This is a genomic window from Mycobacterium sp. 1164966.3 (assembly GCF_001665395.1).
GTDB lineage: Bacteria > Actinomycetota > Actinomycetes > Mycobacteriales > Mycobacteriaceae > Mycobacterium.
Genome location: NZ_LZSG01000001.1, coordinates 227599 through 284813, shown reverse-complemented (window position 1 = coordinate 284813; position 57215 = coordinate 227599). Strand labels below are relative to the sequence as shown.

The 57215-nt window shown below is 66.9% G+C and carries 57 protein-coding genes (2 of these 57 only partly in view); 35 read left to right on the top strand and 22 right to left on the bottom strand.

The genetic code is table 11. From position 1 onward, the window contains the following. Positions 1 to 1247, bottom strand: the 5' portion of a protein-coding gene (locus A9W99_RS01300) for a hypothetical protein (protein WP_067372429.1). The gene continues 31 nt to the left of window position 1, outside the view; only the first 1247 of its 1278 coding nucleotides appear in the window; the start codon lies at positions 1245 to 1247; the stop codon falls past the left edge of the window. A gap of 102 nt (positions 1248 to 1349) precedes the next feature. Between A9W99_RS01300 and A9W99_RS01295 the strand changes: the two genes are divergently transcribed. Next, positions 1350 to 2459, top strand: coding sequence for a DUF475 domain-containing protein (locus tag A9W99_RS01295; protein ID WP_067372170.1), 1110 nt, complete (start codon positions 1350 to 1352; stop codon positions 2457 to 2459). On the opposite strand, the gene A9W99_RS01290 is transcribed toward A9W99_RS01295, so the two are convergent. Beyond that, positions 2440 to 2928: an inorganic diphosphatase gene (locus tag A9W99_RS01290; protein WP_067372426.1), complete on the bottom strand. Its 489-nt coding sequence runs from the start codon at positions 2926 to 2928 to the stop codon at positions 2440 to 2442. The genes A9W99_RS01295 and A9W99_RS01290 overlap by 20 nt on opposite strands. 105 nt (positions 2929 to 3033) lie before the next feature. Here A9W99_RS01290 and dacB point away from each other — a divergent pair, with 105 nt between their 5' ends. From dacB to hpt, 4 genes are read left to right on the top strand one after another with little or no spacing between them, the layout of a single operon-like run. Continuing rightward, complete coding sequence (gene dacB, locus A9W99_RS01285; RefSeq protein ID WP_067372168.1) at positions 3034 to 4419, top strand: D-alanyl-D-alanine carboxypeptidase/D-alanyl-D-alanine-endopeptidase; 1386 nt, start codon at positions 3034 to 3036, stop codon at positions 4417 to 4419. After that, complete coding sequence (locus A9W99_RS01280; protein WP_067372424.1) at positions 4416 to 5459, top strand: zinc-dependent metalloprotease; 1044 nt, start codon at positions 4416 to 4418, stop codon at positions 5457 to 5459. The genes dacB and A9W99_RS01280 overlap by 4 nt, the downstream gene beginning before the upstream one ends. Continuing rightward, positions 5438 to 6406: a tRNA lysidine(34) synthetase TilS gene (tilS, locus tag A9W99_RS01275; protein WP_067372160.1), complete on the top strand. Its 969-nt coding sequence runs from the start codon at positions 5438 to 5440 to the stop codon at positions 6404 to 6406. Before A9W99_RS01280 ends, tilS begins: the two co-directional genes overlap by 22 nt. A 44-nt stretch (positions 6407 to 6450) precedes the next feature. After that, entirely contained in the window at positions 6451 to 7077 is a 627-nt protein-coding gene (hpt, locus tag A9W99_RS01270; RefSeq protein WP_156622876.1) for a hypoxanthine phosphoribosyltransferase, read from the top strand. 109 nt (positions 7078 to 7186) lie between these two features. Here the strand turns inward: hpt and A9W99_RS01265 are convergent, their stop codons facing one another. The 6 genes from A9W99_RS01265 to A9W99_RS01240 form a co-directional block, all read right to left on the bottom strand. Next, complete coding sequence (locus tag A9W99_RS01265) at positions 7187 to 7927, bottom strand: SIMPL domain-containing protein (protein WP_067372157.1); 741 nt, start codon at positions 7925 to 7927, stop codon at positions 7187 to 7189. A 26-nt stretch (positions 7928 to 7953) separates the two neighbouring features. Beyond that, a complete protein-coding gene (locus tag A9W99_RS27655) occupies positions 7954 to 9939 on the bottom strand; it encodes a serine/threonine-protein kinase (RefSeq protein ID WP_067372151.1) in 1986 nt (661 codons plus the stop codon). A 2-nt stretch (positions 9940 to 9941) separates the two neighbouring features. Further along, complete coding sequence (locus A9W99_RS01255) at positions 9942 to 11948, bottom strand: serine/threonine-protein kinase (protein ID WP_067372148.1); 2007 nt, start codon at positions 11946 to 11948, stop codon at positions 9942 to 9944. 136 nt (positions 11949 to 12084) lie between these two features. Then, positions 12085 to 13098 (bottom strand): zinc-binding dehydrogenase, encoded by a 1014-nt coding sequence (locus A9W99_RS01250; protein ID WP_067372145.1) that lies wholly within the window; start codon positions 13096 to 13098, stop codon positions 12085 to 12087. Beyond that, complete coding sequence (locus tag A9W99_RS01245; RefSeq protein WP_067372415.1) at positions 13098 to 14285, bottom strand: LLM class flavin-dependent oxidoreductase; 1188 nt, start codon at positions 14283 to 14285, stop codon at positions 13098 to 13100. The genes A9W99_RS01250 and A9W99_RS01245 overlap by 1 nt, the downstream gene beginning before the upstream one ends. Continuing rightward, positions 14285 to 15250: an alpha/beta fold hydrolase gene (locus tag A9W99_RS01240; RefSeq protein ID WP_156622875.1), complete on the bottom strand. Its 966-nt coding sequence runs from the start codon at positions 15248 to 15250 to the stop codon at positions 14285 to 14287. Before A9W99_RS01240 ends, A9W99_RS01245 begins: the two co-directional genes overlap by 1 nt. Positions 15251 to 15316: 66 nt before the next feature. Here A9W99_RS01240 and A9W99_RS01235 point away from each other — a divergent pair, with 66 nt between their 5' ends. From A9W99_RS01235 to A9W99_RS01145, 19 genes are all read left to right on the top strand, one after another. Next, a complete protein-coding gene (locus A9W99_RS01235) occupies positions 15317 to 15730 on the top strand; it encodes a VOC family protein (protein WP_067372143.1) in 414 nt (137 codons plus the stop codon). A 303-nt stretch (positions 15731 to 16033) separates the two neighbouring features. Beyond that, positions 16034 to 18349 (top strand): ATP-dependent zinc metalloprotease FtsH, encoded by a 2316-nt coding sequence (gene ftsH / locus A9W99_RS01230; protein ID WP_067372140.1) that lies wholly within the window; start codon positions 16034 to 16036, stop codon positions 18347 to 18349. A gap of 15 nt (positions 18350 to 18364) precedes the next feature. Further along, complete coding sequence (folE, locus tag A9W99_RS01225; protein ID WP_067372137.1) at positions 18365 to 18973, top strand: GTP cyclohydrolase I FolE; 609 nt, start codon at positions 18365 to 18367, stop codon at positions 18971 to 18973. Positions 18974 to 18994: 21 nt separating this feature from the next. Then, positions 18995 to 19822 carry a dihydropteroate synthase gene (folP, locus tag A9W99_RS01220; protein ID WP_067372134.1) on the top strand — a complete coding sequence of 276 codons (828 nt, stop codon included), beginning with the start codon at positions 18995 to 18997 and terminating at the stop codon, positions 19820 to 19822. After that, positions 19815 to 20216 carry a dihydroneopterin aldolase gene (gene folB / locus A9W99_RS01215; RefSeq protein ID WP_067372412.1) on the top strand — a complete coding sequence of 134 codons (402 nt, stop codon included), beginning with the start codon at positions 19815 to 19817 and terminating at the stop codon, positions 20214 to 20216. The genes folP and folB overlap by 8 nt, the downstream gene beginning before the upstream one ends. A 25-nt stretch (positions 20217 to 20241) precedes the next feature. Beyond that, positions 20242 to 20766, top strand: a complete 525-nt coding sequence (gene folK / locus A9W99_RS01210) for a 2-amino-4-hydroxy-6-hydroxymethyldihydropteridine diphosphokinase (protein WP_067372132.1) — start codon at positions 20242 to 20244, stop codon at positions 20764 to 20766. Next, positions 20766 to 21242, top strand: a complete 477-nt coding sequence (locus tag A9W99_RS01205; RefSeq protein WP_067372129.1) for a DUF3180 domain-containing protein — start codon at positions 20766 to 20768, stop codon at positions 21240 to 21242. The genes folK and A9W99_RS01205 overlap by 1 nt, the downstream gene beginning before the upstream one ends. A gap of 119 nt (positions 21243 to 21361) precedes the next feature. Beyond that, positions 21362 to 22624: a DUF6779 domain-containing protein gene (locus A9W99_RS01200; protein ID WP_067372127.1), complete on the top strand. Its 1263-nt coding sequence runs from the start codon at positions 21362 to 21364 to the stop codon at positions 22622 to 22624. Between the two features lie 110 nt (positions 22625 to 22734). Next, on the top strand, positions 22735 to 23643 hold the full coding sequence (locus A9W99_RS01195) for a Rossmann-like and DUF2520 domain-containing protein (RefSeq protein WP_067372125.1): 909 nt from the start codon (positions 22735 to 22737) through the stop codon (positions 23641 to 23643). An 8-nt stretch (positions 23644 to 23651) separates the two neighbouring features. After that, a complete protein-coding gene (gene panC, locus A9W99_RS01190) occupies positions 23652 to 24572 on the top strand; it encodes a pantoate--beta-alanine ligase (RefSeq protein ID WP_156622891.1) in 921 nt (306 codons plus the stop codon). After that, complete coding sequence (panD, locus tag A9W99_RS01185; RefSeq protein WP_067372120.1) at positions 24572 to 24991, top strand: aspartate 1-decarboxylase; 420 nt, start codon at positions 24572 to 24574, stop codon at positions 24989 to 24991. The genes panC and panD overlap by 1 nt, the downstream gene beginning before the upstream one ends. 2 nt (positions 24992 to 24993) lie before the next feature. Then, a complete protein-coding gene (locus A9W99_RS01180) occupies positions 24994 to 25818 on the top strand; it encodes a type III pantothenate kinase (RefSeq protein WP_067372117.1) in 825 nt (274 codons plus the stop codon). 293 nt (positions 25819 to 26111) lie between these two features. After that, complete coding sequence (lysS, locus tag A9W99_RS01175) at positions 26112 to 27611, top strand: lysine--tRNA ligase (protein WP_067372114.1); 1500 nt, start codon at positions 26112 to 26114, stop codon at positions 27609 to 27611. A 102-nt stretch (positions 27612 to 27713) separates the two neighbouring features. Next, positions 27714 to 28052, top strand: coding sequence for a histone-like nucleoid-structuring protein Lsr2 (lsr2, locus tag A9W99_RS01170; protein ID WP_067372409.1), 339 nt, complete (start codon positions 27714 to 27716; stop codon positions 28050 to 28052). 304 nt (positions 28053 to 28356) lie between these two features. Then, complete coding sequence (gene clpC1, locus A9W99_RS01165; protein WP_067372111.1) at positions 28357 to 30879, top strand: ATP-dependent protease ATP-binding subunit ClpC; 2523 nt, start codon at positions 28357 to 28359, stop codon at positions 30877 to 30879. 296 nt (positions 30880 to 31175) lie between these two features. After that, positions 31176 to 31391, top strand: coding sequence for a CbtB domain-containing protein (locus tag A9W99_RS01160; protein ID WP_067372108.1), 216 nt, complete (start codon positions 31176 to 31178; stop codon positions 31389 to 31391). Between the two features lie 22 nt (positions 31392 to 31413). After that, positions 31414 to 32220, top strand: a complete 807-nt coding sequence (locus A9W99_RS01155; protein WP_067372105.1) for a CbtA family protein — start codon at positions 31414 to 31416, stop codon at positions 32218 to 32220. After that, positions 32217 to 32762: a histidine phosphatase family protein gene (locus tag A9W99_RS01150; RefSeq protein ID WP_067372102.1), complete on the top strand. Its 546-nt coding sequence runs from the start codon at positions 32217 to 32219 to the stop codon at positions 32760 to 32762. Before A9W99_RS01155 ends, A9W99_RS01150 begins: the two co-directional genes overlap by 4 nt. 587 nt (positions 32763 to 33349) lie before the next feature. Continuing rightward, entirely contained in the window at positions 33350 to 33946 is a 597-nt protein-coding gene (locus tag A9W99_RS01145; protein WP_067372100.1) for a TetR/AcrR family transcriptional regulator, read from the top strand. Between the two features lie 5 nt (positions 33947 to 33951). On the opposite strand, the gene A9W99_RS01140 is transcribed toward A9W99_RS01145, so the two are convergent. Beyond that, the gene (locus A9W99_RS01140; RefSeq protein ID WP_067372098.1) at positions 33952 to 35319 is read right to left on the bottom strand and encodes a serine hydrolase; all 1368 of its coding nucleotides are present in this window, start codon (positions 35317 to 35319) and stop codon (positions 33952 to 33954) included. Next, a complete protein-coding gene (mhuD, locus tag A9W99_RS01135) occupies positions 35294 to 35614 on the bottom strand; it encodes a mycobilin-forming heme oxygenase MhuD (protein WP_067240772.1) in 321 nt (106 codons plus the stop codon). The genes A9W99_RS01140 and mhuD overlap by 26 nt, the downstream gene beginning before the upstream one ends. A gap of 58 nt (positions 35615 to 35672) precedes the next feature. On the opposite strand from mhuD, the gene A9W99_RS01130 reads away from it, so the two are divergent. Next, on the top strand, positions 35673 to 36434 hold the full coding sequence (locus tag A9W99_RS01130) for an alpha/beta fold hydrolase (protein WP_067372407.1): 762 nt from the start codon (positions 35673 to 35675) through the stop codon (positions 36432 to 36434). 12 nt (positions 36435 to 36446) lie between these two features. On the opposite strand, the gene A9W99_RS01125 is transcribed toward A9W99_RS01130, so the two are convergent. After that, positions 36447 to 37358, bottom strand: coding sequence for an A/G-specific adenine glycosylase (locus A9W99_RS01125; RefSeq protein WP_067372094.1), 912 nt, complete (start codon positions 37356 to 37358; stop codon positions 36447 to 36449). On the opposite strand from A9W99_RS01125, the gene A9W99_RS01120 reads away from it, so the two are divergent. Next, positions 37357 to 37986: a carbonic anhydrase gene (locus A9W99_RS01120; protein WP_067372091.1), complete on the top strand. Its 630-nt coding sequence runs from the start codon at positions 37357 to 37359 to the stop codon at positions 37984 to 37986. The two genes, A9W99_RS01125 and A9W99_RS01120, sit on opposite strands and share 2 nt — an antisense overlap. A gap of 168 nt (positions 37987 to 38154) precedes the next feature. Continuing rightward, positions 38155 to 38976 carry a hypothetical protein gene (locus A9W99_RS01115; RefSeq protein WP_156622890.1) on the top strand — a complete coding sequence of 274 codons (822 nt, stop codon included), beginning with the start codon at positions 38155 to 38157 and terminating at the stop codon, positions 38974 to 38976. An 8-nt stretch (positions 38977 to 38984) separates the two neighbouring features. Here the strand turns inward: A9W99_RS01115 and disA are convergent, their stop codons facing one another. The 3 genes from disA to A9W99_RS01100 are packed head-to-tail and all read right to left on the bottom strand — an operon-like array spanning position 38985 to position 42107. After that, positions 38985 to 40067 carry a DNA integrity scanning diadenylate cyclase DisA gene (gene disA / locus A9W99_RS01110; RefSeq protein WP_082929750.1) on the bottom strand — a complete coding sequence of 361 codons (1083 nt, stop codon included), beginning with the start codon at positions 40065 to 40067 and terminating at the stop codon, positions 38985 to 38987. Between the two features lie 30 nt (positions 40068 to 40097). Beyond that, on the bottom strand, positions 40098 to 41513 hold the full coding sequence (gene radA / locus A9W99_RS01105) for a DNA repair protein RadA (RefSeq protein ID WP_067372086.1): 1416 nt from the start codon (positions 41511 to 41513) through the stop codon (positions 40098 to 40100). 39 nt (positions 41514 to 41552) lie between these two features. After that, positions 41553 to 42107 (bottom strand): hypothetical protein, encoded by a 555-nt coding sequence (locus A9W99_RS01100; protein ID WP_067372084.1) that lies wholly within the window; start codon positions 42105 to 42107, stop codon positions 41553 to 41555. A gap of 336 nt (positions 42108 to 42443) precedes the next feature. Between A9W99_RS01100 and carD the strand changes: the two genes are divergently transcribed. The 6 genes from carD (at position 42444) to A9W99_RS01070 (ending at position 47455) form a co-directional block, all read left to right on the top strand. After that, complete coding sequence (carD, locus tag A9W99_RS01095) at positions 42444 to 42932, top strand: RNA polymerase-binding transcription factor CarD (RefSeq protein WP_003419482.1); 489 nt, start codon at positions 42444 to 42446, stop codon at positions 42930 to 42932. 12 nt (positions 42933 to 42944) lie between these two features. Continuing rightward, entirely contained in the window at positions 42945 to 43607 is a 663-nt protein-coding gene (gene ispD, locus A9W99_RS01090; protein ID WP_067372083.1) for a 2-C-methyl-D-erythritol 4-phosphate cytidylyltransferase, read from the top strand. After that, positions 43604 to 44083 (top strand): 2-C-methyl-D-erythritol 2,4-cyclodiphosphate synthase, encoded by a 480-nt coding sequence (ispF, locus tag A9W99_RS01085; protein WP_067372080.1) that lies wholly within the window; start codon positions 43604 to 43606, stop codon positions 44081 to 44083. The genes ispD and ispF overlap by 4 nt, the downstream gene beginning before the upstream one ends. A 62-nt stretch (positions 44084 to 44145) precedes the next feature. Further along, positions 44146 to 45540: a cysteine--tRNA ligase gene (gene cysS / locus A9W99_RS01080; protein ID WP_067372077.1), complete on the top strand. Its 1395-nt coding sequence runs from the start codon at positions 44146 to 44148 to the stop codon at positions 45538 to 45540. Next, positions 45541 to 46473: a 23S rRNA (guanosine(2251)-2'-O)-methyltransferase RlmB gene (gene rlmB, locus A9W99_RS01075; RefSeq protein WP_067372071.1), complete on the top strand. Its 933-nt coding sequence runs from the start codon at positions 45541 to 45543 to the stop codon at positions 46471 to 46473. It abuts the gene before it with no gap. Positions 46474 to 46588: 115 nt separating this feature from the next. Continuing rightward, the gene (locus A9W99_RS01070) at positions 46589 to 47455 is read left to right on the top strand and encodes a glycerophosphodiester phosphodiesterase family protein (RefSeq protein WP_371514910.1); all 867 of its coding nucleotides are present in this window, start codon (positions 46589 to 46591) and stop codon (positions 47453 to 47455) included. 11 nt (positions 47456 to 47466) lie between these two features. Here A9W99_RS01070 and A9W99_RS01065 read toward each other — a convergent pair whose 3' ends face one another. The 7 genes from A9W99_RS01065 to A9W99_RS01035 all read right to left on the bottom strand — a co-directional run bounded on the left by A9W99_RS01065 (position 47467) and on the right by A9W99_RS01035 (position 53895). Further along, positions 47467 to 48705, bottom strand: coding sequence for an SLC13 family permease (locus tag A9W99_RS01065; RefSeq protein WP_067372060.1), 1239 nt, complete (start codon positions 48703 to 48705; stop codon positions 47467 to 47469). A gap of 4 nt (positions 48706 to 48709) precedes the next feature. Then, a complete protein-coding gene (locus A9W99_RS01060) occupies positions 48710 to 49630 on the bottom strand; it encodes an MBL fold metallo-hydrolase (RefSeq protein ID WP_067372057.1) in 921 nt (306 codons plus the stop codon). Further along, positions 49630 to 50388, bottom strand: a complete 759-nt coding sequence (locus A9W99_RS01055) for a LamB/YcsF family protein (RefSeq protein WP_067372054.1) — start codon at positions 50386 to 50388, stop codon at positions 49630 to 49632. Before A9W99_RS01055 ends, A9W99_RS01060 begins: the two co-directional genes overlap by 1 nt. Before the next feature lie 77 nt (positions 50389 to 50465). Continuing rightward, positions 50466 to 51179 (bottom strand): sensor domain-containing protein, encoded by a 714-nt coding sequence (locus A9W99_RS01050; RefSeq protein ID WP_067372050.1) that lies wholly within the window; start codon positions 51177 to 51179, stop codon positions 50466 to 50468. Between the two features lie 70 nt (positions 51180 to 51249). Beyond that, entirely contained in the window at positions 51250 to 52113 is an 864-nt protein-coding gene (locus tag A9W99_RS01045) for a metal ABC transporter permease (protein ID WP_067372047.1), read from the bottom strand. Then, positions 52113 to 52952: a metal ABC transporter ATP-binding protein gene (locus A9W99_RS01040; RefSeq protein WP_067372041.1), complete on the bottom strand. Its 840-nt coding sequence runs from the start codon at positions 52950 to 52952 to the stop codon at positions 52113 to 52115. Before A9W99_RS01040 ends, A9W99_RS01045 begins: the two co-directional genes overlap by 1 nt. Before the next feature lie 4 nt (positions 52953 to 52956). Continuing rightward, positions 52957 to 53895 (bottom strand): metal ABC transporter solute-binding protein, Zn/Mn family, encoded by a 939-nt coding sequence (locus A9W99_RS01035; protein ID WP_067372038.1) that lies wholly within the window; start codon positions 53893 to 53895, stop codon positions 52957 to 52959. Positions 53896 to 54097: 202 nt separating this feature from the next. On the opposite strand from A9W99_RS01035, the gene A9W99_RS01030 reads away from it, so the two are divergent. Further along, positions 54098 to 55177, top strand: coding sequence for a LacI family DNA-binding transcriptional regulator (locus tag A9W99_RS01030; RefSeq protein ID WP_067372031.1), 1080 nt, complete (start codon positions 54098 to 54100; stop codon positions 55175 to 55177). Positions 55178 to 55214: 37 nt separating this feature from the next. Here A9W99_RS01030 and kstR read toward each other — a convergent pair whose 3' ends face one another. Further along, on the bottom strand, positions 55215 to 55820 hold the full coding sequence (gene kstR, locus A9W99_RS01025) for a cholesterol catabolism transcriptional regulator KstR (RefSeq protein ID WP_172828782.1): 606 nt from the start codon (positions 55818 to 55820) through the stop codon (positions 55215 to 55217). A gap of 326 nt (positions 55821 to 56146) precedes the next feature. On the opposite strand from kstR, the gene A9W99_RS01020 reads away from it, so the two are divergent. Beyond that, positions 56147 to 57215: the 5' portion of an acyl-CoA dehydrogenase gene (locus A9W99_RS01020; protein WP_067372024.1), read on the top strand. The gene runs 1037 nt beyond the window's last position; 1069 of the gene's 2106 nt are visible here — the first part of the coding sequence; its start codon is at positions 56147 to 56149; the stop codon falls past the right edge of the window.

The window sequence follows — 57215 nt, the reverse complement described above, 5'->3', positions numbered from 1 at the left end:
GCCAGCAGGTGGACACCTATTCCCACCAGCGGGCCGCACAAGAGGCCGACGACGGTGCGGGTTTCCAGCGGCAGCGGCAACAGCAGCAACAGGCCCGAGGCCACCGTCGCGCCGACCCAGCCCAGCGAGTAGGCCCGATGCAAGGCGGCGGCCACCGCCGCTGCGCCGGTCAGCGTCAACATCGCGATCGCGACCGCCGCCGCGGTCAGCCACGCCAGCAACGAGCTGCTGGCCAGGTACTGCGGTCCGAAGGCGACGCGCAGTACCCAGGGACCGACCACGCCGGCGGCCAGCACCCCGAACGCACCGATGCCGCCGATGATCGCCGCCGGCGCGAGCAGCGCCCGAATGCGGTGGGTGCGCTCGTCGACGAAATGCGCGATCAGGTTGCCCTGCATGGCCGTCAGCGGCACCAGCAGCGGCGCGCGGGTCAGCGTTACGGCCAGGATGACGACCCCGCCTGCGGCGCCCAGCTCATTGCTGGTCAGCTTCAGCAGCACCGGGAAACCCATCACCAGGATCGCGCTGGCGCCGGCCGCGGTGATCGAATGGGCGGCCCCGCGCAGGAAGGTGGCGGTGGTGCCGGGGGTGAGGAGGTGCGCGGCGGCGCGAGTCGAAGGCGAGGCCACCAGCATGAGCAGCCACGCCACCGCGCCGGCGACGGTGGCCCACAAGAACCCGGTCAGGGCCCAGCCGATCAGGAACGTGGCAGCGGCGACGCTCACCCGGATCACCGCGTCGGTGACCATCAGCGCTCCGTACTGCGTCCACCGGTTGGTGCCGGCCAGCATGCCCAGCAGGGTGGCGTGCACACAAAATCCGGCCAGCCCGACGCTGAGCAGCGCCACAGACAACCAGCGCTGTTCGACGAAGACCCGCCCGCTCCACAGCGGCGAGCTACCGGCGATCACGACGGCCGCCGCGGCGCCGACCAGCGCGGCGACCCGAAGCGGATGAGCACGTGGCCGATCGGGGTCGGGCAAGGCATCCAGGTAGAGCGTCGATCGAACCTCGCGAGTGGTCTCTTGCAGCAGCCCGTTGGCCGCGCCGGTGACCAGTCCGAACGCTCCCCAGAAAACCCCGAACACCGAGAACCCGCCGGGAGCCAGATCGCGCGCGGCCAGGTAGATCACCGCATAGCCGCACAACGCGGTCAGGGCGGTTGCCACGCCCACCCGCGCGACGCTGGCGCGCGCGATCGGCCCAGCGGCCGCCGCGGAGGCTTGGGTACCGCCGACTTCGGGCATCGCCACGAAACGAAATACTAGGTGCGCGCGCCGTTCGGCCTGCCGCATGAAGCCAACCGGTAACCCGGCATCGCTATTCTCAAGTGGCTGTCGGAAGGATTCATGACCACATTCCGCACGTTCGCCATCTCGCTCCTGTTCACCGCGCTGGCGCTGGCCGCCGGGTTTTGGCACGGCGGGCTCAACGCGCTGTTTCTGCTGGTGGTGCTGGCTGCACTCGAGGTGTCGTTGTCGTTCGACAACGCCATCATCAACGCCGAGATACTGCGCCGGATGAGCCCGTTCTGGCAGCAGATGTTCCTGACGATCGGCATCGTCATCGCCGTTTTCGGCATGCGGCTGCTGTTCCCGCTGGCGATTGTCTGGGTGACCGCGGGCCTCGATCCGATTCGGGCAATGAGGTTGGCGCTCAACCCCCCGCCGAACGGCGCGCTCGAGTTTCCGGACGGCTCGCCCAGCTACGAGAAGCTGCTCATGGCGGCCCACCCGCAAATCGCGGCATTCGGCGGCATGTTCCTGCTGATGCTGTTTCTGGATTTCATCTTTCATGACCGAGACATCAAGTGGCTCAAGTGGATTGAGATCCCGTTTGCCCGCATCGGCCGGGTGGGCCGGTTGTCGGTGGTGGTGGCCGGGTTGGCGCTGGTCCTGGTCGGCACGCAGCTGACCCATTCCAGCGAAGAGCGTGCAACGGTGCTGACAGCCGGTCTGCTGGGCATGATGACCTATCTGGTTGTCAACGCGTTGAGCCGGGCGTTTCGGCCGACCAACGTGGATCTGGGAGCCGAGGACTCGGGTCCGGCGGTCGGCAAGGCCGGGCTGGTGTTGTTCCTCTACCTGGAAGTCCTGGATGCCGCCTTCTCGTTCGACGGCGTCACCGGTGCCTTCGCGATCACGTCGGACCCGATCATCATGGCGCTGGGTCTGGGGTTGGTCGGCTCACTGTTCGTCCGGTCGATCACCATCTACCTGGTCCGCCAGGAGACGCTGGAGCGGTATGTGTACCTGGAACACGGTGCGCATTGGGCGATCGGCGTGCTGGCGACGATCATGCTGATCTCTATCGAGCAGCGGATCCACATTCCCGAGGTGTTCACCGCGTCGGTGGGCGTGGTGTTCATCGCGGCGGCGTTCAGCTGGAGCGTGCGGCGCAATAGACGCCAAGCGCGCGGCCTGGCGGACGCCGAACTGGTCAGTGCCCGCCGGCCTTGAACCGCTCCACCGAACGCTGCACCTCGGCTTCGGCCTCCTCACGGCCGACCCAGTTGGCGGTCTTGACGAACTTGCCCGGTTCCAGAGCCTTGTATTGCGAGAAAAAATGCTTGATGACGTCCAGCTCGAATTCCGGGACGTCCCCGATGTCTTGGACGTGGTCCCAGCGGTGGTCGCCGGCCGGAACGCACAGCACCTTGTCGTCGCCGCCGGCCTCGTCGACCATCCGGAACATGCCGACCGGGCGCGCTTCCACGATCACACCGGGAAACACCGGTTGCGGTAGCAGCACGAGCGCGTCCAGTGGGTCGCCGTCCTCGCCGAGGGTGTCCTCAATGAAGCCGTAGTCGGTGGGGTACGCCATCGAGGTGTAGAGGTAGCGGTCCAGACGCACCCGGCCGGTTTCGTGATCGACCTCGTACTTGTTGCGCTGGCCTTTCGGAATTTCGATGGTCACGTCGAATTGCACCGTCACGGCTCCTCGGATGGGTGGTTCAAGTGGGGTAGCGCGTCCACCCTAGTCGAGCATCTGGCTGCTGGTTCGGCAGAATGGGACGAGACAGTCAGGAGAGTGATGGGTCCTACTCGCTGGCGGAAATCCACCTACGCGATCGTCACGGTGGCCGTGCTGGTGTTCGTCGCCGCCGTGGTGGCCGCGGCGGCGTATTTCACCACTGGTCGTCACGGCACTAGTGGTGCGCACGTGACGGTGCCGCCACCCCGGCCGCCGACGGTCAAACCGGGCATGAATCCGGCCCCGGACACCGCCCCGGTCCCCAATCCGGCCGCGCTCGCGGCCGCGTTGGCGCCCATCGCGGCCGACCCCAACCTGGGCGCCCTGGGCGGACGTATCACCGACGCGATGACCGCCAAGGAGCTCTGGCAGGCGGCGGCGGACGTCCCGCTGGTGCCCGCGTCGACCAACAAGGTCCTCACCGCCGCGGCGGCGCTGCTCACCCTGGACCGGGAAGCCCGCATCAGCACCCGGGTGGTGGCCGGCAGCCAGAACGCCCAGGGTCCGGTGGTGCTGGTGGGCGGCGGGGATCCGCTGTTGTCGGCCGCGCCGCCCGGTGTGGACACCTGGTACCGCGGCGCGGCGCGGATCAGCGGCCTCGTCGAGCAGATCCGTCGCAGCGGCATGACTCCCACTTCGGTCCAGGTGGACACCCACGTGTTCAGCGGCCCGACCATGGCGCCGGGCTGGGACCCGGCCGACGTGGACAACGGCGATATCGCACCGATCGAGGCGGTGATGGTCGACGCCGGGCGCATCCAGCCGACGACAGTCAACTCACGCCGGTCGAAGACCCCGGCCCTGGACGCCGGACGCGAATTGGCCAAAGCCCTCGGCCTGGATCCCAACGCGGTCAGCCTCGCCACGGCACCGACGGGCGCGCGGCAGCTCGCCGTGGTGCAGTCGGCGCCGCTGATCCAGCGGCTGTCGCAGATGATGGACCACTCGGACAACGTGATGGCCGAATGCATCGGGCGCGAGGTGGCGGCCGCCATCAACCGGCCGCAGAGCTTCACCGGCGCGGTCGACGCGGTGACCAACCGGTTGAGCAACGCGCACGTCGACACCGGCGGCGTCGCCCTGGTCGATTCCAGCGGGTTGTCTGTCGATGACAGGTTGACGGCAAAGACACTCGACGGTGTGGTGCAGGCGGCGGCCGGGCCGGACCAGCCGTCGTTGCGGGCGCTACTGGACCTGCTGCCCATCGCCGGCGGTAGCGGCACGCTGTCCGACCGCTTTCTCGACCAGGCCACCAACCTCGGACCAGCCGGCTGGCTACGCGCCAAGACCGGATCGCTGACCGCCATCAACGCCCTGGTGGGCGTGCTCACCGATAGCAGCGGCCGGGTGCTGACCTTCGCGTTCATCTCCAACGGCGCGGGCCCCAACGGCCGCAACGTGATGGACGCCCTGGCCACCAAGCTGTGGACATGTGGGTGCGCGTGACCCCATCCTCTGATCTGACCATCGGTACCGCTGTCGACTGGCGATTCGCCGCCACCGTCGGCCAGCGGCTGGCCCGGCCGGGACCGCCGTCCACCGAGTACACCCGGCGCCAGGTCATCGACGAGCTGACGAGTTCGGCCGCCAAGGCCGAACCGCCGGTGCGCGACGTCACCGGCCTGATCACCTCCGGCTCGGTGCCACCGGCCCGCGTGGTGGACCGCTCGGAGTGGGTGGGTGCGGCGGCCGAATCAATGCGGGTGATGACGAAGGGGACCGAGAAGCCGCGGGGGTTCTGGACCGGCCGGATCACCGGTGCGCAGACGGGCGCGGTGCTGGCGTTCGTTTCCTCCGGGATCCTGGGTCAGTACGACCCGTTCGCCGGGGCTGAACAGGGCTGCCTGCTGCTGGTGTATCCCAACGTCATCGCCGTCGAGCGTCAGCTCCGCGTCGACCCTTCCGATTTTCGCTTATGGGTGTGCCTGCACGAGGTGACCCACCGGGTGCAGTTCACCGCCAACCCATGGTTGGCCGGTTACATGTCGCAGGCGCTGGGCATGGTGACGCAGGACGCCGGAGAGGACCTCGGGCAGGTGGTGAGCCGGCTGGCCGATTTCGTCCGCAACCGTGGTGAGGGGGCGGACGGCAGCACGCCGGGGATTCTCGGCCTGGTGCGGGCCGTGCAGTCCGAGCCGCAGCGAAAGGCCTTGGATCAGCTCCTGGTGCTGGGCACGCTGCTGGAAGGTCACGCCGAACACGTGATGGACGCCGTCGGGCCGATGGTGGTGCCATCGGTGGCCACCATCCGGCGCCGGTTCGACGAGCGCCGCCAGCGCAGGCAACCGCCGCTACAACGGGTCGTGCGGGCACTGCTGGGCATCGACGCCAAGCTGAGCCAGTACACCCGTGGCAAGGTTTTCGTCGACCAGGTGGTGGACCGGGTCGGAATGGAGCGGTTCAACGCGATCTGGTCGGGTCCGGACACGCTGCCATTGCCGGCCGAGATCGAAGAGCCGCAACGATGGATCGACCGGGTGCTGTAGGGCAGCTGCGCGCGGCTGTCGAAGCGTTCACTCGGACCTACCTGGCCACTGAGGACCCGTGGTGCGTGGCGCTGTCCGGCGGGCCGGACTCGCTGGCGCTCACGGCGGTCGCCGCTCAGGTGCGCCCCACGACCGCGGTCATCGTCGACCACGGCCTGCAGCCCGATTCGGCCGCCGTCGCCGAAACCGCCCGGTCGCGGGCGATGGCATTGGGATGTGTTGCAGCTGAGGTGGTTTGCGTTCAGGTGGATAGCTCCTCGGGTCAAGGCGGCCCCGAGGCGGCGGCACGTGCCGCGCGCTACGCCGCGCTGAACGCCTGGCGCGGCGGGCCCGTGTTACTGGCCCATACCCTCGACGATCAAGCCGAGACCGTGCTGCTCGGCCTGGGCCGCGGATCGGGAGCGCGCTCGATCGCCGGGATGCGCCCGTACGATCCGCCGTGGTGCCGGCCCTTGCTGGGGGTGCGGCGCAGCGTCACCCACGCGGCATGCCAGGAACTCGGTCTGACCGCGTGGAATGATCCGCACAATGCCGACCGCCGTTTCACCCGAAGCCGGTTGCGCCACGAAGTGCTGCCGCTGCTGGAAGACGTGCTGGGGGGCGGCGTCGCCGAGGCGCTGGCGCGTACCGCGACGGCGCTGCGCGAGGACACCGAATTGATCGACGCGCTGGCCGCCCAGGCACTTCCCGATGTCACGGCCGGCTCGGGGCTGCGTGCCCAGACTTTGGCGGCGCTGCCCGATCCGGTGCGACGCCGGGTGATCCGCGGCTGGCTGCTGGCCGGTGGCGCGAGCGGGCTGACCGATAAGCAGATCCGCGGGGTGGACGCGCTGGTGACCGCGTGGCGCGGTCAGGGCGGGGTCGCCGTCGGCTCCCCGTTGCGCGGCCAGCGATTGATCGCCGGGCGGCAAGACGGCGTCCTGACATTGCGGCGCGAGCCCGTATAGCACTCGAACAGGCTTCGAAGGCTGACCAGTTGGTTGTTCGGCGGATGGCGTGGCACTCTGTGGTCGTGGCCCAGAGCTCCTCGGCGATCACCCGCGGACAAGCCCCGGAGCTGTACCCGGGAGATATCAAGTCGGTGCTGCTCACCGAGGAGCAGATTCAGGCCCGCATCGGCGAGCTCGGCGCGCAGATCGGCAACGATTACCGCGACCTCGTCGCCGAGACCGGCCAGGATCTACTGCTGATCACTGTGCTGAAGGGCGCGGTGATCTTCGTCACCGACCTCGCCCGGGCAATTCCGCTGCCCACCCAATTCGAATTCATGGCCGTCAGCTCCTACGGATCATCGACGTCCTCATCGGGTGTGGTGCGGATTTTGAAGGACCTCGACCGGGATATCCACGATCGCGACGTGCTGATCGTCGAGGACGTCGTCGACTCGGGCCTGACCTTGTCCTGGCTGTTGCGCAATCTGACCACCCGGCATCCGCGTTCGCTGCAGGTGTGCACGCTGCTGCGCAAGCCCGATGCGGTGGGCGCCAACGTCGAAATCACGTACGTGGGGTTCGACATTCCCAACGACTTCGTCGTGGGCTACGGCCTCGATTACGACGAGCGCTACCGCGACCTGTCGTACATCGGGACGCTGGATCCCCGCGTCTACCAGCTGTAACGCCAGATGGTGACGACCCGCTTCGCCCGGCTCCGCCGCGCTCGCGATCGCCACTAACCCAGATGGTGACGACCCGCTTCGCCCGGCTCCGCCGCGCTCGCGATCGCCACTACCCCAGCTCCCAGACCGCGGTCACGGTGAAGTTCACTGTCTGCTGACCGGGTTCCAGTGGGGCTGCGGCCATTCCGCGCGGTGGGGCCGGCGGTGCACCGGTGACGGGCGCGGCGCCGGTTCCCTCGGAGATCGACAGCACCTTGCCCAGCCGCAGGCCCGACAGCTGCGCGTACTGCTCCGCCCGGTGCTTGGCGTCCTGGAATGCGCGCGCACGCGCGTCCTTCACGAGTTGCGAGTCGTCGGCGATCGAGTAGCTGACCGAGCTGATGCGAGTGGCGTCGCCGCCGGTGCTGACGATCAGGTCCAGCAGCTTGGACGCCGCGTCAGTCGGGTGGATCTTCACCTCGATGCCGTTGCTGGCTCGGTAGCCGGTGATCGTCGTGGTGCCCGACGGGCCGTTGTACTGCGGCTGCAGGCTGACCTGCGTGGTGCGGATATCCTTACGGTCCAGCCCGGCGCCGACCAGCGCATTGATGACCGCTTGTTGACGCTCGTTGGTGTGGTTCATCGCGCTGGTGACGTCGGGCGCGGTGAACTCGATAGCGACGTCAGCGGTCAGCGTGTCCGGGACACCCTGGACTTTTCCCGACCCGAAGACGGTCACCTGACGGGGATTTGCCGCAGGCGCTTTCGTGGTGTGGGAGTCACAGCCCGACAGCGCTGCGAAGGCGAACCCGGCGGTGATCAAAGCAATGAATGTGCGGACAAGCCGATATGAGCTCGGTGCGGTCGGCATGCCTGGAACACTAACGCCGCACTTCGCTACGTGCCCGCTGACATGCACGCGTCGGCAAGCATCTCGCGTGTGTAGCCGGCGGCCCCGCCGAGTTCGCCGTCGCGACTCATGTAGGTCGGTAGTGATTTGGCAAAGGCCCGTTGGTACTGCGCGGCAAAGAGAACGAAATCCTGTACCAGCGGGTTGTCGCTGCGCTGGGCGATCCGCTCGGTGTCGTCGGCCAGGTTGAGCATCAGTGGAGCTACCGCGTCGTTGAGCGCTCGCTCTTCGGGGTTCCCAGGGTTGTGGCCACCTTTGGCCCAATCCAGCACGGTCGGGTTGGCCTTGAACGCCTTGAATTCGGAAATCAGCTCACCGCAGATCGGGAGGTCAGAGGTGGTGACGAAACGTTTCGGATTTGCCGGGTCCTGAGGACGCGCGGTCTGTTTCGGCGCAGCCGGCGCGCTCACCAATGTCGATCGTGCTCTCGCCGCGCCGGTGTCGACCGTGTTGCACAACGAGATCAACGCGTTGTAGGCGCTTTCTGCGGTGGCTCCTGCGGCATTGGTTGGTACGTACCTGTCGCCGAGGATGTCGGCGAAGGCACGCGCATAGGCGATGAACTGCTCGTACAATTCCCGCACCACCCGGTGCGGAGTGGTCCTGGCCAATGCCGCCGTCTTCACTGCCGCGACCCGGTATGCATTTGCCGCGGCCTGCATGGCTGTCCGCTCGTCGGGGTTCCAGGTATCGCCGGGATGCGTAAGAGGATTCGGCTGACCCGGGTGGGTAACAGCCCACCTCTCAATGGGCGAGTCGACCAATGCTAGGCCGATCGGCGTCCATCTCCGACACGTCGGGTCGTCATTGATGACGGTGACCGGGCCGGTGTCGTCGGCGCTGGCCCAGACACCGGCGGGCGCTGTGCTGATCGCGGCGACCGGGCGACCGGTGGAATGTGTCCGAGTCATTATCAGTGCCGCCACCACCGCTACCACCGTCACCAGAACCAGGGCAGCGCCGCCGATGGCCCAGCCTCGGCGACGGCGTCGTCTGGGCGGTGGCCCCCATCCCGGCGGCGGACCGGGCACCGGCCACGGCGGGCCGTACGGCATCGGGACCGGCATCGGCGGGGGCCCTGGCGGAGGAGCCGCATTGACCGTTCTGATCGGGGCGGGCGGCGGCATCCCGGCTGCGGGTCTGGGTTCGGCTCGCGTCTGCTCGTCGGCGCGTAGTGCGGCAGCGAAGTCCTGGCATGTCGCGAACCGATTTGCGGGGTCCCTCGCCAGCGCCCGCGACAGTGCCGCGTTTAGGTCGGCCAGTTCGGCGCGCGCGAGTCTCGGCGGCGCGGAGTCGAGCTGGCGGCTGATGACCACCGCTGGACTCGGATGTTCGAATGGCGCAGTGCCACTGAGCAAGTGGTATGCGGTGGCAGCCAGCGAGTATTGGTCGGCGCGGGTGTCGAATGGCTGGTCTAGCAGCTGCTCGGGCGCCGTATAGCCGAGGTTGGCCGCGGTCAACCCGCTGATGTCGGTGATCCGTCGCGCAATCCCCAAGTCTGCCAGCAAGATTCGCTGATGAGCGGTACGGGGGTTGGACAACAGGATGTTGGCCGGTTTGACGTTGCGATGCAACAAGCCGTGCTCGTGCGCGTAGTCGAGGGCCTTGGCGATGGCCTCGACGATCTCTAGGGCGTCAACGCGCGGCATTCCGTGCGGGTAATGCTCGCGCAGCAATTTCGCTGCATCGGTGCCATCCACGTAACCCATCGAAATCCATAGCCGCCCTTCGCATTCCCCCCGGTCGTGTACGCCGAGGAGATGGGGGTGCGAAAGGGCGGCGGCCGCATCGGCTTCGCGCTGGAAGCGGGCCCGGAACTCGTCGTCGGCAGACGGCTCGGCCGACAGTATGCGTAACGCTTGCAGGCGCGGCAACCGCGGATGCTGGGCCAGGTAAACCTCACCCATTCCGCCTGCACCCAGCAGCCGGACGATGCCGAATCCGGCAAATGTGGCACCGTCGGGCAGCGGCATGACTAAGCCCCCACCCCACCGCATGCTTCGTTGACCAAATGGCGAGTAGACCTCGCAACTATCCGCAGTTGCCCGTCGTGCAGACCGTAGGTGGGCAGCGCTTTGACGTAGGCCCGTTGGTATTGGGCAGCGAATGCCGCGAAGTCTTGAATGACCGGGTTGCTGCTGCGGCCGGCGATGTGCTCGAGCTCGTCCGCCAAATTCAGCATCAGCGGCGTCACGGCATCACTAAGCGTCTTCTGTTGGGGGCTCCATTGGGCAATGGGAACCTCGCTGTCGATTTTGGTCCACTCTTGGATGTTGGGATCGGCGTCGAATTTGTCGCTCACCGACTCCCACTCACCACAGGTGGTCCGGTCGGCGGCAGCGATGAAACGTTGTGGCTGCTCTGCGTTTTGCGGCGGTGTGACGCGCGCCGGAGCGGCCCGCGGCGCCACCAAGACCGATCGGGCGACGGCGGCGCCGTCCAGGGCGGCGTTGCATGCTGAAATCAGCGAATTCATTGCGCTTTGCGCTGCCCTGCCAAGCTTCACATCCGCTTGCGGAAAGTAGTTGGTGAGGCTGTCCGCGTACGCACGCGCATAGGCGATGTGCTGCTCATAGAGTTCACGCATCACCCGGTGTGGAGTGGCTTTGGCCAACGCCACGGTTTTGCCCGCGGTAGAGCGCATGATGATTCCCACCTGTTGCATGGCGGCCTGTTGTTCGGGGGTCCAGGCGCTGGCCGGAATGTTGATCGGGCTGCTGGGGCTGTCGGACGGCCACTTGGCCAACGGGTCATGAGCGGTCCATTCCTGGGCGACCGTTCTCCACGGTGCGCAGGTGGGGTCATCGGTGATGATGCCGACCGGGCCGGTGTCCTTGGCGCTGGCCACCGCCGCAGGCGCCGCGCTGGTGGTCGGACCGGCAGGCCTGACTGAGCGGTTCGGGGTATGGGTGGCGACAAGCGCGACGACCACCGCCGCGGTCACCATCGCCGCGACGCCGCCAAGCGCCCACCAGCGGCGCCGGCGATTGGGCGGCGGTACCACCCATCCCGGGGGCGGACCACTGACCGGCGGCGGCAGTCCGGCGGGCATGGTGGGCGGCGGCGGCAATCGGCTCGGTGGTGGCTCCGTTTGCCAAGTCCTGGTTCTCGCCGCCTCGTTCGGCGCCGCCATCTGGGGTTGACCGCCCAGCACAGCGGCCGCCGCGGCGGCTAGTTCGCCTGCGCTCTGGAAACGTTGTTCGGGAGCTTTGGCGAGTGCTCGCGCGAACACGTCGTCGATGGTCCCGGGCAGGTGGGGCGCAAACTGGGTTGCCCGGGGGATCGGCTGCAGCAGGTGCGCCATCAGCGTGGCCGACATCCCGCTGAACTCGGCATACGGGGTGCGTCCCGTGAGCAGCCGGAACAGCGAGCAGCCCAGCGAGTACACGTCGGCGCGGTGATCCACCCGCTGGCCCTCGAGGGTCTCGGGCGCGGCATAAGAAGCGGTGGCGACGAACGTGCCGGTTGCAGTCAGTCCGGTCGCATCGTCCAGAGCGCGCGCGATCCCGAAATCGGCCAGCAACACCCGCTCCTGTGACCCCGCGGGCCCGGCCAGCAAGAAGTTGGCCGGTTTCACGTCGCGGTGCAACAGCTTGCGGGAATGCGCGTAGTCCAGCGCCTTGGCCACCTCGACGATGATGTGCAGAGCGCGCCGTACCGTCATTCGGCTATCGGCCACCTCGGCGCTGGCGTCGGTGCCGTCGACGAATTGCATGGCGATCCAGAGCTGTCCGGCCGGCGTCTCGCCGCGGTCGTAGACGGTGACGATGTTGGGATGGTCAAGAGTGGCCGCCAGTTCGGCTTCACGCAGGAAACGGGTCCGGAACTGGGCGTCGTGCGACAGCTCCGCAGACAGCACCTTGACCGCGTCGCGGCGTTGCAGCGACGGATGATGCGCCAGGTAGACGGTGCCCATACCGCCGGCGCCCAGCACTCGCTCGATTCGGTAACCGGCCACCACGGTTCCGGGAGATAGCGACATTGCCGCTTACTTTTCCGTCGGCTCGAGATATGCGGGACGTCCGGCACGCGATTCGTCGGCGGCGACGGAAAGTGTGCGCGACGAAAACATGCCGTCAACAATAATTGGGCGGCGTCATCGCCTGTTGCCCGTGCCGCTAAGGCGTGACAAGTATCTTGCAGTGCCGCTCGGGGTCGGCCAGATCGTCGAACGCGGCGCCCACGCCGTCCAGTCCGACCTCCCCGGTGATCAGCGGCCTGGCGTCGATTTCGCCTTCGGCCAGCGCCCGCAGGGAGCCGGCGAACTCTTCCGGGGTGTAGGCGAGCACGAACTGCACGTTGATCTCTTTGGCGATTGCGAAGAACGGGTGCACGGTGTCCGGTTCCATGCACACCCCCGCCACCACCAGGCGCGTCCCCGGCCGTGCCCGCAGCAACACGTCGTCGATGATCCCGGGCACCCCGACGGCCTCGAATACCACGGCGGGTTTGACCGTGTCGAACGGCGAACCCTGCGCAGGGTCGATGACCTGATGCGCGCCCATCGCCGTCGCCAATTCCCGGCGCTTCGGCGAGAAATCCGCCGCCGCAATGGTTTCCACGCCGCGTGCTGCCAAGGCGGCGATGATGGCAATACCGATCGGGCCGCAGCCGAGCACCAAGGCAGTCTCACGCCGCTCGATGTTTGACTTGTTCACGGCGTGCAGTCCCACCGCCATGGGTTCGGTCAGCGCGGCGTGCTTGAGGTCCAGCCCATTGGGGATGGGCAACAGCAGCAGCGCCGACAGCAGCATCCGTTCGGCATAACCGCCGATTGTGCTGTTGCTGTATACGATCGGCTCGACGCCCTTGGCAGACAACAACACTGGAAGCGAGGTGACCAGCGTCCCAGCCGGATGGGTTTCGGTGTCGGGTCCCGCTTCGAGTATCTCGGCGCTGAATTCGTGGCCCATGAAGACATCGCGCTTCAGGTCCACGGTCATCCCGGCCGAACCGCCCGCCAAGTGACCGCTCATCTGCAGTACCCGGTCGCCGTGCGCGGCGAAATGTAAGTCGGAGCCACAGATTCCACACGCCCGGACCGCGACCAGCACCTGACCCGGTCCAGGCACCGGGTCAGGCACGTCGCCGCGGTAGACCATGCGCCCGTCGCGCAATACCGACGCCCGCATCAGTTCGGTGCTTTTTCGTGTTCCGCGACATGCTCGGTGATGGCCTTCACGACGGCCTCGCCGGCGCGGCCGATCAGCTGGTCGCGTCTGCCCTTGGCCCAGTCGTGCGACGACCGGGATGCCTCCAATTGGCCCTTGAAGTAGGGAATCACCTTGCGGGCGAACAGGTCATAGGAATGAAACGTGGCCTGTGGGGAGGCCCAGTCGTGACCGAGCAGCAGCAGCGTTCCGAAACCGCCTGACCGTTCGAGCAGGTCCTCGATGTAGGCGATGGCGTCCTCCGGGGTTCCGATACAGCAATTGCCTTTGGCCGCATACTCCGCGACGAACTCGTGCGGCGATTGAGCGCCTTCGACCTCGTTGGACAACGGCACGAACCCCGCTGCGCCAAAGTAATTCGCGAAATCCTGCAGTCCGTAGGTGCAGTCTTCGATGGCCTGCTCGCGACTGTCGGCGAGGTGCATGATGGACAGCACCCGCCAATCTGCGCGATCCGGCTCGTCGCGGCCGGCTTTGGCAGCTTGTTCGCGTACCACCTCCCAGGTGTTCTCCAGAGCCGCGTAACCGCCCGGGACCGACATTGACAGCGACAGCAGCGACGTGCCCAACGCACCGGCCAGTCGCGGCCCGGACGGGGAAATCATTGCCGCCGTGGAGATTTCCGGATACGGCCAAGTGTAGGGTCGGATGTGCAGTTGGGCGTCGCGTAGGGTGAACCAGTCGGTGTGGCGGTCGATTCGCTCGGTGGGCCCGGCGCGAAACAGCGCGAGGATGGCCTCCAGGGACTCTTGCATCATGTGCCGCTGGTCGACCGGATCGATGCCCATCATGTAGGCGTCCGACGGGAGCGCGCCGGGACCGGTACCGAACATAACCCGGCCGCGGGTCAGGTGGTCCAGCAACACCCAGCGGTCGGCAACCATCAGGGGATGGTGATACGGCAGCGAGACCACCCCGGTGCCCAGCCGGATGTGCTTGGTCCGCTCGGCGGCGGCGGCGATGAACACCTCGGGGCAGGCGATCAGCTCATAGCCACCGGAGTGGTGTTCGCCGAACCACGCTTCGTCATATCCCAGGCGGTCCAGAGCGACAACGCGCTCCATGTCGTATTCCAATGCCACCGTGGGGGATTGGCCGGTCGGATGAAACGGTGTGATAAAGACACCGAAACGCAGTGGGGTACGCATCACCATTCCACTCCTTCGAGGAACTCGAGCAGCGCGGCATTGACCCGGTCGGGGTGCTCCTGCTGCAGCCAGTGCCCTGCGCCGTCGATCATGACCTCGCGGTACGGGCCGCTGACCACTTCCGCGGCCCGGTCTCGGCGGGTAAATGTCAGTACAGGATCGTTCGTTCCACCGATGAAGAAGCACGGCACCGAAATGGTGTTTTCGGCCAGGTGCGCCGTGGTTTCCCAATTGCGGTCCATGGCGCGATACCAGTTCAGCCCGCCGGTGAATCCGGTTCGCGTGAATTCGCTGACGTAATGGTCGAACTCGTCTGGGCGGAGCCAGCCGGGTAGCCTGTCGGGCTCTGGAAGGCGGTCGATGAAGCCTTCGCCGCTGGACGCCGCCATCCGCACGCCCGCGTTCGAGTCGGCGGAAAGCGTTAGGCCACCCATCATCCGGCGCATGGTGCGCTCAGGGTCAGCGTCGAGCTCGGCGTCGGCGACACCGGGTTCCTGAAAATACAAGATGTAGAAGAAGTTTTCGCCGAATATGTGCCGAAGCGCTTGCGTCGTCGGCCTTTTCGGGCGAGGTACCGGGGGAACGCTCAACGCGGCCACGGCCGCGACCCGTTCCGGGTGCAGCAGCGGCGCATTCCAGACCACGGTGGCACCCCAGTCATGGCCGACCCACACCGCTTTTTCGGCTCCGACGTCGTCGAGCAAACCGACAATGTCCGCGGTCAATTGGTGGATGTCGTAGGCCTCGATCGCATCCGGACGCGACGAGCCGCCGTAGCCGCGCTGATCGGGCGCCAGTACGTGATAGCCGGCGTCGGCCAGCGCCGGAATCTGATGCCGCCAGGAATAGGCGAGTTCGGGAAAGCCGTGGCACAGGACCACCACTTTGGAGCCGCGATCCCCGGCCTCGAACACCCGCAGTTGCACACCGTTGGTCTCCACTAACCGTTCGGTTGACCACGCCACCGTCTCACCAAATCACAACGGCACCGGGCTGAGAAGGCCTGATGCTCCGCGCACCATAATTTGTGCATGCGTTTGGACCACATAGTTCTCTGGACGAAGGATCCACGGGCCGCGATGGACTTCTACACGAAGGTGGTCGGGCTGGCACCGGTGCGGTTTGCCGAGTTCGAGGCCGGCGAGGCGCCGTTCCCCAGCGTGCGGGTGTCCGAGGACTCGATCATCGACCTGATGCCGGTGGAAAACGCCGCCGGCACCGCATCGATGACGAGGGTTGCGGGCAGCGCGGGCCACCCGGTGAACCACGTCTGCCTGGCAATGTCGAAAGCCGAATACGACGCGCTGGACCAGCGCCTGCAGGCCGCCGGCGTGGACACCAGCGCGCGGCTTAACCACACCTTCGGTGCGCAGGGCTGGGCGCCCCAGGGCTACTACTTCCCCGACCCCGACGGCAATGTCGTCGAGGCCCGCTACTACGAGTGACGCCGAGCGTGACGCCAGCGTCACGCTCGGTGCCCAACGTGGCGCAGGCGTCACGCTCGATGAGCGCATGGCCGTCGGGAACTGCCGATCGTTGTCTTAGCGAACAAACGCGATCGCCGCGGGCACGATGGCGGCGACCCGCTGCGCCCCGGCGCTGCCGGAGCTGGCGATCGCCGCGCACACGATGGCGGCGACCGCTGCGCCCCGGCGCTGCCGGAGCTGGCGATCGCCGCGAGCGGTAGCCTGGACTTTTCCAGCTGCGTGTAATCGGGGAAGGAACCTGGCCGAAGAGGCCGATGATTGATGAACCGGAAAAACGTGCTTCGCACCGTCACGGCAATTGCTGTCGTGGTTGTGCTCGGCTGGTCGTTCTTTTACTTCAGCGACGACACCCGCGGCTACAAGCCGGTCGACACCTCGGTGGCGATGGCCCAGATCAACAGCGACAACGTCAAGAGCGCGCAGATCGACGATCGCGAACAACAGCTGCGGCTGACCCTGAAACAGGGCAACGGCGACACCGACAACTCCGACAAGGTCATCACCAAATACCCGACTGGATACGCCGTCGACCTGTTCAAAGCGCTCAACACTAAGAACGCCAAGGTCAGCACCGTCGTCAACGAAGGCAGCATCCTGGGCGAGCTGCTGGTCTACGTGCTCCCGCTGCTGTTGCTAGTGGGCCTGTTCGTGATGTTCTCCCGCATGCAGGGCGGCGCACGGATGGGCTTCGGCTTCGGCAAATCGCGCGCCAAGATGCTGAACAAGGACATGCCCAAGACCACCTTCGCCGACGTGGCCGGCGTCGACGAGGCGGTCGAGGAGCTCTACGAAATCAAGGACTTCCTGCAGAATCCCAGCAGGTACCAGGCCCTGGGCGCCAAGATCCCGAAGGGCGTGCTGCTCTACGGTCCGCCGGGAACTGGCAAGACCCTGCTGGCCCGCGCCGTAGCCGGGGAGGCGGGGGTTCCCTTCTTCACCATCTCGGGCTCGGACTTCGTGGAGATGTTCGTCGGCGTCGGCGCCTCCCGAGTGCGAGACCTCTTCGAGCAGGCCAAGCAGAACAGTCCGTGCATCATCTTCGTCGACGAGATCGACGCCGTCGGCCGCCAGCGCGGCGCCGGCCTGGGCGGCGGTCACGACGAGCGTGAGCAGACCCTCAACCAGCTGCTCGTCGAAATGGACGGTTTCGGCGATCGCGCCGGCGTGATTCTCATCGCAGCCACCAACCGGCCGGACATCCTGGACCCCGCCCTCTTGAGGCCCGGCCGCTTCGACCGGCAGATCCCGGTGTCCAACCCCGACCTGGCCGGCCGCCGAGCCGTGCTAAGGGTGCACTCCAAGGGCAAGCCGATCGGCCCGGACGCCGACTTGGACGGGCTGGCCAAGCGAACCGTCGGCATGACCGGCGCCGACCTGGCCAACGTCATCAACGAGGCCGCGCTGCTGACCGCCCGGGAGAACGGCACCGTCATCACTGGCCCCGCCCTGGAGGAGGCGGTGGACCGGGTGATCGGCGGCCCCCGCCGCAAGGGCCGGATCATCAGCGAGCAGGAAAAGAAGATCACCGCCTACCACGAAGGCGGCCACACCCTCGCGGCCTGGGCGATGCCGGACATCGACCCGGTGTACAAGGTGACGATCCTGGCCCGCGGCCGTACCGGCGGGCATGCCGTCGCGGTCCCGGAGGAGGACAAGGGGCTGCGGACCCGCTCGGAGATGATCGCCCAGCTGGTCTTCGCGATGGGCGGCCGCGCCGCCGAGGAGCTGGTGTTCCGGGAGCCGACCACCGGCGCGGTCTCAGACATCGAGCAGGCCACCAAGGTGGCCCGCGCGATGGTCACCGAGTACGGCATGAGTGCCCGCCTCGGTGCGGTCAAGTACGGCACCGAGCACGGCGACCCGTTCCTCGGCCGCTCGATGGGCACGCAGTCGGACTACTCCCACGAGGTGGCCCGCGAAATCGACGAAGAGGTGCGCAAGCTCATCGAGGCCGCGCACACCGAGGCGTGGGAGATCCTCACCGAATACCGCGACGTGCTCGACACTCTGGCCGGTGAGCTGCTGGAAAAGGAAACGCTGCACCGGCCCGAGCTGGAGGCGATCTTCGGCGACGTCGAAAAGCGGCCGCGGCTGACGATGTTCGACGACTTCGGCGGCCGGGTCCCGTCGGACAAGCCGCCGATCAAGACGCCGGGCGAGCTGGCGATCGAGCGCGGCGAGCCGTGGCCCCCGCCGGTTCCCGAGCCGGCCTTCAAGGCGGCCATCGCGCGCGCCAACGCGGCCGCGGAAGCCCAGGTGACGCAGTCGGGCGCTTCGGACGGGGACGCCACCGGCCACGGTCCCAACGGTTCCCCCGGCCAGGGTGTGCCGCCCAACGGCCCCACCCAGCCCGACTACGGCGCTCCGGCAGGCTGGCATGCGCCCGGATGGCCGCCGCAGCAGTCGCGGGGCACCTGGTACCCGCCCGCACCGGCACCCAGCTACCCCGGACCGGCCCAGCCGTCGTACTCGCCGTATCCGCCCTACCCGCAACCGGATCAGCCCACTCGTGATGCCGAAAAGTCCCCAGACGAAGACGAGGATGTGAGCCGGTCCAACCCGCCGGCCCATGGCTGACGAACGGAGGATTCGATGGCCCTGCCGGATTCCCGCCCCGCCACCAGGCGCATCCGGGTCTTCGACCAGCCACGCGCTGAGGCCGCGATCCGCGAGTTGCTCTGCGCGATCGGCGAGGACCCCGAACGCAACGGCCTGCAAGAAACCCCGGCCCGGGTGGCCCGCGCATACCGCGAGATGTTCGCCGGTCTCTACACCGACCCGGACGCGGTGCTGAACACCACGTTCGACGAAGACCACGACGAAATGGTGATCGTCAAGGAGATCCCGCTCTACTCCACCTGTGAACACCATCTGGTGTCCTTCCACGGCGTGGCCCACGTCGGATACATCCCCGGCGACGACGGCCGGGTGACCGGGCTGTCCAAGATCGCCCGGCTGGTCGACCTCTACGCCAAGCGGCCGCAGGTGCAGGAACGACTCACCAGCCAGATCGCCGACGCGCTGGTGAGCCGGCTCAACCCGCGCGGGGTGATCGTCGTCGTCGAGGCCGAGCACCTGTGCATGGCGATGCGCGGCGTCCGCAAACCCGGCGCCATCACGACGACATCCGCGGTGCGCGGTCAGTTCAAGACCTCCGCCGCTTCTCGAGCCGAAGCGCTCGACCTCATCCTGCGTAAGTGAGTCGGCGCGCCTGTGCAAGTTATGGGGGTTCTGAACGTCACCGACGACTCATTCTCGGACGGCGGGCGTTATCTCGATGTTGACGACGCCGTCCAGCACGGTCTGACACTGGCCGCAGACGGCGCGGGAATTGTCGACGTCGGGGGCGAGTCGACCCGCCCCGGAGCCGTTCGCGTCGACGCTCGAGTCGAGGCCGCCCGGGTGGTTCCGGTAGTCAAAGAGCTTGCAGCGCAAGGTATTACCGTCAGCATCGACACCATGCGCGCCGAGGTGGCGCGGACCGCGCTGGAGAGCGGGGCACAGATCGTCAACGACGTTTCCGGGGGACGGGCCGATCCGGCGATGGCTCCGCTGGTGGCCGAAGCGGGCGTGCGGTGGGTGTTGATGCACTGGCGACCGATGTCGGCCGAGCGCCCGCATGCAGCTCCGCAGTACCGCGACGTGGTGGCCGAAGTGCGCGCCGAGTTGCTTGCCGGCGTCCATGACGCGGTGGGTGCCGGCGTCGATCCGGCGAAGCTGATCATCGACCCCGGCCTGGGATTCGCCAAGACGGGACAACACAATTGGGCTCTGCTGCGGGCGTTGCCGGAGCTGGTGGCCACCGGCATTCCGGTCCTGCTCGGCGCGTCGCGCAAGCGGTTCCTCGGCAGGTTGCTGGCCGGCGGGCCCGACGGAACAGTGCGACCGCCGGACGGGCGGGAGACGGCGACCGCGGTGATTTCCGCACTGGCCGCCCTGCACGGTGCCTGGGGTGTGCGGGTGCACGACGTGCGAGCCACGGTGGACGCCCTGAAGGTCGTCGCGGCCTGGACGCAGCCGCAGAACACTGAGCTGGGTGGCGATGGCTGACCGAATCGAATTGCGCGGCTTGACAGTTCATGGTCGCCACGGAGTCTTCGAACAGGAACGCGCGACCGGGCAGGACTTCGTCGTCGATATCACGGTGTGGATCGACCTGGCCGACGCGGCCGTCAGCGATGACCTGGCCGACACCTACGACTATGCCGCGCTGGCCGAGCTGGCGGCCGGTGTGGTAGCCGGGCCGCCACGCAAACTGATCGAAACCGTCGGGGCCCAGATCGCCGACCAGGTGATGAACGACCCACGCGTGCACGCCGTCGAGGTCGTGGTGCACAAGCCGCAGGCCCCCATCCCGCGGCAGTTCACCGATGTCGCCGTGGTGGTGCGACGGTCGCGGCGGGGCGGACGCGGCTCGGTGATCCCGGCGGGCGGGGCCGTATGACCCCCGCCGCAGAGGAGCGGCGCGGATGACCGCCGTGGTGCTGTCCATCGGCTCCAACCTGGGCGACCGGTTGGCGCGGCTGCAGTCGGTCGTGGACGCGCTGGGCGATTCCGTGCAAGCCATCTCACCGGTATACGAGACAGCGCCCTGGGGCCGGGTGGATCAGGGCGCGTTCCTGAACGCGGTGCTGATCGCCGACGACCCGGCGTGCGACGAGCAGGCCTGGCTGCGCCGGGCTCAGGAGTTCGAGCGGGCCGCGGGCCGGATCCGTGGCGAGCGTTGGGGTCCCCGCACGCTGGACGTAGACCTGATCGCCTGTTATCGGACCGGTCGGGCCGGCCCGGTGGAAGTGGTCTCCAGGGAAAACAACCTGACCTTGCCGCACCCGCTGGCCCATCTGCGCGCGTTCGTGATGATCCCGTGGCTGGACGTCGACCCCGGCGCGCAGCTGACGGTAGCCGCGGGACCGACGCCGGTCGCCCGGTTACTGGCCGAGCTGGCGCCGGCCGACCGGGAGGGCGTTCGGTTGACGGGGCTGGCGCTGCGCTGATGGGACCGACCAGGAGACGTGACCTGTCGGCCGCGGTGATCGGCGCTGGGATCCTGGGTTATCTGTTGGTGATCCTGCTGTATCGGTGGTTTCCGCCGATCACGGTGTGGACCGGGTCGTCGCTGCTGGCTGTGGCCGTGGCGGAGGCACTGTGGGGCCGCTATGTGCGGACCAAGATCAGCGACGGCGAGATCGGCGACGGTCCGGGTTGGCTGCATCCGCTCTCGGTGGCGCGCAGCGTGGTGGTGGCCAAGGCATCGGCCTGGGTGGGGGCGCTGGTACTTGGTTGGTGGGTGGCCGTGTTGGTGTACGTGCTGCCGCGACGGTCTTGGCTGCGGGCCGCGGCCGAGGACACCCCGGGTGCCGTGGTGGCCGCGTTGAGCGCACTGGCTTTGGTGGTTGCCGCTCTCTGGCTGCAGCATTGCTGCAAATCTCCGCAGGATCCAACCCAGCACGGTGACGGCGCCGAAAGCTAGCGGGGGGAGACGCAAAAGCTGCCCTTTCCAACCGAAACGGGAGCATTTGCGCCCGCTCGCCAACGAATCGCCGGACTCGCGCGACACGCGGTCTGACCTCGCCCAGGTACAGTACGGCCATGACCGTTCTGTCCCGCGGCGCCCGTACCCGGCGCGGCGGCCGCAGGCCGGGGTGGGTGCTCTTGACGGTGTTGCTGGTTCTCGTGATGGGAGCCAGTTCCGCACTGGTTTTCACCAATCGCGTGGAACTTCTCAAGCTCGCTGTGATCCTGGCGCTGTGGGCCGCCATCGCCGGCGCTTTTGTGTCGGTGCTCTACCGCCGACAAGCCGACGCTGACCAGTCCCGAGTGCGTGACCTGAAGTTGGTCTACGACCTGCAGCTGGATCGGGAGATCTCCGCGAGACGCGAATACGAGCTGACTGTGGAGTCGCAGCTGCGCCGCGAGCTGGCCAGCGAGCTGCGTGCCCAGGCCGCCGACGACGTGGCGGCGCTGCGGGCAGAGCTGGCCGCATTGCGGACCAGCCTGGAGATTCTGTTCGACACGGACCTCGAGCAGCGGCGGGCGCTGGAGAATCAGCCAGGTGAGTCGGACACCGCCGGCGCCTACGGTGACTGGAGCCGCAACGGGGAAGGCGCACCCGTCGACTGGGTGACCAGCGATCGGGTTACCTCGGTCCGCCAGGACAGCGCCGCCCGGCCCGACGAAGCATCGATCATCGACGTTCCCGAGGTGGGGGTGCCGTTCGCCGGCACGGGTCCGTCGATGACGCCGCGTCCGGCAGCACCGCCGCCTGACCCGAGGCTGCACTACGAGCCGCCGCCCCCAGGGCCGCGATTCGAGCCCCCACAACCAGAACCCCACCCGCAACCGCCGCGTCAGGATTGGCAACCGGCCGCCGCCCAGGGCCAATGGCTACCACCGGGAAAACCTGGCAGCAATTGGGCGGGCGGCGACGCTGTCCCTGCGCCGCCCGCCGCGCCCTCGGGCCGGCGCTCCCGGCATTCCACCCAAGAGGAGTTTTCCGCCCGCCCGCCGACGCAACCCGAGCCGGCGGGGCCCTATGGAGATTCCGGCTGGCGCGCGCGGTCGCGGCATGCAGCGGAATACCCCGACTTCGGCGTCGAGGGCATTCCGGGTGGCGGACGCCCTGCTGGCCCGGACATCAGCCAGCCGACGCCGCCACCGACGGCTGCCACGCCTGCCCCACCGCCTCGGATGGCCCCGCCGTCGCCGCCCGAGCCGGCCCCCCGGCACCGCGGCGCGGACCCGTTGGCGGACGACGGAGCCCCGCCCAGCGGGGGTCATTCGGTGGCCGACCTGTTGGCACGGCTGCAGGTCGAGCCCACCGGGGGTGGCCGACGACGTCGCCGCGAAGGCTGAACTGGGACCTGCGCGAGTTTTCGACTACAGTCTTTCCTGACCGTCCGGTACCCCTGGCTCGCCCGATGAGGGGACTGGAACGAACCAAGTAACTTTGCGAGGTCGCTGCGATGGTGCAGTTCGACGGACTGCGCCCGGCCAGGCTCAAGGTGGGAATCATCTCGGCCGGCCGGGTGGGCACCGCACTCGGTGTCGCGCTGGAACGCGCCGACCACGTCGTAGTGGCGTGCAGCGCCATCTCCCACGCGTCGCGCCAGCGGGCACAGCGCCGGCTACCCGATACCGCGGTGCTGCCGCCGCCCGAGGTCGCGACCGCCGCCGAGCTGCTGCTGCTCGCGGTCCCGGACAGCGAGTTGGCGGGGCTGGTGTCCGGCCTGGCCGCCACCTCGGCCGTGCGGCCCGGAACGATCGTCGCGCACACGTCCGGCGCCAATGGGATCGCGATCCTCGCGCCGCTGGCCCCGGACTGCATCCCGCTGGCCATTCACCCGGCGATGACCTTCACCGGCTCCGACGAGGACATCAGCCGACTGCCGGACACCTGCTTCGGAATCACCGCCGCCGACGACGTGGGACACGCGATCGCCCAGTCGCTGGTACTGGAGATGGGCGGTGAGCCCTTCTGCGTCCGCGAAGACGCACGTGTCCTTTATCACGCTGCGCTGGCCCATGCGAGCAACCATGTGGTGACGGTGCTGGCCGATGCGCTCGAGGCGTTGCGCGCGGCCCTGCGCGGCAGCGAACTGCTCGGTCAACAAAGTGTCGACGACCAACCGGGCGGCATCGCCGAACGCATCGTCGGGCCGCTGGCCCGGGCGGCACTGGAGAACACCCTGCAGCGCGGCCAGGCCGCGCTGACCGGCCCGGTCGCCCGCGGTGACGCTGCCGCCGTCGCGGGCCATTTGGCCGCCCTGGAGCGAGTCGACCCGGAACTGGCCCACGCGTATCGGGTGAACGCCCTGCGGACCGCCCTGCGTGCGCATGCCCCGGGCGACGTCGTCGAAGTGCTCACGCCATGACCAAAGCGATCAAGCCGCCCGCATTCAAGCCCGGCGAACTCAACGTCTACTCGACCCCGCGCGACGTCACCGACGTCAGCCGCGCGCTGCGGCATACCGGCCGCCGGATCATGCTGGTGCCGACCATGGGTGCATTGCACGACGGGCATCTGTCCCTCGTCCGCGCCGCAAAACTGGTGCCCGGCTCGGTGGTCGTGGTGTCCATCTTCGTCAACCCGCTGCAATTCGGGGCGGGCGAAGACCTCGACGCCTATCCGCGGACGCTCGACGACGACCTCGCGCTGCTGCGAGGTGAGGGCGTCGAGATCGTGTTCGCGCCGACGGCGGCCGCGATGTATCCCGACGGCTTGCGCACCACCGTGCAGCCCGGTCCGCTGGCCGCTGAACTCGAGGGCGGGCCGCGGCCAACGCATTTCACCGGGGTGCTGACCGTCGTGCTGAAGCTGCTCCAGATCGTGCGTCCCGACCGCGTGTTCTTCGGCGAGAAGGACTACCAGCAGCTGGTGCTGATCCGGCAGATGGCTGCCGACCTGAACCTCGACGTCGCGGTGGTCGGCGTGCCGACCATGCGGGAAACCGACGGGCTGGCGATGTCGTCGCGCAACCGCTACCTAGATCCCACGCAGCGGGAGCTGGCCGGAACGCTGTCAGCGGCACTGCTGGCCGGCATGAATGCCGCCCCGGCGGGCGCGCAGGCCGCGCTGGACGCGGCTCGCGCCGTGCTCGACGCCGTCCCCGCGCTCGTGCTCGACTACTTGGAAGTGCGCGCCGCCGACCTTGGCCCGGCGCCCGCTTGCGGAGCGGGCCGGATGCTGGTCGCCGCCAGGCTGGGCACGACCAGGCTGCTGGACAACATCGCGCTTGAGATAGGAACACTCGCCGGTACCGCCAGACCGGACGATTACGCCCAATCACATTGGAGGAACTGATGTTACGGACGATGCTGAAGTCGAAGATCCACCGCGCCACGGTGACCCAGGCCGACCTGCACTACGTTGGCTCGGTCACCATCGACGCCGACCTGATGGACGCCGCGGACCTGCTCGAGGGCGAACAGGTGACCATCGTCGACGTCGACAACGGCGCGCGGCTGGTCACTTACGCGATCACCGGCGAGCGGGGCAGCGGCGTGATCGGAATCAACGGTGCCGCAGCGCATCTCGTTCATCCCGGCGATCTGGTCATCCTGATCGCATACGGGACGATGGAGGATGCCGAGGCGCGGGCATACCAGCCGCGGATCGTGTTCGTCGACGCCCGCAATAGGCAGATCGACCTGGGACACGACCCGGCCTTCGTGCCTCCCGACGCGGCCGAGCTGTTGGACCCGCGGATCGGTGTGCGGTAACCGTGCTGCTGGCGATCGACGTCCGCAACACGCACACCGTCGTCGGGCTGCTGACCGGGACCAAAGAGCACGCAAAAGTCTTGCAGCAGTGGCGGATTCGCACCGAGTCCGAGGCAACCGCCGATGAACTGGCGCTGACCATCGACGGGCTGATCGGCGACGACTCGGAGCGGCTCACCGGCGCGGCCGCGCTGTCCACCGTGCCGTCGGTGCTGCACGAGGTGCGCGTCATGCTCGACCAGTACTGGCCGTCGGTGCCGCACGTGCTGATCGAACCGGGTGTGCGTACCGGCATTCCCCTGCTGGTCGACAATCCGAAGGAAGTGGGCGCCGACCGGATTGTGAACTGCCTGGCCGCATTCCACCGGTTCAACAGGGCCGCCATCGTCGTCGACTTCGGATCGTCGATATGCGTGGACGTGGTGTCGGCCAAAGGCGAATTCCTGGGCGGCGCCATCGCTCCCGGGGTCCAGGTTTCGTCGGACGCCGCGGCGGCCCGCTCTGCGGCTTTGCGCCGCGTCGAATTGGCCCGGCCCCGTTCGGTGGTCGGCAAGAACACCGTCGAATGCATGCAGGCCGGTGCGGTGTTCGGCTTCGCCGGTCTGGTCGACGGCCTGGTCGGGCGCATCCGCGAGGACGTGGACGGGTTTTCCGGCGACCTGGGCGACAAGGTCGCGGTGGTGGCAACCGGCCACACGGCGCCGCTGCTACTGCCGGAATTGCATACCGTCGACCACTACGACCAACACCTGACCCTGCATGGCCTGCATCTGGTCTTCGAGCGCAACAGGGACGCCCAGCGCGGGCGGTTGAAGACGGCACGCTAGACCGCTTTTCCGGCTTGCCTAACCCTGCGTCGGCCTAGTCGAAGTTTTTGACGGCTTGTGGGCGGCTTCTGGCGGTGTTGGGTGTGAAAAGAGGGCGTCGCGCGTGAGCCTAGGGCGACGAAACTCGCCAAAACACCACCCTACGGTCACACCGAAAGCCGTCAGTTCACACCCAAGGCCGTCAGTTCACACCCAAGGCCGTCGGTTCACCGCCAACGCCGTCAGTTCACGCCCAAAGCCGTCGGGCGCAGGCTCGATGCCCCTCTGGACGCGTTGATTTAAGCTGGCACGTCGTGAGCTCAGCCGACCCAGACATTCCCGAGCAGCTGCGGATCCGTCGGGACAAGCGCGCCCAACTGTTGGCGCAGGGCCGTGAGCCGTACCCGGTAGAGGTGGAACGCACCCACACGCTGGCCGAGATCCGCGCCGCCTACCCCGATCTGCCGACCGACACGACCACCGACGACGTAGTCGGCGTCGCGGGCCGGGTCATGTTCGCCCGCAACTCCGGGAAATTGTGTTTTGCGACACTCCAGGACGGCGAGGGCACCCAGTTGCAGGTGATGATCAGCCTGGACAAGGTCGGTCAAAAGGCCCTCGACGATTGGAAGGCCGACATCGATCTGGGGGATATCGTCTACGTCCACGGCAATGTGATCAGCTCGCGGCGCGGCGAATTGTCCGTTCTGGCCGACTCGTGGGAGATGGCGTCCAAGTCGCTGCGGCCGCTGCCCGTCGCGCATAAGGAGATGAGCGAAGAATCACGGGTCCGGCAGCGGTATGTGGACCTGATCGTTCGCCCGCAAGCGCGCACGGTGGCCCGGCAACGGATCACGGTTGTCCGCGCCCTAAGAAATGCGCTGGAACGGCGCGGATTTCTCGAAGTCGAGACGCCTATGTTGCAGACGCTGGCCGGCGGCGCGGCGGCTCGCCCGTTCATCACGCATTCCAATGCCCTGGACATCGATCTCTACCTGAGGATCGCGCCGGAACTGTTCCTCAAGCGCTGCGTCGTCGGCGGTTTCGACAAGGTCTTCGAACTTAATCGCGTGTTCCGAAACGAAGGCGCCGATTCCACGCATTCACCGGAATTTTCCATGCTCGAGACCTACCAGAGCTATGGAACGTATGAGGATTCGGCAGTCGTCACCCGTGAGCTTATTCAAGAGGTCGCTGACGAAGCGATCGGGACCAGACAACTTCCACTGCCCGATGGGAGTGTCTACGACATAGACGGAGAATGGGCGTCGATACAAATGTATCCGTCCCTGTCATCGGCGCTCGGTGAAGAGATCACACCGCAGACGACGGTCGATCGGCTATCAGCCATAGCGGACCAGCTCGGTGTCGAGATCCCGCAGAACCGGGGCTACGGACACGGCAAACTCGTCGAGGAACTATGGGAGCATTCGGTTGGCAAGAACCTCACAGCACCCACTTTTGTGAAGGACTTTCCTGTTGAGACAACGCCATTGACTCGCCAACATCGCAGTATCGCGGGGGTAACCGAGAAGTGGGATCTGTACTTGCGCGGTGTCGAACTCGCTACGGGCTACTCCGAATTGACCGATCCGGTTGTGCAGCGCGAGAGATTCCTCGAACAAGCTCGCGCCGCGGCCGCCGGTGACGATGAGGCGATGGCACTGGACGAAGATTTTCTCGCTGCGTTGGAGTATGCGATGCCGCCGTGTACCGGAACCGGAATGGGCATCGATAGGTTGTTGATGTCTTTGACCGGACTGTCAATTCGAGACACAGTTTTGTTCCCCATTGTGCGGCCACACTCCAACTGAACTATGCCTCTTGTGTTCGGATTGAGTATTCTGCAGTCGTATGGCAGATTGGTGGCGGGGAGTCTATCCGAACTGCACAGGAAGAAACGCGAGGGTAAGCCGATGGCGAAAAAAGTGACCGTCACCTTGGTCGATGATTTCGATGGTGCGGGCGCCGCCGATGAAACGGTCGAATTCGGGCTTGACGGGGTGACGTATGAGATTGATCTTTCTTCCAAGAATGCTGCGAAACTGCGCAACGACCTGAAGCAATGGGTAGCTGCCGGCCGACGTGTGGGCGGACGGCGACGTGGACGTTCGGGCTCGAGCAGGGGCCGTGGCGCGATCGACCGCGAGCAGAGCGCGGCGATCCGCGAATGGGCCCGTCGCAATGGCCACAACGTGTCGACCCGCGGCCGTATCCCGGCCGACGTCATCGACGCGTTCCACGCGGCCACCTGACAAACTGCGGACCGGTGCCCGGGCCCCACGGCCCGGGCTTCTGTCTTTTTGCCGCTTTCGCTGGCGGCGAACGGTTCGACGGGGACTCGGGAAACGATTCGAAGGGTTTCCTCGTTGCTGTAGGTACGGCTCGGATCTGCGGAGTTCTGCAGGAGTGCTGGGGAACCGTCAAGGTTAGGAACCCTGGCAGGCCGACCATTACAGTGGACGGCAGGTACGCGATTCCGGCCCCACGGACTAAAGGGGCCACAAAGGGGCCGTAATAGAGGTTGTACCGATGGTGAGGGAGAGCAGGTAACCACCGATGTTCGAACGATTTACCGACCGTGCCCGCAGGGTGGTCGTCCTGGCCCAAGAAGAGGCCCGGATGCTCAACCACAACTACATCGGGACCGAGCACATCTTGTTGGGTCTGATCCACGAAGGTGAGGGCGTCGCCGCCAAGTCGCTGGAGTCGCTTGGCATCTCGCTGGAAGGCGTTCGCAGTCAGGTCGAGGAGATCATCGGCCAAGGCCAGCAGGCACCGTCAGGGCACATTCCCTTCACCCCGCGCGCCAAGAAGGTTCTCGAGCTGAGTCTGCGGGAGGCCCTGCAGCTCGGCCACAACTACATCGGTACCGAGCACATTTTGCTGGGGCTTATTCGCGAGGGCGAGGGTGTGGCCGCCCAGGTGTTGGTGAAGCTGGGTGCCGAGCTGACCCGGGTGCGCCAGCAGGTGATTCAGCTGCTGAGCGGCTACCAGGGCAAGGAAGCCGCCGAGGCCGGCACCGGTGGTCGGGGCGGCGAATCCGGCAGCCCGTCCACGTCGCTGGTCCTCGACCAGTTCGGCCGCAACCTGACGGCCGCCGCGATGGAGGGCAAGCTGGACCCGGTTATCGGCCGCGAGAAGGAAATCGAGCGGGTGATGCAGGTTCTGTCCCGGCGCACCAAGAACAACCCGGTGCTGATCGGTGAGCCCGGCGTCGGCAAGACAGCCGTCGTCGAAGGACTCGCGCAGGCGATCGTGCACGGCGAGGTCCCCGAGACGCTGAAGGACAAGCAGCTCTACACCCTGGACCTGGGATCGCTGGTGGCAGGCTCGCGTTACCGCGGTGACTTCGAGGAACGCCTGAAGAAGGTGCTCAAGGAGATCAACACCCGCGGCGACATCATCCTGTTCATCGACGAGCTGCACACCCTGGTGGGGGCCGGTGCCGCCGAGGGCGCGATCGATGCGGCCAGCATCCTCAAGCCCAAGCTGGCCCGTGGCGAATTGCAGACGATCGGTGCCACCACGCTCGACGAGTACCGCAAGTACATCGAGAAGGACGCCGCGCTGGAGCGCCGCTTCCAGCCGGTGCAGGTGGGCGAGCCCACGGTGGAGCACACCATCGAGATCCTCAAGGGTCTGCGGGACCGCTACGAGGCGCACCACCGGGTTTCCATCTCCGACGCCGCGATAGTGGCGGCTGCCACCCTGGCGGACCGCTACATCAACGACCGGTTCCTGCCGGACAAGGCGATCGACCTGATCGACGAGGCGGGCGCCCGGATGCGGATCCGCCGGATGACGGCGCCGCCAGACCTGCGCGAGTTCGACGAGAAGATCGCCGAGGCGCGCCGCGAGAAGGAGTCTGCGATTGACGCGCAGGACTTCGAGAAGGCGGCCAGCCTGCGTGACCGGGAGAAGCAGCTGGTCGCGCAGCGCGCGGAACGCGAAAAGCAGTGGCGTTCAGGCGATCTCGACGTGGTCGCCGAGGTCGACGACAATGAGATCGCCGAGGTGCTGGGCAACTGGACCGGGATCCCGGTGTTCAAGCTCACCGAGGCCGAGACCACCCGGCTGCTGCGGATGGAGGAGGAGCTGCACAAGCGGATCATCGGGCAGGAGGACGCGGTCAAGGCGGTCTCCAAGGCGATCCGCCGTACCCGCGCCGGTTTGAAAGACCCCAAGCGGCCGTCGGGTTCGTTCATCTTCGCGGGCCCGTCGGGTGTCGGTAAGACCGAGCTGTCCAAGGCGCTGGCGAACTTCCTGTTCGGCGACGACGACGCCCTCATCCAGATCGACATGGGTGAGTTCCACGACCGGTTCACGGCGTCGCGGCTGTTCGGTGCTCCGCCTGGATATGTCGGTTATGAGGAGGGCGGACAGCTCACCGAGAAGGTGCGCCGCAAGCCGTTCAGCGTGGTGCTGTTCGACGAGATCGAGAAGGCGCACCAGGAGATCTACAACAGCCTGTTGCAGGTTCTTGAGGACGGTCGGCTCACCGATGGGCAGGGCCGCACCGTGGACTTCAAGAACACGGTGCTGATCTTCACGTCCAACCTCGGCACGTCCGACATCTCCAAGCCGGTCGGCCTGGGATTCACCAAAGGCGGCGGTGAGAACGACTACGAGCGGATGAAACAGAAGGTCAACGACGAGCTCAAGAAGCACTTCCGGCCGGAGTTCCTGAACCGCATCGACGACATCATCGTCTTCCACCAGCTGACCCGCGAGGAGATCATCCGGATGGTCGACTTGATGATCGGCCGGGTCGCCACTCAGCTCAAGGGCAAGGACATGGCGCTCGAGTTGACCGACAAGGCCAAGTCGTTGCTGGCCAAGCGTGGCTTCGATCCGGTGCTGGGTGCGCGTCCGCTGCGGCGCACCATTCAGCGCGAGATCGAGGACCAGTTGTCCGAGAAGATTCTCTTCGAGGAGGTCGGGCCGGGACAGATCGTCACGGTCGACGTGGACAACTGGGACGGCGAAGGCTCCGGCGAGGACGCGGCGTTCACGTTCACCGGAACCCGCAAGCCGCCGGCCGAGCCCGATCTGGCGAAAGCCGGCGCGCACAGCAAGTAGCGCGCCTCGGCGGCACTTTGTGCAACGCCCGCGGGTCGCGCCGCAGCGAGACTGCGGTGACGGCACTGATTCTGCGGTGGAGGCGCGCCCCACTCGCACATCCGCGCCGTAGACGCAGTGTCACTGTGGTCAGGACGGTTGTCGGCCGCCGTGAGCGCCGGTCTAGACTGACGGATGTTGTAGACGGGCCGCGGAATCTGGTGAAATTCCAGAACGGTCGCGCCACTGTGCAAAGTCAGACCCGAAGCTCGTCACCAACGCCTAAGCGGGACGCGACATCCCAGAAGGAGTAACCCGTGGCCAATAGCGAGACAACTGGCACCAGGATCGCATCGGTGGATCTGTCGGCGACGAGTGCGGCGCTGTGGCTGGCAGCGACCGTCTTTCTGGCGCTGTTGACGCTGTACTTCGTCGGCATCGACCAGGGAGCGGTATCACTGTTCGGCAGTGACTCGCACGTGCACGAATTCGTGCACGACGCACGGCATCTGCTCGGATTCCCCTGCCACTGAGCTGACATAAGGCGCCCGTAGCGTGGAGAAGCGTCTGATCCTACGAGGTCTGCTGGCGGGCGCGGTCGGAGCGGTACTTGCGTTCATATTCGCCCGCTTGTGCGCCGAGCCCGCCATTGGCCGCGCCATCGCATTCGAGAACGGCAGAACCGAAGCCGAGAATGCCCAGGGTGTGCACGAGCACGGTGCCGAGTTGTTCAGCCGTAGTGTGCAATCCAACGCCGGATTGGGCTTCGGACTACTGGCTTTTGGTGTCGCCATGGGGGCACTGTTCGCGGTGGCGTTCTGCCTGATCTACGGACGTACCGGAGACTCCGCGAGAGACGTTGCGGCACGACCGTTTTCGCTGCGACTGGCCGCAGCTGCGTTCGTCACCGTCTACCTGGTGCCGTTTGTGAAGTACCCGCCGAACCCGCCTGCCGTCGGCCAGTCAGACACCGTCGGAGCACGCACCGGGTGGTACCTGGTGGCTGTGCTGGGCTCGGTCGTGCTCGCGGTCGTTGCGGTGTCGTTGGCCCGGCGGCTCGCCGCCCTATTCGGCGGTCTGTGGAATGCCGGCCTGCTCGCGGCGGGCTCTTACGTGGCATTGATCACGGTAATCCTGGTGTTGTTGCCGACATTGCACGAGACTCCGGAACCGCTGCGCAACGCCTCGGGTGCGATTGTCTATCCCGGCTTTCCTGCCGACGTTCTCTACGAATTCCGGTTGGTTGCGCTGGCCACGCAGCTCGTGCTGTGGGGGTCCATCGGCCTGGTTTTCGCGACGCTTGCCGGACGGCTGCTCGACGGCCGTGCCCAGAGCGGACGGGCTTCGAGTATCGCGGCGTGACCGAGTTTAGCCGGCTGACCTTGGTATCGCACGGGATGACCGACGCGATGGCGGCCGGGCGCTTCCCCGCCGACGAGCCTCTCAACCACATTGGACAGAGACAGGCCGGACGTCTCGAAATCCCCAGCAACGCAAGCCAACTAGCGGGACCCGAACTGCGCGCCCGGCAGACGGCAGAACTACTCGGGCTGCACGCCGCCACCGAGCGGCGGCTGGCAGACCTGGATTGCGGACGCTGGCGCGGGAAATCATTGGCGAGCATCCCGCCCGATGACCTTCAGACGTGGTCGACGGATCCGGCCCAAGCGCCGCACGGCGGCGAATCGATCTCCGGCCTGATCGACCGGGTCGCCGAATGGCTGGAGTCGTTGAGCCACAACGCATTACCGACGATCGCGGTCACGCATCCGGCGGTGATCCGCGCGGCGATATTAGTGGCGCTGGACGCTCCGCCAAAGTCGTTCTGGCGCATCGACATTGCACCGGGCGGTCGCAGTGTCCTGCACTACCGCGATCGGCGCTGGACCCTGCGGTGGTCCTGATCGGCTCGTAGATTCGACAGGGCCCCGTCGACCACCACCCTGAGCGGATTACGACTCGATCCGGATTTCGATCATCGCGGTGTATTCGGCCGCCCTGCGGATATCGTCGCCACGAGGCCGGCCGTCGGCGCCGCGGCGCACTCCGTAATACTTTTGCGTCCCCGGGCGTCGCGCAAAGGAACTCTGACAAGCTCGCCGCTACCGTTGCGCGATCCTCGACAGGCGTCGCGACCCCTTGCAGCTTCCGGCCCGCGATCAGCATCTCGACGGGGGCGCCGCCGCGCAAGTTGATCCACCATTTGCTGTCGGTGTAGCAGATGACCAGGTCGGCGCGGCGAATGTAGCGAACCACTGCGACGTAGCGGTTCCCGGTTTTGCGACCGGTGAAGGTCAGCAACATCGTGTTGCCGCTGACCAAACGATGCAGCGGTGAGCCCAGCAGGCGTTTGAACAGCCAGTTCACATAGCTGGGGACCGTCGGCGGCGGGGCAGTGGCGGTCATGGCAGGCATCCTCTCACTAGTTCACGTATGTGTACTAGCAGGACTCTACCACCGTTAATTCATACATGTGAAGTAAGGTGCATGGATGACTCGGCAGCGCCTCAGCCCACAGCGACGCCGCGATCAGCTGCTGGACATAGGTGCTGCGCTGTTCGCCGAGCGGCCGTACGAGGACGTGCTGATGGAGGACATCGCCGAGCGCGCGGGTGTTACTCGGCGGTTGTTGTACCGATATTTTCCGACCAAGCGTGACTTTTACGCGGCGATCTTTCAGCGCGCCAGCGATCGGTTATTGGCCAGTTCCGCGCCCGCCGACGGCCGCACCGCAGACGAGCAACTACGTACCGCCCTTGACGCCCACATCCAGTACTTCGTCGACAACCCGCGCGACGCGCTCACGGTGAACCGAGGTGCCCTCGCCGGCGATCCCGTGATTCAGGCGATCATCGCCGAAGAGTTGGCGATGGTGGCCCAGCGCATCCTCGACGCGACCGGTCTGCACGGATATGCCCGTCAGGTCGCTGCCGTCGCCGTCCACGGGTGGCTGGTCTTTGTTCGCGCCATCTGCGTGGAATGGGTTGAGTCACAGACGATCTCCCGAGACGAACTGACGCAGATGGCCTTGGACACCTTCCGCGCGGCGCTGCAGACTGCCCATGCCTGCGAATCCTCGATGCGCTAGACGGGCTATTGCGGGGCCACCATGGCGAATACCTGCTTGGCCACCTGCAACATCCAGCCGGTGACCGTCGGTCCATGATCGCGCGGCCAGTTCAGCTGAAAGCTGACCACCCACGGCTGGTGTGTCTTGTCGACGGCGTACCAGCTGAACGTCAGATCACCCGGCAGGCCACCGGCTTTGGCGCCGATGTACGGCCAGTCGTTGCGGTCCAGCTGAATACCTGCGACGGCGGCGAGGATCTTCCTGACCGGCGCAGCCTGGCCCACCGCGTCGGCCTGCAGCGTCGTATGGACGCGGCAGATGTCCTCGGCGCTGCCATACCATTCGGCGTTGTAGATCGATGCCGGGGCGTGGGCGCGGGTCGGATCAGGTTGATAGGGAGTGGCATTCGCTTGCTTCAGCAGCTCGGCTCGGACTTGCGGAGACGATGCCTGCTTCCATTGGCCGCGTAGATCCGGTTGCCCCCAGCCGACGGAGAACAGCTCATACATGGTCGGAAATGGCGTCATGCTGGCCGGGTCATGGTGGCCGGCGGTGACCAGCGCACGCTCGATGGCTCGGGTACCCAACCTGTCGATCAGCAAGTCGGTGGCCATGTTGTCGCTGTTGGCAATCATCTTCTCGGCGGCTGTACGAACCGAAACATGCTCTCCAGCAGTCAATTCCAGGCCTGAGGAACCCACGGCTTTGCTCTTGTCGGTGACGGTCAACTGGTCATCCCAGGACACTGTCCCGTTTTTGACCGCACCCGCCAGCGCGTGCAGCACGTACAACTTGAAAATCGATGCCAGGGGCAGGGAGTCACCGGTGTTGGTGCCGGCTGCCGGCTCGCATTCGCCGTTGTTGACCTTGGCGACCTGATACGAGTACCGTGCCCCGGTCTTGCTCAGTACCGCATCGACGTCGGCCCACGACTTGATCAAGGGCGGCTGCGTCTCGACGGTGAACCCGTCGACCCACCTGTCGTCGTCGGTGTGAATCCGGATGTCCTGGCGTGCGCCGTACGAGGAGATCAGGTGCAGGGTGGCCACGCTGGCCCCGATGTCAACGCCCGCAAGTGTGAACGGACGATCCCACCACAGCCCCTCCATGGCGGTCCGGACCATCTCGACCTTGTCCTTTGCGGCAAGAGTGCCGACCCCGACGGGCCCGATGGGCCAGTCCGAGTTGAGCATGTCCAAGGTCTGCTGGGCACGCAGTCCGGGAGGCGTACTGGTGTCGATCGGTCGACCCGAATTAGCCGCATTCGCCTCTGGGGCAGGTGATGGCGCACAGCCCGGCGTCAGGGTCACGACCAACGCCGCGATGGCGCACAGCGCCGCTATGCGGTGTCGAACCCGGCGCCGGCTAGCCCGACTGACCGGAGCCGGCAACGTCCAGCACAACCTCGAATTCCAGCAACGACGCGCCGGTTGCCACCGGGTTGGCGCGGTGGCCGGCGTGGGCTTCGATAGCGGGCCCGGTAGCCCACGCCTGGAATGCTTCATCGGACTCCCAGTGCGTTACCACGAAATAGCGGTTCTCGCCCTTGACCGGGCGCAACAGCTGAAAGCCGAGGAAGCCGGGAGAGTTCTCGACCGCATGTGCGCGGTGGGCGAACCGCTTCTCCAGTTCGGGGCCAGCGTCGGCGGGTACTTCGATAGCGTTGATCTTCACCACTGGCGGCATGTCGTTAGGCTACCGTGCCGCCGGTCCGGCTCAAGATCAGGTCACGCAAGATTGTGCTATGCCCAGCGACCTGTTGACCCGCCGCGGCGGCCGGGGCGATCCTCTGGTGCTGGTGCACGGCCTGATGGGCCGGGGCACCACCTGGTCGCGTCAGATCCCGTGGCTGACGCGGCTGGGCACCGTGTATACCTACGACGCGCTGTGGCACCGGGGCCGCGACGTGTTCGATCCCCACCCGATCAGCACCGAGCGCTTCGTGGCCGATCTGGGTGACGCGGTGGCCTCGCTGGGTGCGCCGGCCAGGCTGGTCGGTCATTCGATGGGTGCGCTGCACTCGTGGTGTCTGGCCGCGGAGCGCCCCGAGCTGGTCTCGGCGCTCGTCGTCGAGGACATGGCACCGGATTTCCGCGGCCGTACCACCGGCCCCTGGGAACCCTGGCTGCATGCCCTGCCGGTCGAATTCCTCTCTGAAGAACAAGTATTCGCCGAGTTCGGCGACGTCGCCGGTCAGTATTTTCTGGAAGCTTTCGACCGCACCGACACCGGCTGGCGGCTGCACGGTCACACCTCCCGGTGGATTGAGATCGCCGCCGAGTGGGGTACCCGCGACTACTGGAAACAGTGGCTGGCCGTGCGTGTGCCGGCGCTGCTGCTCGAGGCCGGCAACTCCGTCACCCCGCCCGGCCAAATGGTCGAGATGAGCAAAACCGGCTGTACGACAACGTATTTGCGTGTTCCCGAGGCCGGCCACCTGCTGCACGACGAGGCACCGCAGGTGTACCGGGAGGCGGTGGAGTCCTTTCTTTGCACGATCGTGTGACGTCTGCTCGCGCTAACCCTCACCGGCCAGCGCAAACCTGCCGTCGCCGGTCTGAGTGACCAGGCCATCGTCCAGCAGCGAATAAAGGGCCCGGTCGCGTTGCGCGGTATCGGTCAGCCAAGCCACGTCCAGTTCGGCCCGGGACACCGGAGACTCCTTGGCGCGCAACACATCCAGCAGCCGTCCGCGCACTTGACGGTCGGTTCCCGCGTAGGTCTGAACACGCCGGGCCGGGCCAGTCGGCGGCGGATAACCGGCCCGCCGCCACGCGCACTCGTCCAGCGGGCACAACCCGCACCGGGGTGCCCGCGCAGTGCACACGGTAGCGCCCAACTCCATCAAAGCCGCCGAGAATTCAGGCGCCGCATGGTCATTGGGCAGCAGCGCCGAAACGTCGGCATGGTCTCGAGCCGACGACGGCGCCGCGGCGTCGGCGCGGCCGTGTACGGCCCGGGCCACCACGCGGCGCACATTCGTGTCCACCACCGGAACCGGCTGCCGGTAGGCGAAGCACGCTACCGCCCGGGCGGTGTAGCTACCCACTCCGGGCAAGGTCAGCAAGGTGTCCACGTCGTCGGGAACCAAGTCGGCATGGTCGCGGGCGATTACGGTGGCGCACTCGTGCAGCCGCTTGGCCCGCCTCGGATAGCCGAGCTTGCCCCAGGCGCGCAGCACATCGGCCGCAGTGGCCGCTGCGGTGGCCGACGCTGTGGGCCACCGGCGCACCCACTCCGTCCAGACCGGCAGCACCCGGGCCACCGGCGTCTGCTGCAGCATGAACTCGCTGACCAGGATCTGCCATGCACTCACGGCTGGATCTCGCCAGGGCAGGTCACGACGGGATCGTCGGTACCAGTCCACAAGATTGGTGACTGGTATGTGTTCCGAGCCGGTCACCGCGGCGTCCGGCAGAATGTGGGCCATGCCCAACACCAATCCGGTAACCGCGTGGAAAGCACTCAAAGAGGGTAACGAGCGATTCGTTGCCGGCAAGCCCCAGCATCCGAGCCAGAGCGTCGACCATCGCGCCAGTCTGGCCGCGGGCCAGAAGCCGACCGCGGTGATCTTCGGCTGTGCCGACAGCCGGGTCGCCGCCGAGCTGATCTTCGACCAGGGCCTGGGCGACATGTTCGTGGTACGCACCGCCGGGCAGGCCATCGATGCGGCAGTTCTGGGATCCATCGAGTACGCGGTTGCTGTCCTCGACGTACCGCTGGTTGTGATTCTCGGCCATGACAGCTGCGGTGCCGTCAAGGCCGCCCTGAGCGCGCTTGATGACGGTGAAATACCAGTCGGTTTTGTGCGGGACCTGGTGGAGCGGGTTGTCACGACGATTCTGTTGGGCCGCCGCGACGGGCTGACCCGCCCTGACGAATTCGAGGCGCGGCATGTACGGGAGACGGCGGCACAGCTCATGGAGCGGTCGACGGTCATTGCGGAGCGGGTGGGGGCCGGCACCCTGGCAATAGCGGGCGTCACCTACCGCCTTGCCGAGGGCCGCGCGGTGCTGGTCCACCATCTGGGTGATATCGGAGACGAGCCCCAGAGCTGAATGCGCCGAGCTCATCGGCCGGGTCACCGGAGATCCTGACGCAGCACTGGCTTACGGCCGCACCCGGCCGGCCCCTAACACGTCTTGCGCTTTTCAGAGCCCAGCTAACCGCGCGACACGCCGAGGCGGGTCGAACGAGTATGCGTGACCTGGGCCTACGGTGTGAATGTGCTGGATCTGGAACCGCGTGGCCCGCTACCCACTGAGATTTACTGGCGGCGCAGAGGTCTGGCGTTGGGCATTGTGGTGGTCGTGGTCGGGATCGCGGTTGCGACGATCATTGCCTTCGTAAGCAGCAGCGCCGGGGCCAAACCCTCCAACGCCGAGAAACCGGGTTCGGCGCAAAGCCATCCCGGCTCGCCCGCGCCGCATGCGCCGCCCTCCGTCGCGCCGCAAGGCAGCCCGCCGATGGCACCGCCACAGGGACAGCAGCCCCCGCAGGGACAAAACCCCGAGTCCCCGACACCGACGGCCGCGGTACAGCCGCCGCCCGTGCTCAAAGAGGGTGACGACTGCCCGGATTCCACCCTGGCGGTCAAAGGTTTGACCAACGCGCCCCAGTACTTCATCGGTGACCAGCCGAAATTCACCATGGTTGTCACCAACATCGGCCTGGTGGCCTGCAAACGCGACGTCGGCGCGGCGGTGCTTGCCGCCTACGTGTACTCCCTGGACAACAAGCGGCTGTGGTCCAACCTGGACTGCGCGCCGTCCAACGAGACGCTGGTCAAGACCTTTACGCCCGGCGAGCAGGTGACGACCGCGGTGACCTGGACCGGAATGGGCTCGGCACAGCACTGCCCGTTGCCGCGGCCGGCCATCGGGGCGGGAACCTACAACCTGGTGGTGCAGCTGGGCAACCTGCGGTCGCAGCCTGTTCCGTTCATCCTGAACCAGCCGCCGGCGCCTCCCGGGCCCGCGCCGGCCGGGCAACCGGTTCCGCCGCAACCGGAAGGGCCGCCGGCGCCCGGTCCCGCCCCTGCGGGATAGCTTCGACGTCAATCCAGCGGATCGGCAATCGTCGACTCTGCCAGCTGCGACAGGCCCTCGCGCACATGGCGTGCCCACATCGCGCCGATGCCCTCCACCGATTGCAGGTCGCTGGCGCTGGCCGCGAGCAGACCTTGCAGCGTTCCGAAGGCCCGGACCAGCAGGTCCACGTGGGCGAACTGCAGCCGGGGAATCCCGGCCATCGCGCGGTAGCCCCGCGGGCTCAGCGCCGAGTCCTGGGCCTCGGCCGTGGTCGGATACCCGAAAACCTTTGCCAGCGCGGTCAGTTCGAGTAGTTCGGTGTCGGACAAGCTGTCCAGCTCCGCCAGGGTGGCGGCGATCTGCGGACCCGACGGTGGCTCGGGATTGGCGTGGTAGTCGCGGACGACCAATTCACGGGCGGTGTCGTTGCCGCCCAGCAGCTCCTCCAGCTGCAGTCGCAATTGGCGGCCGTCGGTGCCGAGCTCGACGGTTTCGTAGTCGATGACCAGACCGATGCGACGCACCAGCTCGAGGCGCTGGACCACGGTCATCACGTCGCGCAGCGTGACGAAATCCTCGATCTCGGCCCTGGACAGTTGCCTGCTGACCTCGTCGAGCCGGGTTTTGTACCGCTCCAGGGTTGCGATGGCCTGGTTCGCCCGCGACAGGATCGTCGCGGAGTCCGTCAGCACGTGGCGCTCCCCGCCCACGTAGACGGTCACGATGTTCATCGAGTGGCTGACTGAGATCACCGGGTAGCCGGTCTGGATCGCGGCCCGTTCCGCCGAGCGGTGGCGGGTTCCCGACTCGTCGGTGGGTATCGAGGGATCCGGAACCAGCTGCACGTTGGCCCTTACGATGCGGCTGCAATCGGTGGAGAGCACGACGGCGCCGTCCATCTTCGCCAGTTCGCGCAGCCGCGTCGGCGCATATCGGACGTCCAGCGAGAAACCGCCGTCGCAGATGGCCTCGACGTTCTCGTCATGCCCGAGCACGATCAACGCCCCGGTGCGCCCGCGCAGAATGCGCTCCAGGCCATCCCGGAGCCCGGTGCCAGGTGCCAGGCGGGCGACAACCTCACGCAGCGTTGGTCGCGTCACAGCGTGCATTCTGCTATGTCCCGGCCGATTAGGGGGACCCTATTGGGACTTGTCCAGCCGATACGACTTGGCCGGGGCAGCGCAGCGGTGGTCGGCGATGTCGACCATGTGCTTGAGAGCAGCAACGATGTTGGGCGCACACAGGGCATGCATGCCCGCCGGTAGTACCTGGTGACCCGGCGGGATCAGCGCGAGGTTGAACCCCTGTCGGCCCGCTTCGGCAAGGCGCCGTTCCATGCCGTGGACCCGGCGCAGGTCGCCGGCCAGGCCTACCTCACCAATCACGACCACCGTGGCCGGGAGTGGCAGATTCGCATACGCCGAGGCCAGCGCGATGGCCACCGCGAGGTCCGAGGACGGGTCGGTCAGCCGCATGCCGCCCACGGTGGACAAGTAGATGTCGTTGATCGCGAGACTTTTGAGCCGGGCGTGCTTTTCCAGCACCGCGGTAATCATGGCGGCCCGGGCATGGTCGATGCCGCTGACGGCACGACGGGGCGAGCCGCCGTTCGGCGTCGCCAGTAAGGCCTGGACCTCGCCGATCAGTGGTCGCTTCCCGTCCAGCGCCACCGTGATCGCCGTGCCGGGGACTGGGGCGGGGCGTTGATCCAGGAACAGGTTGGACGGGTCGGCGACGTCTTCGATTCCGTTGTCGTGCAACTGAAAACAGCCGACTTCGTCGGAAGCGCCGAAACGGTTCTTGATACCGCGAACCATGCGCAGCGTGCTGTTGCGGTCGCCTTCGAAATGCAGCACCACGTCGACCAGGTGCTCGAGTGACCGTGGGCCCGCGATGGCCCCTTCCTTGGTGACGTGGCCGACCAGGATGACCGCGACTCCGTTGGCCTTGGCCGCCGCGGTAAGCGCCGCCGTCACCGCCCGCACCTGTGTGACGCCGCCGGCGACGCCGTCGGACTCGGCGGTCGAGATGGTCTGCACCGAGTCCACGACGACCAGGGTGGGCCGGACCGTGGCGATATGGTCCAGCACCCTGTGCAGGTCGGCTTCCGCGGCTAGGTAAAGCTCGTCACCGACGCACCTCATCCGGTCCGCACGCAGCCGGATCTGGCCGGCGGACTCCTCACCGGAGACGTACAGCACGCGCCGGCCGGACTGCGCGTGCCGATGGGCCACCTTGAGCAGCAGCGTCGACTTACCCACCCCGGGGTCGCCGGCCAGCAGCGTCACCGAGCCGGCCACCACACCGCCGCCGAGTACCCGGTCCAACTCGTCGACGCCGGTGGGGCAGGGTTGCACCTGGTTCGCGTCAACCAAACTGATCGGAACGGCTTGGGCAGCGCCGGCCACCGAACGCCGATTGCCGCCGCCGACCGCACTGAGCACGGCCACCTCGTCGACGGTGCCCCAGGTTCCGCACTCCAGGCAGCGCCCTACCCATTTAGCGGTGACGTGACGGCATTCCGAGCAGCGGTACTGGGTACGCGTGGTCGCCACGACATGACCGTATCGGGCCGGTGTGACAGCCCGGCGGATTCACACGCGCTGCGGTTCCGGCCCGGCCGAAATCGGCACCATCACGCTGCCCTGACCGGCCACCTCGAATTTGAAGTTGAACTTGTAGGTGAGCCCGTTGCTGATCGGCTCGGCCAAGGTGACTACGGCCTTGGCCGCGTTGCTGGTCCCGATGGGCCCCGGCGCCTCCGCCCGCTGACCTTCGGGCGCACCGACGAACAGCATCCCGCTGGGCTGCAGACGAGCGTCGTTGGTGATCTCGACGCGCCCGATGTCACTGGTGATCTCCACCAGCCTGTCGGCTACGTAGGGCGATTGATTGACAGCGACGAACACCAGGTCCACCGTCCGGCCCCGCTCGATGAAGTCACCGGTCTGCGAGGCCTGGATGCGGATATCGCGTAGTTCCACTCGCTGGTCGCCGTTGGTGATGGTGAGCCTGTTTCCGTTGACGGCGGGCTCCTGGTTGGCCGTCTGCGCAATCTGGCCGGCTCCACAACCGCTGAGCACCAGCGCGATCAAGGCAACGAGGCCGACGATGAGGATGGCGGGGAGGCGGGTCTTGAAGCGGTTCACTCAATGCCTCCTGGATTGGCCGCTGATTCAGGGAAGGGCGCAACGGTCGAACATTCAACTATGCACAGTAGTAGGTGCGGTGCCGTCGACGATAGCCCACCGCACCCAACTGGAAGGGCACCTGCCAGGGCGGCTGACCGTTGCCGGTGCGTCTCCGGCGGCCCCAAGACCAGCGCAGCAGCACCCCGGGAAAGCCGCCGGCGGTGTGACGCCTTGCACGTCTTGCCTCGCCTGTCAACCCCTAATCTGCGGGTGTCGTGCCCCTGACCTGCACCGTTGTTCCGCGGGTGTTGGACGGCCGTGTTAGCATGGAGTAACGAAAGGGGCTCGAATCAGATGATTTTCAAGGTCGGAGACACCGTTGTATACCCACACCACGGTGCTGCGTTAGTCGAGGCGATCGAAACCCGAACCATCAAAGGGGAGCAAAAAGAGTATCTCGTCTTGAAAGTTGCGCAGGGAGACCTGACGGTTCGAGTGCCCGCGGAGAACGCCGAGTACGTCGGCGTCCGCGATGTGGTCGGCCAGGAAGGCCTGGACAAGGTTTTTCAGGTCCTGCGCGCGCCGCACACCGAAGAGCCGACGAACTGGTCCCGCCGCTACAAGGCCAACCTGGAAAAGCTCGCCTCCGGCGACGTCAACAAGGTGGCCGAAGTGGTGCGCGACCTGTGGCGTCGTGACCAGGAACGCGGTTTGTCCGCCGGCGAGAAGCGCATGCTGGCCAAGGCTCGGCAGATTCTGGTAGGTGAGTTGGCGCTCGCTGAGAGCACCGACGACGCCAAAGCCGAGACCATCCTGGACGAGGTTCTGGCCGCCGCGTCCTGAAGACGTCTCTAGTTGCAAGTCGTCGCAATAGTTCCGGCCGCAGGGTCGGGTGAGCGGCTGGCTGCCGGCATTCCCAAAGCGTTCTATCAACTCGACGGGCGCACCCTGCTCGAACGGGCCGTCAACGGCCTGCTGGATTCCGGTGTCGTCGACAACGTGGTGATAGCCGTACCCGCCGGCCGCGCCGACGAGGCCAAGCGAGTCCTCGGCGGCAACGCCATAGTGGTGACCGGTGGCGCCAACCGCACCGAGTCGGTGGCGCAGGCGCTGCAGGCTGTCCCGGGAGATGCGGAGTTCGTGCTGGTGCACGACGCCGCGCGGGCGTTGACCCCCCCGGAGCTGATCGTGCGGGTCGTGGACGCGTTGCGAGCCGGCAACAGTGCCGTGGTGCCCGCGCTGCGGGTCTCTGACACCATCAAGGCCGTGGATGCCAACGGGGCGGTGCTCGGCACCCCTGAGCGGGCCGGACTGCGCGCGGTGCAAACCCCGCAGGGGTTCGCCAGAGACCTTCTCGAGCGGGCTTATCGGCACGTGAATAGCGCCGAATTCACCGATGACGCGTCCCTGGTCGAGCACGTCGGCGGCCAGGTGCAGGTGGTTGAGGGCGACCCGTTGGCCTTCAAGATCACCACCCCGCTCGATCTACTGCTGGCCCAAGCGATCGTGCGGCAGTGAACGACTTGCCACGCGTCGGTTTGGGCACCGACGTGCATCCGATTGAGACTGGACGGCCCTGCTGGCTGGTGGGGCTGTTGTTTCCCGACGCCGACGGCTGCGCCGGACATTCCGACGGCGACGTGGGGGTGCACGCGCTGTGCGACGCGCTGCTCTCCGCCGCAGGGCTGGGCGACATCGGCGCCGTGTTCGGGGTGGACGATCCGCGTTGGAAGGGCGTCACCGGGGCCGACATGCTGCGTCATGTCGTCGAGCTGCTGTCGCAGCAGGGCTACCGGGTCGGCAACGCTGCCGTGCAGGTGATCGGCAACCGGCCCAAGATCGGCCCGCGTCGCGCCGAGGCGCAGTCTGTGCTGTCGGGTCTGGTGGGAGCGCCGGTTGCGGTGTCTGCCACCACCACCGACGGACTGGGCCTCACCGGCCGCGGTGAGGGCGTCGCCGCCATCGCGACGGCGCTGGTGGTGCGGGTCGCCTGACACCTGCTGTGCGGCCCAAGCGGTCGCGGGTCGCGGCAATTGGCCAGGTAAGCTGGCACGTCGTGACCTTGCGGCTACGCGACACGGCGTCTGGGACGGTGAGAGATTTCGTCCCGCTGCGCGACGGGCACGTCTCCATTTACCAGTGCGGCGCCACCCCGGACGCGTTACCGCACATCGGGCACCTGCGCAGCGGGGTGGCCTTTGACATCCTGCGCCGCTGGTTGCTGGCCCGCGGCTACAGCGTGGCCTTCATCCGCAACGTGACCGACATCGAAGACAAGATCCTGACCAAGGCCGCAGCGGCGGGCCGGCCCTGGTGGGAGTGGGCCGCCACCCACGAGCGGGCATTCACCGCGGCGTACGACGCCCTGGATGTCCTGCCGCCGTCGGCCGAGCCACGCGCCACCGGCCACATCACCCAGATGATCGAATTAATGCAACGCCTGATCGAAACTGGCCACGCCTATACCGGCTGCGGCGACGTCTACTTCGACGTGCTCAGCTACCCGGAATACGGGCAGCTGTCCGGGCACCGCATCGACGACGTCCACCAGGGCGAGGGGGTGGCCACCGGCAAGCGCGACCAGCGCGATTTCACCCTGTGGAAAGCCGAGAAGCCGGGTGAGCCGTCGTGGCCGTCGCCGTGGGGCCGCGGACGTCCGGGCTGGCACATCGAATGCTCGGCGATGGCCCGCACCTACCTTGGGCCGGAATTCGATATCCATTGCGGCGGAATGGATTTGATATTCCCGCACCACGAGAACGAGATCGCGCAGAGCCGTGCCGCCGGCGACGGATTCGCCCGCATCTGGCTGCACAACGGCTGGGTGACGATGGGCGGGGAGAAGATGAGCAAGTCGCTGGGCAACGTGGTTTCCATACCGGCGATGTTGCAGCGGGTGCGCCCGGCCGAACTGCGCTACTACCTGGGCAGCGCGCACTACCGCTCGATGCTGGAGTACTCGGAGGCTGCCCTGCGGGACGCGGTCAACGCCTACGTCGGTGTCGAGGACTTTCTGCACCGGGTGCGCAACCGCGCCGGGGCGGTCGTGCCCGGCGAATGGACCCCGCGGTTCGCCGAGGCGCTCGACGACGATTTGTCGGTGCCGACCGCGCTGGCCGAGGTCCATCAGATGCGCGCGGAGGGCAACCGTGCCCTCGATGCCGGCGACCACGAGGGAGCCTTGAAGAGTGCCAGCGCAATTCGGGCGATGATGGGCATTTTGGGCTGCGACCCGCTCGACGAACGCTGGGAATCGCGTGACGAGACATCGGCCGCGCTGGCTGCCGTCGACGTGCTGGTGCAAAACGAGTTGGAAAACCGGCAAAGGGCGCGCGAGCAGCGCGACTGGGCGCAGGCCGACGAGATCCGTGATCGGCTCAACCAGGCCGGAATCGAAGTCACCGACACCGCCGACGGGCCGCAATGGTCGCTGCGGTCGGACGACAAGTAGATGGCCGGTAACTCGCGCCGGCGGGGGGCGGTGCGCAAAGCGGGCACCAAGAAGGGCCCCACCGTCGGGTCGGGCGGACAGCGTCGACGCGCCTTGGAGGGCCGCGGCCCCACGCCGCCCGCGCACTTGCGGCCCAACCATCCCGCCGCCAAGCGGACTGCCGCGCAGGCGCGGCGGCCGGCCCGGGGTCGTGTCGACGAAACCGAGACCGTGCTTGGCCGCAACCCGGTGCTGGAATGCCTGCGTGCCGGTGTTCCGGCGAACGCGCTGTATGTCGCGCTCGGTACCGAGGCTGACGAGCGACTCACCGAATCTGTTTCCCGGGCCGCAGATTCGGGAATTGCGATCCTCGAGGTGCCGCGCAGCGACCTGGACCGGATGACCGCAAACCACCTGCACCAGGGCATCGCGCTGCAGGTACCGCCCTATCGGTACGCCCACCCCGACGACCTGCTGGCCACTGCGCTGGACACACCGCCGGCGCTGCTGGTGGCGCTGGACAACATCTCCGATCCCCGCAACCTCGGTGCGATCGTGCGTTCGGTGGCGGCGTTCGGCGGTCATGGCGTGTTGATCCCGCAGCGTCGTTCCGCCTCGGTGACGGCGGTGGCGTGGCGCACCAGCGCCGGTGCCGCGGCCCGGATCCCGGTGGCGCGTGCCACCAATCTCACCAGGGCTCTTAAGGATTGGGCAGATCACGGTCTGCGGCTGATCGGGTTGGACGCCGATGGAGACACACCGCTCGATGACCTGGACGGCACCGACCCGGTGGTGCTGGTGGTCGGTTCGGAAGGCAAGGGGCTGTCCCGGCTGGTGCGGCAGAACTGCGACGAAGTGGTGTCCATCCCGATGGCCGGTCAGAGCGAGTCGCTGAACGCCTCGGTGGCAGCCGGGGTGGTGCTTGCTGAAATCTCCCGCCAGCGTCGGGGCTGAGTTTTTGGGTGAGCAAACGCAAAATCGCCCCAAATTGGCCAATTTTGGGCGATTTTGCGTCTGCTCGCGGGTGTTGGGTGCGTGGCTCGCGGGGGTCGCTTTAATCGGTTGGCCGGTGACCGCGCACGCCCAGTCGTCCGACTTCGACGTACAGGCGCACGCCGGCGGGCGCGGCGAGGCTACCGGGGAATCGCTGCGTGCGTTCGCCAAGTCGATCCAAATCGGAGTCAGCACGTTGGAATTCGACATCAACATCACGAAGGATCAGCAACCCGTGGTGTGGCACGATCCGGCGATCGATTCCCGGCAGTGCTCCGACACGGGGCCGGCATTTTACGGCGATCCGGCATACCCTTACGCCGGCAAACTCATCCATGAGCTTACCCTGGCGCAGCTCCGGACCCTGGACTGCGGAAAACCCAGCGGCGAATTCCCGCAAGCAGAAGTAGTGTGGCACAACAAGATAGCGACTTTGCCCGAAGTCTTCGAGGCCACCGGTGATGCTGACGTCCGCTACAACATCGAGACCAAGGTGGCCGCCGACCGTCCGGAGGTCTCGGCTGACCCGCAGGAATTCGTCGATGCGTTACTGGCCGCCGTCAGGACTGCGGGAAAGGTAGACCGGGTTGAAATTCAGAGTTTCGACTGGCGGACGCTGCCGATGGTTCATCAGGCCGCGCCGTCGATTCCGTTGGTGGCCTTGTGGAATGAGGAAACCTGGGTACCGGGTTCGCCGTGGCTGGCCGGTATTGATTCGGCAGTGGTCGGTGATCCGATCATCGGCGCGATGATGGTGGGCGCAAGCATGCTATCGCCCAGGTACACGCTGGTCGACAAGGCGTTCGTCGACAGGGCACACGGGTTGGGGCTCAAGGTGATCCCCTGGACGGTGAACAGCGCCGATGGCATGCGCAAGCTGATCGCTGACGGCGTCGACGGCCTCATCACCGACTATCCAGCGCTGCTGCGCGGCTTGCTTTAGCCTGCTCGCGATTACAAGCCAAGCACTCGCGCGCCGGCCCACAGCGCCAACACCGCCGCCACCAAAGCCGTAGGCACGGTGCACAGCCCCAGCAAGGTGTACTCGCCGAAGCCAGCCTCGACGCTGTGCTGTCGCAGCACTCGTCGCCATAGCAGGTTGGACAGCGAGCCGACGTACGTCAGGTTCGGCCCGATGTTCACTCCGATCAGCACCGCCAGCACCGCCGCCGGCCCGCTGGCCGCGACCAGCGGCATCATGGCCAGCGTCGCGGGCAAGTTATTGACGACATTGGCCAAAACAGCGGCCAGCGCGGCGATTCCGAGTAGCACGGGCAACCCGGAGCCCGACGGCAGCACCGCCGACATGTGCGTCGTCATCCCGTTGAGCATGACGGCCTGCACCACGACGCCCAACGCCAGCACGAACACCAGAAACGAAACGTTTACCGAGCGCGCGATCTCCACCACCGAGGTGCGCCGGTGGTAGAGGCTACGCAGCGCCAACACCGATGCGCCGGCCAACGCGGCCCAGGCCGGCGCCAGCCCGACCGATTCGGCAAAAGCAAAAGCGACAAGCGTCAAACCGACTACCACCACCACGAACACCGGCGGCCGAGGCGGAGCCCCGAGTTGCTCAGGGTCCGGCGCAATGCGCAGATCCCGTCTGAAAAACCATCGGAAGACCACGTATATCGTGCCCACCGCTGCCAGCCACGGCAGTGTCATCACCAGCGTGAACTTGGTGAACGAGATGTCGGCGACGCGGAAGGCCAGCAGGTTGGTCAGGTTGGATACCGGAAGCAGCAGCGACGCCCCGTTGGCCAGGTGTGCGGTGGCATAGGCATAGGGCCGCACCGGAGTTCGCAACCGCCGGACCGTGGCCAGCACCACCGGGGTCAGCAACACCACGGTGGCGTCCAGGCTGAGCGCGGCGGTGATGGTTGCGGCGATGACGAACACCTCGCGCAACAGGCCCCTGGATCCCAACCGCTGGGCCATGGCCGCGCCCGCCGCCTCGAACAGGCCCTCGTCGTCGCACAGCTTGGCCAATACCAGCACAGCGCCCAGAAAGACGACGACACCGGCCAGTCCGGACACCTGCGCTGCCGCCTGGCGTGTCGAGATCGCGCCCGTCGCAATGAGAATGAATGCGGCTGGAACCGCTGCGATCGCCTCCGGCCATCCCCGTGGACGGGCAACCGCGAACGCGAGCACGACAATAAGCAGTATTAGCGCAAGGGTCAGAGTCAAGGTTCTAGACCCAGGGGTCCTCGCGCCGCCACAGGGTCGGCATGTGCAGCGCGACACCGTCGGATGCAGCCAGCTCGTCGAGGATGCGGATGGACTCGTCCAGATCGTCGGCAGCATAGGGGAAGGCGCGCAGAGGTTCTGACAGCGGCCGCATGAAATCGTCCCAGTGGACGAGAACCACCCGGTGTGCTCCTACCGCACGCACCACCTCGGTCCAGTAGTCGACCAAGTACGACCGCGGCTGCACACCCAGCTGTCCGACCCCCAGATACACCACTTCGGCGCGATAGCCGTCCAACGCGCCCTTGACAAACCCGGCGCTGCCCTGGATCAGCAGCCTGCGCCCCGTCGGCCGATGCTGGATGAGCGTCGACCATGCCTCACCACAGCGATACGCCGACGCCCGCACCGGCGGCACCACCGGCTCGCCGATCACTCCGGGAAACCGGTCCGGCGGGCAGTGATGCGACTCCACCAGCGTTACGTCGAAGGCGCCCAATTGAATTGGCTCACCGGACGCCACCACGACGATACGGTCGTCGGGCAGCCCGTATCCGCGCCCGACGTTGGCCGCCGACTCACCCCCGACGATTTTCGCGCCAGTCCGGTCGGCCACCAGCGCGGAATCCATCGCGTGGTCGATGTGCGTGTGTACGGGTATGACGGCCTCCAGCCGCGAAATCCCGGCCCGTGCAAGGCATTCGTCGACACGCTCTGAGGACGGCGACACCTTGCCGAAAGCCAGCTGCGGCAGACCCGGGCGGGAGAAGTAGCCGTCGGTCAGCACGGCTGAGGTGCCGTCGTCGAGCAGTAGGGTCGTCACACCGAGCCAGGTAACCGACAGCGGCGCAACCGATTCGGCGACGGGCACGTCGAAACGGTCCGAATACCGCCCGATATCGGGACGCCCCAGCTTCATTCGCATCAGCAGAAAGCCTTGATCTCGATGCCCGCAGCTTTCAGCCGATCGTGCACCGCAGCCGCGATCTGCACCGCACCGGGTGAATCACCGTGCACACAAACAGATTCCACGGCGACGGGGACCGCGGTGCCGTCGACCGCTGCGACCTGGCCGGTGGTCACCATGTCGAGTACTCGGTGCGCGATCAGGTCCGGGTCGTGCAGCACCGCGCCGGGTTCGCGTCGGGAAACCAGCTGGCCGTCGGCACGGTACGCACGATCTGCGAATGCCTCGGGCACCGTTCGCAGTCCGACCCGGGCCGCCTCGTCGAAGAACGCCGAACCGGTCATGCCCAGCACCGGCAGGGTGGCGTCGACCATGTGTACCGCGGCCGCGACAGCGGCGGCCTGTTCGCGATCACGAACGATCGTGTTGTACAGCGCCCCATGGGGTTTGACGTATGACACCGCCGATCCGCAGGCCTGCGCGAGGGCCTGCAAAGCGCCGATCTGATACACCACATCGGCGAGCAGGTCCTCGGGGGCGACGTCGATGAAGCGCCTGCCGAACCCGGCCAGGTCGCGATAGCTCACCTGCGCGCCGATCCGCACGCCCCGCTCGGCGGCCGACCGGCACACGCGAAGCAGGCCGGCCGGATCGCCGGCATGAAAACCGCACGCGACGTTGGCGCTGGTGACGATCCCAAGCATGGCTTCGTCATCACCGAGACGCCAGACGCCGAAACCCTCGCCCAAGTCGGCATTGAGGTCGATGCGCGTCATTGATCTAGCTTATGAGCTTGCGCACCTCGACACCCTGGCAACTAGCTGGACAACGTCGCCGACGCCGGCTGCATCGCCTACTGTTTGGCCATCTTGGCCGCGATCTGCATGGCGATGTCCCTCGCCGCCGAACCCGATTGGGTGAACGCGCACGTCGCGATGTCGATGGCGACGTTGTTGCGCACGGTCAGCGCGCGCTGACACGTCCATCCGTCGCCGCCCTCCTGGACCTCCGACGTGCTTAGGGTGCCGTCCCGATTGGTGACCTCGGCCACCGCCCACACGGTGTCGGGCTGACCCGGGGTCGGGTCGGAGAACCGGCGTTGAGAGCAGGCGGGCCAGCTTTGTATGGAGGACTTGAAGAAGGATGCGGCGTCGCGGCCGGACGGGAAAGCGACGACGGCCTGAATGGCGTAGTGGTCGCGCCTTTTGGAGCCGTCCACGCTGTCGTCGAGCCGCTGGCCCCGCATAGCGGTCCAGCCCGTGTTGGCATAGACCTTGGCCTGCGCGGGCCCATCCACGGCGAGGCAATTTGGGTCGGTCACGTCGGCGCTCCAATCCCACATCTTGCGGGCGTCGAACCAGATCTTCATCGAGGTCGCGCCGAGAGCGCTGTTGATCTGTCCGACGTCGAGAAGCAGTCCGGCAAGCGCGGAGATCGGTAGCGGCGGCTCGGCGTACGGGCCGGACTTGTCGGCCGGTTCGGCCTTCCCGCTGACCCGGTCGGTGCATCCGGCGACCAGCGTGCATACGCTCAGCAGCAAAAGTATCGCAATTTGCTGACGCATCATCGTTTTCCTACCGGCGCGTGAGCCGGAAAGAAAACCCGTCCAACCGGCTCGGGTGTTGCGTTGGACAAGCTTAAGTGCTGGCGTACTGGCGTCGCCGGCCGATCAGCCAACAAAACAGGTAGATCAAAAACGAAATGGTCGCGACGAACACCGAGACCGGCACGCCGGGCGCCAGGGACAGCAGGATGCCTGCGACGGCCGAAACTTCGGCGAACACCACGGCCGCCACGATCGCCGCGACCGGCGAGGTCACTACGCGGGCCGCCGCTGCCGCCGGCGTGATCAGCAACGACATCACCAGCAGTGCCCCGACGATCTGCACGGCCTGAGCGGCCACTACCCCGACCAGTGCGGCGAACACAATGCCCAGGGCGCGTACCGGCACCCCACGCGCGGCGGCCACCTCCGGGTCGACGGTGGCGAACAGCAAGGGCCGGTAGCAGACCGCGAGCACGGCGATGACGAGCAGACAAACGGCTGCCAGCATCGCCAGCCCGGAATACCCGACTCCGACGATCTGGCCGGTCAGCAAAGCAAAACTGGTCGCGGTCCGACCCGGGTAGAGATGGATGAACAGCACCGCCAATCCCAGGCCGAACGCAAGCACCACCCCGGTCACCGAATCCCGCTCGCGGGCGCGCTGACCGAGCAGACCGAACAGCGCCGCCGCGAGTGCGCTGCCGATCAGCGCACCCAGGCCCACCTGGAAGCCGACCAGCAAAGCGAACGCGGCGCCGGTCAAGGAAAGTTCGCTGGAGCCGTGCACGGCGAACGACATCTGGCGCATCACGATAAACGGGCCGATCAGCCCGGCGACCAGGCCCAGCAACGCCGCCGCGATCAGCGCCTGCTGCACGAAGTCGTGTCGGAGCAGGTGGGCGGTGATGTCGAAAGAGAACAGATGGTCGAGCATCTCGGCGAGCCGGTAGTTCATCAGACGTGCCCATCGTGGGTCGGCACCATCTGTTCCGGCGCGCCGACGACCACATACCGGCCCTTGACCTTCACCACCTCGATGTCGGCCTGGTAAAGCCGCGACAGTGTCTGGCTCGTCATCACCTGCTCGACGGTGCCGACGGTGAACCGGCCGTCGACCAGGTACAGCACGCGGTCCACGTACGGCAGGATCGGGTTGACCTCGTGGGTGACGACGATGACCGTGGTCTCGGCTTGCCGGCGGCGCCGGTCGATCAGCGCCGCTATCAACTTCGCGTTGGCCGGGTCCAGCGTCAATAGCGGCTCGTCGCAAAGCAGCAGCCTCGGGTCGCTGGCCAGCGCCTGCGCTACGCGCACCCGCTGCAGCTCGCCGCCGGACATCACCCCGACGCGGAGATCCGCCAGCCGTTCGCCGTTCACCTGACGCAGCGCCCGCCGCACGGCCTCGCGCCGGCCGGCCCGATCGGCGGGGCGTAGCGACACCCAGCCCCACCGGCGACCGTCGATGCCAAGCGCGACCAGGTCACGCCCGCGCACCATGACGTCGCGGTCCATCGGCCGATGCTGCGGCACATACCCGATGTGGCCGCTGCCCGAAGTGATGCGTTTGCCTTCCACCAGCGCGACGCCGGCACTCAGCGGAAGCTGCCCCAGCAGCACCTTGAGCAATGACGTCTTGCCGGTGCCGTTGGGCCCCAACACCGCGACGAACTCTCCGCGCGACACCGAAAGGTCAAGGTGATCCCACAGCACGCGATCGCCGAACGCCAACCGGGCACCCTGGAGCGAAACGCTCTGCGCACCGCGGCCGACGACCCCGACAGCCTGGTGACTCACGCGCTCATCGGCCCGACCGCAGTGCGGCGAGCAGCTGGTTGACCGTATTGCGTTGCCACGTCAGGTAATCGGTGCCCGGCGGTAGGGTCTCGGTCACTTCGGTCACCGGGACACCTGCGCGGCGGGCAGCGTCCTTGAGGCCGTTCGTGGCGGCGCTGGACGTCTGCGGGTTGACCAGCAGCGCGGCTACCTGCCGGTGGTTGATCAGGTCCAGAACCGATGCCATGTCGGCCGGTGAGGGATCGGTTTCGTTCTCGTTCGCCGCGGTGAAGGCGGGCGGGGTGCGATTCACCAGGCCAGAAGCGGCGATCAGATAGTGCCCGACGGGTTCGGTCGCGATGATGCCGGTCGCGGGGTAGTTGGCGGCGATGGCGTGTTCGGAGATGGCGATCGCGTCGGCACCGCGGCAGAACTCTGCGGCATTGGCGCGGTAGTCGGCGGCGTTGGCCGGGTCGATGGCCGCCAGCCGGTCGGCGATCAGCGCGGCGACCGACTTGGCGACGTTCAGGTCGTAGAAGACGTGTTCGTCGGGCGGCCCGGCTCCGGAGCTGGCGGGCTCGAGAAGTGAATACGCATTGACCGATTTGATTCCAGGATGGGCGGCGAGCACCTGCTCGACCCACGGGTCGTACCCGCCGCCGTTGTAAACCACCAGGGCCGCGTCGGCGATCGCTGCGGCGTCCGACGGGCTGGCTTGGTACGAGTGCGGATCGGTCTCGGGGGCGGACAGCACGGACCTGACGGTGAGATGACTTTTGGCGACGGCCCGCGCGACGCTGCCCCACACGTCGGTGGACGCCACGACCGCGCCGGCGTGCGGGTGCGCCCCACCGCTAGTGGCACAGCCGGTCAACAACGTCGAGCCGATCAAGACGGCGATGACGGTGCAGCGCCAGCGCGCCCTGGCCGGGCGCGGCGGGTCGCCGGTGTTCACTAGCGCCATTCGTGTCTCAGGACCCGATGGTGCCGACCCGCTTCGCGCGGCGCCGCCGCGCTTGCGATCGCCACAAGAGCCGTCCGCACGCCCGATTTCCTCTCGCCGGCCCTAAGCTGACCACCAATATTAATGAAAATCGTTTCCATTAGTAAAGCGGGGTCACGCGGCGCTTACCTGCGCCCGCGAATCCGCTGTAGCGTGGCCGGACGTGAGTCCCACACCGCGCCGGCGTGCGACTCTGGCGTCCTTGGCGGCCGAGCTGAAGGTCTCGCGGACCACCATCTCGAACGCCTTCAACCGACCGGATCAGCTTTCACCCGAACTGCGGGAGCGGGTGCTCGCCACGGCGAAGCGGTTGGGTTACGCGGGACCCGATCCGGTGGCGCGATCGCTGCGTACCCGCAAAGCCGGCGCGATCGGTCTGGTGATGACCGAAGCGCTCACCTACTCCTTCAGCGACCCCGCGGCCCGGGATTTCGTTGCGGGAGTGGCGCAATCGTGCGAAGAACTGGGGCAGGGGCTGTTGCTGGTAGCGGTGGGACCCGGCCGCAGCCTGACCGACGGAACCGCCGCCGTGCTCTCCGCCGGGGTGGACGGTTTCGTGGTCTATTCGGTCTGCGACGAAGACCCCTATCTGCAGGTGGTCCTGCAACGGCGGCTGCCGGTTGTGGTCGTTGACCAGCCGATGGACCTGCCCGGAGTGTCGCGGGTGGGTATCGACGACCGGGCGACGATGCGCGAAATCGCAGACTACGTAATGGGATTGGGGCATCGCGAGATCGGCCTTCTCACCATGCGTCTGGGCCGGGACCGACGTCACGGCCTGGTGGACGCGCAACGGCTGAAGTCGCCCACGTTCGATGTGCAGCGCGAGCGGATCATCGGGGTCTGGGAGGCGATGACGGCGCACGACATCGACCCGGAATCGCTCACCGTGGTGGAGAGCTACGAGCACCTGCCTGCCTCCGGCGGCGACGCCGCGAAGGTGGCGCTGGACGCCAATCCACGCATCACCGCGCTCATGTGCACCGCAGACATACTGGCCTTATCGGCCATGGATTACTTACGGGGACATGGCATTTACGTCCCCGGCCAGCTGACCGTCACGGGTTTCGACGGCGTCCCGGAGGCGATCAGCCGCGGTCTGACCACCGTTGCGCAGCCGAGCCTGCAGAAGGGACGCCGAGCGGGTGAACTGGTGCAGAAGCCGCCGCGGTCGGGTCTGCCGGTTGTCGAACTGCTGGCCACTGAGCTGATCCGGGGACGCACCGCGGGCCCGCCCGCCTAAGCCCGTCGCGCGCATTGACGCCCGCATGGCCGCAGAATCAGCTGCGAGAACCTTCGCCGTTGCCGATCAACAGCCGCACGGCCAGGTCGAGCCGCTTACTGACGTCGGTCGCCGAGGCTCGGCGGGTGAGCCAAGCCAGCAGGTTGTTCGTCCAGACATCGGAGATCACGCGGGCGACTTGGTACTGGTGCTCGGTCGGCTCGCCGTCGGCCATCGCGCGCGCGAACATGCTGTCGATGAGTTTCTCGACATGGTCAACCTCGCTTGCCGCGGAGGCGTCGGCGAACACGTATGCGCGGGTCATCGCCTCGGTGAGCAGCGGATTGCGCTGCATCGCCCGGTTGAGCTTGTCGACCATGAACTTCAGTCGCTGAAACGGGGTGCCCCCTGCAACGGCCGAACGGTCGGTCTTGGCGTCGATCCGGGTGAATTCCCGGCCCAGCGCCGACACCAGCAAATGCACCTTCGACGGGAAGTAGCGGTACAGCGTCCCGACCGCGACATCAGCGCGGTCTGCCACCGCCCGCATCTGCACCGCCTCATAGCCGCCCTTGGACGCGATGGCCATGGTCGCGTCGAGGATGCGCTTACGCCGTTCCCGCTGCGCCTCCGAACCGAGCTCGGATTCAGCCAATACCGCCACGTTCACCACCTCTCGGGGCTGCGCGGTGTCGGCGGCGCGGCCCGGGTTTGTGTTCGTTGGCGACATCTGAGGGGTAGCTCCTTTTCCGGCGGTCCGTTCGCAAACGATACGCATTTCGTGTGTGAATTTCCCACCTCCCGGCCGCCGACACAACCACGTGTCCTGCTGCAATGGCGTTCGACTTGACGGTCGACTACTGGCACTATTAGAACACGTTCTAGTCCGACGATGCGGGTTGTGGAGCAAGCCGAGGAGGAGTCGGACAGTTGGGACCAGGGGCAGATCGCCCCGCTTGTCACGTCGAACAGCACGCGGAGGACTCACACGTGGTAGGGACCGTCACCGACGAACAGTCTGCCGCGCGCGAGTTGGTGCGCGATTGGTCCCGGAACTCGGGCCCGAGCCAGGCTGTCCGCGCCATTGAGCAAGGCGACGCCGACGCCTGGCGGCCGGTATACGCGGGCCTGGCCGACCTGGGACTGTTCGAAGTCGCCGTCCCGGAGGAGCACGGTGGGGCGGGCGGCAGCATCGAAGACCTGTGCGCGATGGTCGAGGAGGCCGCCAAGGTGCTGGCGCCCGGGCCGGTCGCAACGACGGCGCTGGCAACGCTGGTCGCGACGGATCCCGACGTGCTGAGCGCGCTCGCGTCGGGCGAACGCTTCGCCGGTCTCGCGCTCGAAGGGGAGGTGCGGTTCGACAGAGACACTTCGCGCGCGTCCGGCACTTTGCCGTGGGTGTTGGGCGCCGCGCCCGGTGGGTTCCTGGTGTTGCCGGCCGCGGGGGATTGGTTGCTGGTGGACAGCACCGCCGAAGGGGTGTCGATTGAGCCACTGCCGGCCGCCGACTTTTCCCGGCCGCTGTCCCGGGTGGTGCTGACCTCGGCGGAGGCGTCGTTGCTGGCCGAGCGGCCGGTAGCCGACCTGGCCGCGACGGTGCTGGCCGCCGCGGCGGCCGGGGTGACCCGCTATGCCCTGGACACCGCGGTCGCCTACGCCAAGGTGCGTGAGCAGTTCGGCAAGCCGATCGGTAGCTTCCAGGCCGTCAAGCATCTGTGTGCGGAAATGTTGTGCCGGGCCGAGCAGGCCGAGGTGGCCGCCGCCGATGCGGCCCGGGCCGCCGGTGATTGCGATGAAAGTCAGTTCGCCATCGCTGCGGCGCTGGCCGCGAGCATCTGCATGACCGCGGCGAAGGCCAACGTCAAAGACTGCATTCAGGTGCTCGGCGGGATCGGCTGCACCTGGGAACACGACGCGCACCTGTACCTGCGGCGGGCCCACAGCATCGGCCGCTTTCTCGGCGGCGCCGAGAGCTGGCTACGGCGCGTCGCCGCGCTGACCCAGGACGGTGTCCGGCGCCGCCTCGGTATCGATCTGTCGGATGTCGAAAGCCTGCGTC

Coding starts and splice junctions, on each gene's coding strand:
- A9W99_RS01055 (WP_067372054.1), bottom strand. CDS start 50,388: ATGACGCGCATCGACCTCAATGCCGACTTGGGCGAGGGTTTCGGCGTC.
- tilS (WP_067372160.1), top strand. CDS start 5,438: ATGGATCGACCGGGTGCTGTAGGGCAGCTGCGCGCGGCTGTCGAAGCG.
- A9W99_RS01255 (WP_067372148.1), bottom strand. CDS start 11,948: ATGTCGCTATCTCCCGGAACCGTGGTGGCCGGTTACCGAATCGAGCGA.
- A9W99_RS01265 (WP_067372157.1), bottom strand. CDS start 7,927: ATGCCGACCGCACCGAGCTCATATCGGCTTGTCCGCACATTCATTGCT.
- A9W99_RS01295 (WP_067372170.1), top strand. CDS start 1,350: ATGACCACATTCCGCACGTTCGCCATCTCGCTCCTGTTCACCGCGCTG.
- folK (WP_067372132.1), top strand. CDS start 20,242: ATGACCGCCGTGGTGCTGTCCATCGGCTCCAACCTGGGCGACCGGTTG.
- A9W99_RS01050 (WP_067372050.1), bottom strand. CDS start 51,179: ATGATGCGTCAGCAAATTGCGATACTTTTGCTGCTGAGCGTATGCACG.
- A9W99_RS01145 (WP_067372100.1), top strand. CDS start 33,350: ATGACTCGGCAGCGCCTCAGCCCACAGCGACGCCGCGATCAGCTGCTG.
- hpt (WP_156622876.1), top strand. CDS start 6,451: ATGGCGTGGCACTCTGTGGTCGTGGCCCAGAGCTCCTCGGCGATCACC.
- disA (WP_082929750.1), bottom strand. CDS start 40,067: ATGCACGCTGTGACGCGACCAACGCTGCGTGAGGTTGTCGCCCGCCTG.
- A9W99_RS27655 (WP_067372151.1), bottom strand. CDS start 9,939: ATGCCGCTGCCCGACGGTGCCACATTTGCCGGATTCGGCATCGTCCGG.
- A9W99_RS01250 (WP_067372145.1), bottom strand. CDS start 13,098: ATGCGGGCGTCGGTATTGCGCGACGGGCGCATGGTCTACCGCGGCGAC.
- A9W99_RS01195 (WP_067372125.1), top strand. CDS start 22,735: ATGGTGCAGTTCGACGGACTGCGCCCGGCCAGGCTCAAGGTGGGAATC.
- mhuD (WP_067240772.1), bottom strand. CDS start 35,614: ATGCCGCCAGTGGTGAAGATCAACGCTATCGAAGTACCCGCCGACGCT.
- A9W99_RS01120 (WP_067372091.1), top strand. CDS start 37,357: ATGCCCAACACCAATCCGGTAACCGCGTGGAAAGCACTCAAAGAGGGT.
- A9W99_RS01045 (WP_067372047.1), bottom strand. CDS start 52,113: ATGAACTACCGGCTCGCCGAGATGCTCGACCATCTGTTCTCTTTCGAC.
- clpC1 (WP_067372111.1), top strand. CDS start 28,357: ATGTTCGAACGATTTACCGACCGTGCCCGCAGGGTGGTCGTCCTGGCC.
- folB (WP_067372412.1), top strand. CDS start 19,815: ATGGCTGACCGAATCGAATTGCGCGGCTTGACAGTTCATGGTCGCCAC.
- A9W99_RS01035 (WP_067372038.1), bottom strand. CDS start 53,895: ATGGCGCTAGTGAACACCGGCGACCCGCCGCGCCCGGCCAGGGCGCGC.
- folE (WP_067372137.1), top strand. CDS start 18,365: ATGGCCCTGCCGGATTCCCGCCCCGCCACCAGGCGCATCCGGGTCTTC.
- rlmB (WP_067372071.1), top strand. CDS start 45,541: ATGGCCGGTAACTCGCGCCGGCGGGGGGCGGTGCGCAAAGCGGGCACC.
- A9W99_RS01125 (WP_067372094.1), bottom strand. CDS start 37,358: ATGGCCCACATTCTGCCGGACGCCGCGGTGACCGGCTCGGAACACATA.
- panD (WP_067372120.1), top strand. CDS start 24,572: ATGTTACGGACGATGCTGAAGTCGAAGATCCACCGCGCCACGGTGACC.
- A9W99_RS01060 (WP_067372057.1), bottom strand. CDS start 49,630: ATGCGAATGAAGCTGGGGCGTCCCGATATCGGGCGGTATTCGGACCGT.
- A9W99_RS01245 (WP_067372415.1), bottom strand. CDS start 14,285: ATGCGTACCCCACTGCGTTTCGGTGTCTTTATCACACCGTTTCATCCG.
- A9W99_RS01130 (WP_067372407.1), top strand. CDS start 35,673: ATGCCCAGCGACCTGTTGACCCGCCGCGGCGGCCGGGGCGATCCTCTG.
- lsr2 (WP_067372409.1), top strand. CDS start 27,714: ATGGCGAAAAAAGTGACCGTCACCTTGGTCGATGATTTCGATGGTGCG.
- ftsH (WP_067372140.1), top strand. CDS start 16,034: ATGAACCGGAAAAACGTGCTTCGCACCGTCACGGCAATTGCTGTCGTG.
- A9W99_RS01235 (WP_067372143.1), top strand. CDS start 15,317: ATGCGTTTGGACCACATAGTTCTCTGGACGAAGGATCCACGGGCCGCG.
- dacB (WP_067372168.1), top strand. CDS start 3,034: ATGGGTCCTACTCGCTGGCGGAAATCCACCTACGCGATCGTCACGGTG.
- folP (WP_067372134.1), top strand. CDS start 18,995: ATGGGGGTTCTGAACGTCACCGACGACTCATTCTCGGACGGCGGGCGT.
- A9W99_RS01200 (WP_067372127.1), top strand. CDS start 21,362: ATGACCGTTCTGTCCCGCGGCGCCCGTACCCGGCGCGGCGGCCGCAGG.
- A9W99_RS01205 (WP_067372129.1), top strand. CDS start 20,766: ATGGGACCGACCAGGAGACGTGACCTGTCGGCCGCGGTGATCGGCGCT.
- carD (WP_003419482.1), top strand. CDS start 42,444: ATGATTTTCAAGGTCGGAGACACCGTTGTATACCCACACCACGGTGCT.